General features: G+C 62.2%; 55 protein-coding genes and 1 tRNA gene (2 of these 56 cut by a window edge). 31 read left to right on the top strand and 25 right to left on the bottom strand.

Annotation, left to right across the window (positions count from 1 at the left end; all coding sequences use genetic code 11):
• The 3 genes in view from ACLRGI_RS04785 to ACLRGI_RS04775 are tightly spaced (at most 2 nt apart) and all read right to left on the bottom strand, a layout consistent with a single transcriptional unit that may run on beyond the window.
• Positions 1–764, bottom strand: the 5' portion of a protein-coding gene (locus tag ACLRGI_RS04785; RefSeq protein ID WP_419200514.1) for an ABC transporter permease. The gene continues 172 nt to the left of window position 1, outside the view; 764 of the gene's 936 nt are visible here — the first part of the coding sequence; the start codon lies at positions 762–764; its stop codon lies beyond the left edge, outside the window.
• The gene (locus ACLRGI_RS04780; RefSeq protein WP_419200513.1) at positions 764–1651 is read right to left on the bottom strand and encodes an ABC transporter ATP-binding protein; all 888 of its coding nucleotides are present in this window, start codon (positions 1649–1651) and stop codon (positions 764–766) included. The genes ACLRGI_RS04785 and ACLRGI_RS04780 overlap by 1 nt, the downstream gene beginning before the upstream one ends.
• 2 nt (positions 1652–1653) lie before the next feature.
• Positions 1654–2676, bottom strand: coding sequence for an ABC transporter substrate-binding protein (locus tag ACLRGI_RS04775; protein WP_419200512.1), 1023 nt, complete (start codon positions 2674–2676; stop codon positions 1654–1656).
• Between the two features lie 381 nt (positions 2677–3057).
• On the opposite strand from ACLRGI_RS04775, the gene ACLRGI_RS04770 reads away from it, so the two are divergent.
• The 7 genes from ACLRGI_RS04770 (at position 3058) to ACLRGI_RS04740 (ending at position 8634) form a co-directional block, all read left to right on the top strand.
• Positions 3058–3921, top strand: a complete 864-nt coding sequence (locus tag ACLRGI_RS04770) for an HpcH/HpaI aldolase/citrate lyase family protein (RefSeq protein ID WP_419200511.1) — start codon at positions 3058–3060, stop codon at positions 3919–3921.
• A 19-nt stretch (positions 3922–3940) separates the two neighbouring features.
• Positions 3941–4861: a DUF2797 domain-containing protein gene (locus tag ACLRGI_RS04765; RefSeq protein ID WP_419200510.1), complete on the top strand. Its 921-nt coding sequence runs from the start codon at positions 3941–3943 to the stop codon at positions 4859–4861.
• Between the two features lie 167 nt (positions 4862–5028).
• Complete coding sequence (locus ACLRGI_RS04760) at positions 5029–5253, top strand: DUF3188 domain-containing protein (protein ID WP_419200509.1); 225 nt, start codon at positions 5029–5031, stop codon at positions 5251–5253.
• A gap of 58 nt (positions 5254–5311) precedes the next feature.
• A complete protein-coding gene (locus tag ACLRGI_RS04755; RefSeq protein ID WP_419200508.1) occupies positions 5312–5761 on the top strand; it encodes an FAS1-like dehydratase domain-containing protein in 450 nt (149 codons plus the stop codon).
• A gap of 2 nt (positions 5762–5763) precedes the next feature.
• Positions 5764–6201: a MaoC family dehydratase gene (locus ACLRGI_RS04750; RefSeq protein ID WP_419200507.1), complete on the top strand. Its 438-nt coding sequence runs from the start codon at positions 5764–5766 to the stop codon at positions 6199–6201.
• Between the two features lie 53 nt (positions 6202–6254).
• Positions 6255–7547 carry an MFS transporter gene (locus ACLRGI_RS04745; protein ID WP_419200506.1) on the top strand — a complete coding sequence of 431 codons (1293 nt, stop codon included), beginning with the start codon at positions 6255–6257 and terminating at the stop codon, positions 7545–7547.
• A gap of 19 nt (positions 7548–7566) precedes the next feature.
• Positions 7567–8634, top strand: coding sequence for a UDP-N-acetylmuramate dehydrogenase (locus ACLRGI_RS04740; RefSeq protein WP_419200505.1), 1068 nt, complete (start codon positions 7567–7569; stop codon positions 8632–8634).
• Here the strand turns inward: ACLRGI_RS04740 and ACLRGI_RS04735 are convergent.
• Entirely contained in the window at positions 8631–9110 is a 480-nt protein-coding gene (locus ACLRGI_RS04735; RefSeq protein WP_419200504.1) for a hypothetical protein, read from the bottom strand. The two genes, ACLRGI_RS04740 and ACLRGI_RS04735, sit on opposite strands and share 4 nt — an antisense overlap.
• 83 nt (positions 9111–9193) lie before the next feature.
• On the opposite strand from ACLRGI_RS04735, the gene ACLRGI_RS04730 reads away from it, so the two are divergent.
• Positions 9194–10324, top strand: coding sequence for a winged helix DNA-binding domain-containing protein (locus ACLRGI_RS04730; protein WP_419200503.1), 1131 nt, complete (start codon positions 9194–9196; stop codon positions 10322–10324).
• Positions 10325–10428: 104 nt separating this feature from the next.
• Here the strand turns inward: ACLRGI_RS04730 and asd are convergent, their stop codons facing one another.
• From asd to ACLRGI_RS04665, 13 genes are all read right to left on the bottom strand, one after another.
• On the bottom strand, positions 10429–11583 hold the full coding sequence (gene asd, locus ACLRGI_RS04725) for an aspartate-semialdehyde dehydrogenase (protein ID WP_419200502.1): 1155 nt from the start codon (positions 11581–11583) through the stop codon (positions 10429–10431).
• A gap of 95 nt (positions 11584–11678) precedes the next feature.
• The gene (locus tag ACLRGI_RS04720) at positions 11679–12080 is read right to left on the bottom strand and encodes a hypothetical protein (protein ID WP_419200501.1); all 402 of its coding nucleotides are present in this window, start codon (positions 12078–12080) and stop codon (positions 11679–11681) included.
• Positions 12077–12712 carry a hypothetical protein gene (locus tag ACLRGI_RS04715; protein ID WP_419200500.1) on the bottom strand — a complete coding sequence of 212 codons (636 nt, stop codon included), beginning with the start codon at positions 12710–12712 and terminating at the stop codon, positions 12077–12079. Before ACLRGI_RS04715 ends, ACLRGI_RS04720 begins: the two co-directional genes overlap by 4 nt.
• 22 nt (positions 12713–12734) lie before the next feature.
• On the bottom strand, positions 12735–13781 hold the full coding sequence (locus ACLRGI_RS04710) for a WXG100 family type VII secretion target (protein ID WP_419200499.1): 1047 nt from the start codon (positions 13779–13781) through the stop codon (positions 12735–12737).
• Between the two features lie 118 nt (positions 13782–13899).
• Positions 13900–14121: an NF038396 family protein gene (locus ACLRGI_RS04705; protein ID WP_419200498.1), complete on the bottom strand. Its 222-nt coding sequence runs from the start codon at positions 14119–14121 to the stop codon at positions 13900–13902.
• A 10-nt stretch (positions 14122–14131) separates the two neighbouring features.
• Positions 14132–14731: a dihydrofolate reductase gene (locus tag ACLRGI_RS04700; RefSeq protein WP_419200497.1), complete on the bottom strand. Its 600-nt coding sequence runs from the start codon at positions 14729–14731 to the stop codon at positions 14132–14134.
• Positions 14728–15531, bottom strand: coding sequence for a thymidylate synthase (locus ACLRGI_RS04695; RefSeq protein ID WP_419200496.1), 804 nt, complete (start codon positions 15529–15531; stop codon positions 14728–14730). Before ACLRGI_RS04695 ends, ACLRGI_RS04700 begins: the two co-directional genes overlap by 4 nt.
• Positions 15528–15926 (bottom strand): GntR family transcriptional regulator, encoded by a 399-nt coding sequence (locus ACLRGI_RS04690; RefSeq protein ID WP_419200495.1) that lies wholly within the window; start codon positions 15924–15926, stop codon positions 15528–15530. Before ACLRGI_RS04690 ends, ACLRGI_RS04695 begins: the two co-directional genes overlap by 4 nt.
• Positions 15923–17641, bottom strand: a complete 1719-nt coding sequence (locus ACLRGI_RS04685) for a hypothetical protein (protein ID WP_419200494.1) — start codon at positions 17639–17641, stop codon at positions 15923–15925. Before ACLRGI_RS04685 ends, ACLRGI_RS04690 begins: the two co-directional genes overlap by 4 nt.
• A gap of 66 nt (positions 17642–17707) precedes the next feature.
• Complete coding sequence (locus ACLRGI_RS04680; protein ID WP_419200493.1) at positions 17708–18676, bottom strand: NUDIX hydrolase; 969 nt, start codon at positions 18674–18676, stop codon at positions 17708–17710.
• An 8-nt stretch (positions 18677–18684) separates the two neighbouring features.
• Complete coding sequence (locus ACLRGI_RS04675) at positions 18685–20934, bottom strand: RNA degradosome polyphosphate kinase (RefSeq protein WP_419200492.1); 2250 nt, start codon at positions 20932–20934, stop codon at positions 18685–18687.
• A gap of 103 nt (positions 20935–21037) precedes the next feature.
• The gene (gene mshD / locus ACLRGI_RS04670) at positions 21038–22009 is read right to left on the bottom strand and encodes a mycothiol synthase (RefSeq protein WP_419200491.1); all 972 of its coding nucleotides are present in this window, start codon (positions 22007–22009) and stop codon (positions 21038–21040) included.
• Positions 22010–22237: 228 nt separating this feature from the next.
• Positions 22238–22936 (bottom strand): winged helix-turn-helix transcriptional regulator, encoded by a 699-nt coding sequence (locus ACLRGI_RS04665; protein WP_419200490.1) that lies wholly within the window; start codon positions 22934–22936, stop codon positions 22238–22240.
• A 260-nt stretch (positions 22937–23196) separates the two neighbouring features.
• Here ACLRGI_RS04665 and ACLRGI_RS04660 point away from each other — a divergent pair, with 260 nt between their 5' ends.
• From ACLRGI_RS04660 to ACLRGI_RS04630, 7 genes are all read left to right on the top strand, one after another.
• Entirely contained in the window at positions 23197–23931 is a 735-nt protein-coding gene (locus ACLRGI_RS04660; RefSeq protein ID WP_419200489.1) for a permease, read from the top strand.
• Positions 23932–24097: 166 nt separating this feature from the next.
• Entirely contained in the window at positions 24098–24697 is a 600-nt protein-coding gene (locus ACLRGI_RS04655) for a nitrobindin family protein (protein ID WP_159733525.1), read from the top strand.
• Between the two features lie 49 nt (positions 24698–24746).
• A complete protein-coding gene (locus ACLRGI_RS04650) occupies positions 24747–25466 on the top strand; it encodes a flavodoxin family protein (protein ID WP_419200488.1) in 720 nt (239 codons plus the stop codon).
• A 39-nt stretch (positions 25467–25505) separates the two neighbouring features.
• Positions 25506–26591, top strand: a complete 1086-nt coding sequence (gene ygfZ, locus ACLRGI_RS04645; RefSeq protein ID WP_419200487.1) for a CAF17-like 4Fe-4S cluster assembly/insertion protein YgfZ — start codon at positions 25506–25508, stop codon at positions 26589–26591.
• Positions 26588–26980, top strand: a complete 393-nt coding sequence (locus ACLRGI_RS04640) for an ankyrin repeat domain-containing protein (RefSeq protein WP_419200486.1) — start codon at positions 26588–26590, stop codon at positions 26978–26980. The genes ygfZ and ACLRGI_RS04640 overlap by 4 nt, the downstream gene beginning before the upstream one ends.
• Positions 26981–27098: 118 nt before the next feature.
• Positions 27099–27728 (top strand): PadR family transcriptional regulator, encoded by a 630-nt coding sequence (locus ACLRGI_RS04635; protein WP_419200485.1) that lies wholly within the window; start codon positions 27099–27101, stop codon positions 27726–27728.
• The gene (locus tag ACLRGI_RS04630) at positions 27712–29229 is read left to right on the top strand and encodes a DHA2 family efflux MFS transporter permease subunit (RefSeq protein ID WP_419200484.1); all 1518 of its coding nucleotides are present in this window, start codon (positions 27712–27714) and stop codon (positions 29227–29229) included. The genes ACLRGI_RS04635 and ACLRGI_RS04630 overlap by 17 nt, the downstream gene beginning before the upstream one ends.
• Before the next feature lie 105 nt (positions 29230–29334).
• On the opposite strand, the gene ACLRGI_RS04625 is transcribed toward ACLRGI_RS04630, so the two are convergent.
• From ACLRGI_RS04625 to ACLRGI_RS04605, 5 genes are all read right to left on the bottom strand, one after another.
• Positions 29335–30084: a GNAT family N-acetyltransferase gene (locus ACLRGI_RS04625; RefSeq protein WP_419200483.1), complete on the bottom strand. Its 750-nt coding sequence runs from the start codon at positions 30082–30084 to the stop codon at positions 29335–29337.
• Between the two features lie 17 nt (positions 30085–30101).
• Positions 30102–31127, bottom strand: a complete 1026-nt coding sequence (locus tag ACLRGI_RS04620; RefSeq protein WP_419200482.1) for an ATP-dependent 6-phosphofructokinase — start codon at positions 31125–31127, stop codon at positions 30102–30104.
• Between the two features lie 198 nt (positions 31128–31325).
• Complete coding sequence (locus ACLRGI_RS04615; protein WP_419200481.1) at positions 31326–31574, bottom strand: PspC domain-containing protein; 249 nt, start codon at positions 31572–31574, stop codon at positions 31326–31328.
• Positions 31575–31623: 49 nt separating this feature from the next.
• Positions 31624–32112 (bottom strand): hypothetical protein, encoded by a 489-nt coding sequence (locus tag ACLRGI_RS04610; RefSeq protein ID WP_419200480.1) that lies wholly within the window; start codon positions 32110–32112, stop codon positions 31624–31626.
• Position 32113: 1 nt separating this feature from the next.
• Complete coding sequence (locus ACLRGI_RS04605) at positions 32114–33712, bottom strand: PspC domain-containing protein (protein WP_419200479.1); 1599 nt, start codon at positions 33710–33712, stop codon at positions 32114–32116.
• A gap of 126 nt (positions 33713–33838) precedes the next feature.
• Between ACLRGI_RS04605 and ACLRGI_RS04600 the strand changes: the two genes are divergently transcribed.
• Positions 33839–35350 carry an ATP-binding protein gene (locus ACLRGI_RS04600; protein WP_419200478.1) on the top strand — a complete coding sequence of 504 codons (1512 nt, stop codon included), beginning with the start codon at positions 33839–33841 and terminating at the stop codon, positions 35348–35350.
• Positions 35347–36021, top strand: coding sequence for a LuxR C-terminal-related transcriptional regulator (locus ACLRGI_RS04595; protein WP_419200477.1), 675 nt, complete (start codon positions 35347–35349; stop codon positions 36019–36021). Before ACLRGI_RS04600 ends, ACLRGI_RS04595 begins: the two co-directional genes overlap by 4 nt.
• Before the next feature lie 178 nt (positions 36022–36199).
• Here the strand turns inward: ACLRGI_RS04595 and ACLRGI_RS04590 are convergent, their stop codons facing one another.
• Positions 36200–37429 (bottom strand): pyridoxal phosphate-dependent aminotransferase, encoded by a 1230-nt coding sequence (locus ACLRGI_RS04590; protein ID WP_419200476.1) that lies wholly within the window; start codon positions 37427–37429, stop codon positions 36200–36202.
• Positions 37430–37681: 252 nt separating this feature from the next.
• On the opposite strand from ACLRGI_RS04590, the gene ACLRGI_RS04585 reads away from it, so the two are divergent.
• The 9 genes from ACLRGI_RS04585 to rplL all read left to right on the top strand — a co-directional run bounded on the left by ACLRGI_RS04585 (position 37682) and on the right by rplL (position 44216).
• Positions 37682–37754, top strand: a tRNA-Trp gene (locus tag ACLRGI_RS04585).
• 80 nt (positions 37755–37834) lie between these two features.
• Positions 37835–38116, top strand: coding sequence for a preprotein translocase subunit SecE (gene secE, locus ACLRGI_RS04580; protein WP_419200475.1), 282 nt, complete (start codon positions 37835–37837; stop codon positions 38114–38116).
• A gap of 113 nt (positions 38117–38229) precedes the next feature.
• The gene (gene nusG / locus ACLRGI_RS04575; RefSeq protein ID WP_419200474.1) at positions 38230–39084 is read left to right on the top strand and encodes a transcription termination/antitermination protein NusG; all 855 of its coding nucleotides are present in this window, start codon (positions 38230–38232) and stop codon (positions 39082–39084) included.
• A gap of 130 nt (positions 39085–39214) precedes the next feature.
• Positions 39215–39646: a 50S ribosomal protein L11 gene (rplK, locus tag ACLRGI_RS04570; protein WP_011775609.1), complete on the top strand. Its 432-nt coding sequence runs from the start codon at positions 39215–39217 to the stop codon at positions 39644–39646.
• A 147-nt stretch (positions 39647–39793) separates the two neighbouring features.
• Positions 39794–40501 (top strand): 50S ribosomal protein L1, encoded by a 708-nt coding sequence (gene rplA / locus ACLRGI_RS04565; RefSeq protein WP_011775608.1) that lies wholly within the window; start codon positions 39794–39796, stop codon positions 40499–40501.
• Positions 40502–40610: 109 nt separating this feature from the next.
• Complete coding sequence (locus ACLRGI_RS04560; protein WP_419200473.1) at positions 40611–41720, top strand: GNAT family N-acetyltransferase; 1110 nt, start codon at positions 40611–40613, stop codon at positions 41718–41720.
• Complete coding sequence (locus ACLRGI_RS04555; RefSeq protein ID WP_419200472.1) at positions 41699–42868, top strand: GNAT family N-acetyltransferase; 1170 nt, start codon at positions 41699–41701, stop codon at positions 42866–42868. Before ACLRGI_RS04560 ends, ACLRGI_RS04555 begins: the two co-directional genes overlap by 22 nt.
• Before the next feature lie 300 nt (positions 42869–43168).
• Positions 43169–43762, top strand: coding sequence for a 50S ribosomal protein L10 (gene rplJ / locus ACLRGI_RS04550; RefSeq protein WP_062073190.1), 594 nt, complete (start codon positions 43169–43171; stop codon positions 43760–43762).
• A 76-nt stretch (positions 43763–43838) separates the two neighbouring features.
• Positions 43839–44216: a 50S ribosomal protein L7/L12 gene (gene rplL, locus ACLRGI_RS04545; RefSeq protein ID WP_011775604.1), complete on the top strand. Its 378-nt coding sequence runs from the start codon at positions 43839–43841 to the stop codon at positions 44214–44216.
• 124 nt (positions 44217–44340) lie between these two features.
• Here the strand turns inward: rplL and ACLRGI_RS04540 are convergent, their stop codons facing one another.
• Positions 44341–44838: an aminoacyl-tRNA deacylase gene (locus tag ACLRGI_RS04540; RefSeq protein ID WP_419200471.1), complete on the bottom strand. Its 498-nt coding sequence runs from the start codon at positions 44836–44838 to the stop codon at positions 44341–44343.
• Entirely contained in the window at positions 44838–46037 is a 1200-nt protein-coding gene (locus tag ACLRGI_RS04535; protein WP_419200470.1) for an acetyl-CoA C-acetyltransferase, read from the bottom strand. Before ACLRGI_RS04535 ends, ACLRGI_RS04540 begins: the two co-directional genes overlap by 1 nt.
• A 405-nt stretch (positions 46038–46442) precedes the next feature.
• Here ACLRGI_RS04535 and rpoB point away from each other — a divergent pair, with 405 nt between their 5' ends.
• The 5 genes from rpoB to fusA form a co-directional block, all read left to right on the top strand.
• The gene (rpoB, locus tag ACLRGI_RS04530; RefSeq protein WP_043471397.1) at positions 46443–49949 is read left to right on the top strand and encodes a DNA-directed RNA polymerase subunit beta; all 3507 of its coding nucleotides are present in this window, start codon (positions 46443–46445) and stop codon (positions 49947–49949) included.
• Positions 49950–50052: 103 nt separating this feature from the next.
• Positions 50053–53952: a DNA-directed RNA polymerase subunit beta' gene (locus ACLRGI_RS04525; protein ID WP_144648596.1), complete on the top strand. Its 3900-nt coding sequence runs from the start codon at positions 50053–50055 to the stop codon at positions 53950–53952.
• 415 nt (positions 53953–54367) lie between these two features.
• A complete protein-coding gene (gene rpsL, locus ACLRGI_RS04520) occupies positions 54368–54742 on the top strand; it encodes a 30S ribosomal protein S12 (protein ID WP_009358312.1) in 375 nt (124 codons plus the stop codon).
• 1 nt (position 54743) lies between these two features.
• A complete protein-coding gene (gene rpsG, locus ACLRGI_RS04515) occupies positions 54744–55214 on the top strand; it encodes a 30S ribosomal protein S7 (RefSeq protein ID WP_003803829.1) in 471 nt (156 codons plus the stop codon).
• A gap of 69 nt (positions 55215–55283) precedes the next feature.
• A protein-coding gene (gene fusA / locus ACLRGI_RS04510) for an elongation factor G (protein ID WP_011775599.1) crosses the window boundary here: on the top strand, positions 55284–57056 show its 5' portion. The gene runs 342 nt beyond the window's last position; 1773 of the gene's 2115 nt are visible here — the first part of the coding sequence; it begins with the start codon at positions 55284–55286; its stop codon lies beyond the right edge, outside the window.

Here is a 57056-nt window from a genome sequence, read left to right as displayed (position 1 = left end):
CTGGCACCCACCATTTCGGCGGCGATCAACACCAGGATGGACGCGGTGCCGGCCATCCGGATGCCCGTGAAGATCGTGGGAACGGCGGAGGGAAGAATGACTTTCTGGAAGAGCCTGAAGTTGTTCAGCCCCAAAGAACGTGCTGCCCGGATCAGGAGCGGATCCACGGTCTTCACCCCGGCAATGGTGTTCAGTAGGACGGGGAAGAACGCCGCGTACGCCACGATGCTGATCTTGGATTCCTCGCCGATACCCAACAGCAGCATGAACACGGGCAGCAACGCCAGGGCAGCTGTGTTGCGGAACAGTTCCAGCAGCGGGTTGAGGACTGAGTTCAGGCGTCCGTACCAGGCAATGAGCAGGCCCAGGGATACACCTGCCACCAGCGCCGCACCGAAGCCGGAAACGGACCGGGTAAGGCTGGCTGCGATATGGCCTTGGATGGTGCCCGCTTCGAAGAGCTTGCCCCACGCCAACAGCACTTCGTGCAGCGGCGGCAGGAATACCCGCGTGGATGGGCTGGCCAAGTACGTAGGTCCGAGCTCCCAGAGCGCCAGGAAAGCAAGGACAGCCGCAGACTTCCAGAGCCCTGAACCGACGGCTCCGGCGACGCGTCGCGCAATGGCGGGTGCCGGCGTCGTCCGCTTGGAAGCCGGCTGATTAATGGAAGGCTCGACGGCGGCACCCGGCCCAGCCGTGGTGCCCGCCTGAGGTGTTCTGCCTGATTGTGGTGCCGCTTTTGTTTGAGTCAATGTGGTTGTCATCAGGCGGCGCTCCTTTCGGTAATGGTTGCCGGTTCGTCCGGTGCGCTGCCGTCCGGCAGGATCTTGCGGTGGCCGGCGTCCTGGGCCCGGCGGACTTCGTCGTGCAGGAGCGTCCACACCTGATGGCGGTGCTTCACAAAGGCGGGATTGGAGCGGATGTCCTCATCGCCGTCGCGGTCCGGGATGGTGATGTCCACGATTTCCTTCAGTCGGCCGGGGCGGGCGCTCAGAACCGCCACGCGCTGGCCGAGGTACACAGCCTCGTCGATGCCGTGGGTGATGAAGACGATGGTCTTGCCTGTGGCTTTCCAGATCCTGAGGAGCTCATCCTGTAACTGCTCGCGGGTCTGGGCGTCCAAGGCTGCGAACGGCTCATCCATCAGCAGCACATCCGGTTCGTAAGCCAGGCTGCGGGCGATGGCAACACGCTGCTTCATGCCGCCGGAGAGTTCGTGGGGGTAGCGGTCCTCGAACCCCGCCAGACCTACGAGTGCAAGGTATTCGCTGGCTTTCGCGGCCCGTTCCCGGCGGTTCAGCTTCTTTCCGTCCGGTCCCGCGCCTTCGAGCCCGATCGAGACGTTGGCCGAGGCCGTGCGCCAAGGAAACAGCGCATACTGCTGGAACACCACGGCCCGGTCCTTGCCCGGTCCGGTGACAGGTTTACCATCTACCAGGACGTCGCCGGACGTTGGTGTGGAGAGCCCGGCCAACAGGTCCAGGAGGGTGGTCTTTCCTGACCCGCTGGGCCCCACCAGGGTGAGGAATTCGCCGTCGCGGACGTCCAGGCTCAGGGAATCGATGGCGGTGAGCCGGGTGGCGCTGGTGGTTTTGGTGGCCCGGACCGTAAATTCCTTGGTGACGTTCCGGAGACTGATCTTTGCGGTCATGGCTATCCCTTCGCAGCGAGCTCGTTGAACCCGTTCGTGTAGTACTTGGAGGGCGTGAGCTTGTCCTTGACGATTCCCGAGGCGTTCAGCCAGGCCTCCCAGCGGGTGAAGTCCTCGTCCTTGATCACGCCGTTGTCAGGGACACCTGGGCTCTTCCAGAACTTCAGGTTGGCTGTGCTTTCGTTGCGGCCACGGCTCTCGATGATTTTGGTGAAGCGGGCAATGACCTCTTCGCGGGGCGTTTCCGTGGCCCACTTGAGGGCCTTGGCGATGGCCGTGGTGAAGGTCCGGGTGGTGTTCGGGTTCTTCTCGATGAAGTCGTTGCGAAGGACGATCTGGCCGCCGGCGAAGGTGCCGAACAGCTCGTAGTCGTTGAACAGCGACCTCAAGCCTCCGGCCTCGATGGCCCGGTCCTGCAGGACACCGCCCAAGGTGCCTACGTCCACTTGTCCGCGGCGAATGGCTTCTTCGGTGTCATTGGGCGCCAGCGGGACCAACTGGACCTGCTTGATCTCGTCCGGGCTGAGCCCGTTCTTTGTCAGGTATGTGTTGATGACGGCTTCGTGGTGAGCGCCCAGGGTGTTGACCGCGATCTTCTTGCCGATCAGGTCACGCGGTTCCTTGATGGCGCTGTCCGCCTTCACGTAGTAGCCGCTGAAATTCTCCTGGTCGGCACCGTAGTAGTTGATGACGCCCTTCACGGGCGCTCCCGCTTCGATGAGTTTGGTGACGGCGCCGGTGAAGGCCCCACCAAAATCGGTTTGGTTCGTGGCCGCGGACTGGATGTCCTGGGGACCGCTGGTGGTGTTTCCCACCCACTTCAGTTTGACGTCGCCCAGGTATCCAAGGTCTTCGGCCAGTTCCGGGAACGTGACCTGGTTTGCCCAGCCTTGGTACCGGAGTTCGGTGACTTCATTGCCGGCTTGGCCGCCTTGTCCGGCTTCGGCTGCACCGCCGCAGCCGGACACCGTCAGCGCTAGTACGACGGCGGCCGCGACGCTCAGCAGGGGCAGGTGCAATTTCATGGGAGCTACTTTCGATGTGGTTTGGACGGGTGTTGGGTGGCCGGCTGACGCAAGGGCTTGAGAGCCTGTGCAACGGCTTGGGAATGATGTAAACCCATCCCGACGCCGGCTGGGAAGTGCCGCGGTAACGCCCGGAAACGCTGCGAAACAGCCCGAAACGGGAAGAAATCCGGGGCCATTCCCGGCAACGCTGGGACACAAAGACGCCATGTTGAGCCCTGTTAACAACAGCGACGGGTGGGCAGGATATGACTGGTGCTTACCGGCGTCGGGCGTTCATACTGCGGGACCCCACAGTCATAGGGGGTTTAGTTCGTATTGATCCTCACAACCGGGCGGAATTCTTCGCTGTGCGGGGCGCCGGACGGATACGGTAGATACATGACGTCTAGCATCGCCGCCGAATCAGTTCGGCCTACCCGCAATATTCCCGCCGACATCGCCCGTTCCTGGCTCCTTGTGAATGCCATGAAGACGGAGCTTTTTGACGAATCCGCGGGTTCACGGGCTGACGCCATCATCCTTGACATCGAAGACGCTGTTGACCCTTCCCAGAAGGACATTGCCCGCGAGAACGTGGTCAACTGGTTGACCGCGGGCGGCAAGGCGTGGGTCCGCATCAATGACGCCACCAGCAAGTTCTGGGCGGACGATCTCGCCGGTCTGCGCGGCACCCCGGGACTGCTCGGTGTCATGCTCGCCAAGACCGAGTCCGCTGACCAGGTCACCGAGTCCTACCACCGCATGGACGGCAAGACTCCCGTGGTCGCACTGGTTGAGTCCGCCTTGGGCATCGAGGAAGCCAACCACATCGCGCGTGCACAGGGTGCTTTCCGCCTCGCCTTCGGTTCCGGTGACTTCCGCCGCGACACCGGCATGGCGGCCACCCCCGAGGCCATGGCCTACCCGCGCGCCAAGCTCGTGGTCGCGAGCCGCGTAGGGAACCTGCCGGGTCCCATCGACGGCCCCACCGTCGGTACCAACCACCCCATCCTGCGCGAGCAGACCGGCATCACCGTGACCATGGGCATGACCGGCAAGCTCTGCCTGGCCATTGACCAGACCACCGTGATCAACGAGGTCATCAGCCCCACGCCTTCCGACGTCGCCTGGGCGACGGACTTCATGAACGACTTCGAGGCCAACGGCCGCGTCATTCGCGATGGTTCGGACCTCCCGCGTTTGGGTCGCGCCGAGAAGATCATGAAGCTCGCAGTGGCCTTCGGAGTCCAGCCCTCCTTGTAAGCATGCTGGTCAGGTAAAAATGCTGGTCCACGGAGTCGCCTGGGACTCTTCGTCCCCTGCCCTGCGAATGTTCACGCCGGACGCGGGGTTTGCTGAAGTTGCGTTGGCCCAGGGCTCAACCCTGGGCCTGCGCGTTGTTCCCGGTCTGTGGTGCCTTGGGCACACTAAAGTTCATGGCCCGGGGGATCGTACGCATGTTCCCTGCCGCAGTGGATCCCCAGCGGAGCGTGGGAAGCAATGCGGTGCCTGCTTTGCGCGGGATGACTCCCGGTTAATGCACGATTTCCACCGCGGCACGTATGTCCCCTCGGGCCTACGTGCCTACTTGATGCAGCCCCATTGGCTGTACGTGGCCACGTTTGCGAACGGTGCCACCAAAGTGGGGACCGCCTCTGCGCCGCGCAAGTGGAACCGGCTGGCCGAACAGGGTGCTGTCCACGCTTCCTATGTGGCTCACGCAGAAGACGGCCGTGTTGTTCGTGTTCTTGAGGACATGGTGACGCGCGAGCTCGGACTCGTCCAGCAGGTCCGTTCCGCTTCCAAAGCTGCCGGACTCGTGGAGCCGCGTGCCGGCGTCGAGCTTTTGGCGTTGAACCGACAGCACGCCGGCCGGGTGCGCGGGTTGCTCGGTGGGCTGGCGATGACCGGCTACGCCGTTGTGGAGGAAGAGTGGGAACGGCCCGCTTTGGCGGAGCGGCTCTGTGTTGCCGCTGACGAAGGAGCGCGTCGCCATCCCTACCCGCTAGCGTTCGATGCCGGCGGGCATGGTTTGCGGGTCCACTCACTTTCCGGTGCTATCGCCTTGGCCGGCCTTCCGGATGCTGAGGGTAACGAGGTAGAGGGCAGCTTCGTGGCGGACCTGGGTGCGTTGAAGGGCCGCAAGATCGAATTCGGCCCCCACACTACGGAGATCCCGGCGCTGCAGGACTCCTTGTTCTAATCCTCTGTGTCCGTCGAGGGGCGACTTCTCGACCCTAAGGGAGCCTCTTTCCCGCGAGAGCTAACCCCTCGGCAACCCCCTTCTGCGTTGTGGGGCCTACTGTGCGTGGCATGCCTGGAATTAGGGGCGCAGAGCGGGCCTCACAAGGCACCCGGTACACTTGGAGGGTGCTAGCAGAATTTTGGGCCACCGCCTCCACGTCCTACAAAGCTCTGGTTTTCGCTGCCATGGGACTTATGGCAGTCGGGCTCGTCTTGTCCATAGTGGGAAACAGCTCCGGCAACCAGGGTTTGGCCATTGCCTCATTGCCCGTCATTGGTGTTGGCCTGGTGCTTCATGTTGCAGGACTTGTGGTTCGGGGCGAGAAGATCCGCAGACTCCACAAGAAGTAACGCCTTCCCCAACCTAACGTTCTGCGCCTCGGCTCCCGATGCCCGATAGGGTTGGAGCATGAGTATCAATCCGGACCTGCAGGGCCGAAGCTACCCTGCCGCAGAGATATACGACGTCGGCCGAGAAAAGATCCGCGAATTCGCCATGGCTGTTAAAGCCGGCAACCCCGCGCACTTCGATGTCGAGGCAGCCAAGGCCCTTGGTCATAGCGACCTCGTAGCCCCGCCAACGTTCGCCATCATCGTCGCCCAGCGTGCTGACGCCCGGTTGGTCCAGGACCCGGAGTCGGGCATCGACTTTTCCCGCGTGGTCCACGCCGACCAACGGTTCACGCACCACCGTGCCATCGTCGCCGGTGACCGCCTTGTTGCGGAACTGCATGTAGACGGCGTCCGGGCCATGGGTGGGGGAGCCATGATCACCACCCGTTCCGAGATTTCCACCGAGGCAGGCGAAAAGGTCGCCACCACCACGTCCTCCATCCTGGTCCGCGGAGAGGGACAATAGCCATGAGCCCCACATTCGAAGAACTGACGGTCGGCCAGGAAATCGGCAATCGCAGCATTGACGTCACCCGCCAGGACCTGGTCAAGTACGCAGGAGCTTCGGGCGACTTCAACCCGATCCACTGGAACGAATCGTTCGCAACGTCCGTGGAACTGCCGGGCGTCATCGCGCACGGCATGTTTACCATGGGTGCCGCAGTGCAATTGGTGAGCGACTGGGCAGGCGACCCCGCCGCCGTCGTCGACTACCAGACCCGCTTCACCAAGCCCGTCCTCGTCACCGACACCACCGGGACCGATGAGGCCGGCGCCGTCATCGATGTCACCGGTGTTGTGGGAGCGCTCGACGCCGATGCCCGCACCGCCCGCGTGGACCTCACCGTCGTTGCGGGCGGACAGAAAGTCCTCATGAAGTCGCAGGCGGTAGTGAAGGTCTCTTGAACCAACCGAACACCTGGCAACATCGCAGCAAACCGAGCGCCACATCGACTGAAATGTCGCGGTGGCGCGCCGCTGTTCTTGCCTCCTACGCGGCCAGCGGGATCGCGTTCGCCACGTGGGTATCACGCCTGCCTGCCATCCGTGATGGATTGAACCTCACACCGGGCGGAATCGGCCTCTTGCTCATGTGCATGACGGTGGCCTCGTTCATCTCGATCTCAGCTTCCGGCCTCATTGTGCTGCGGCTCGGTCCAAAACTGACCACCAGGATAGGCAGCTGCATGGTGGGTGCGGGGCTTGTCACCGTGGGTGTAGGCACCTCCATTGCGGCGAACCCGCTGGCAGTGGCAGTGGGCTTGGCAGTTCTTGGGCTGGGCACGGCCAGCTGGAACACCGCCTCCAATGTGGAAGGGGCCTCGCTGGAACGCGAGCTGGAGCGGCACATCATGCCGCATCTGCACGGTGCCTTCAGCCTCGGAACCGTAGCCGCAGCAGGGTTCGGTGCGTGGGCGGCTGCCATCCACATGCCGGTGTTCTGGCACTTCCTGATTTCGGGCGTTGTGGTCACTGCGTCCGTTGTCACGGCCACGTTCTGGTTCCGTGCCGAAAAGACCGCTGTAGCTACGCAACCTTACCGGCCTGCAGAAACGGATACCTTCAAGGATCCCTCCACCGGGCCACTGCCCATTATCATTCCGGAGCCGGCCGGTCCTCAGCAGGAAGCCGCGGCACCGTTGGATAACAAACGGCTCGTGGCCCTTGCCTGGCGTGACCGCCGGACCTTGCTGATTGGTGTCCTGGTCCTCGGCTTGGCATTGGCCGAAGGAGCCGCCGGGGACTGGGTTGCCTTGGCCCTCGCTGATGGTTACGGGCAGTCCGATGCCGCGGGCGCTGTCGGCTACGGCCTCTTCGTCACGTTCATGACTATCGGGCGCTTCACGGGAACGGCTATCCTGGACCGTTTTGGGCGTGTGGTGGTGATGCGCTGGTGCTCGGCCACCGCCGTCGTGGGCCTCGCGCTTTTCGTGTTTGCTCCGGTTCCGTGGCTGGCATTCCTGGCGCTGGCGGTGTGGGGCCTGGGCGCTTCACTTGGATTCCCAGTGGGGATGTCCGCCGCCGCCGACGATCCTGTGCATGCGGCGGCCCGTGTCTCGGTGGTATCCACCATAGGCTACGGTGCCTTTTTGTGCGGCCCTCCGCTCCTGGGGCTGTTGGCTGAACATTTCGGCATCCTGCATTCACTGCTGGCGCCCCTTGCGTTACTGGTGGTCAGCTTCTTTTTGGCGCCCTTGGCCGGTCAACAGAAGGGCCGGTCAACAGAGGGCACAGTCCGCGCAGGCCAATGAAGCCCGTTAGGCTTGATTGGTGACCCAAACGCTGCTTTCCGAACTGACCACTGCTGCTGTTGGCGGCCCCGCTGGCAAATATGTGGAGGCCCGCACCGAGGCAGAGATTATCGACGCCGTCCGGTCGGCCGACGCTGCAGGCGAAAAACTCCTGATCATCGGCGGTGGCTCCAACCTCCTGATCTCGGACGAGGGTTACCCCGGTACCGTCCTGCGGATCGCGTCGGAGGGATTCAGCGTGAATTCCGAAGACAGTTGTGGCGGCGTGTCCGTCGTAGTTCAGGCAGGACACAACTGGGACGCGTTGGTGGAGCATGCGGTACTGCATGCGTGGTCCGGCCTGGAAGCGTTGTCCGGCATTCCCGGCGCCACCGGAGCCACACCCGTGCAGAACGTGGGAGCCTATGGCGCAGACGTTTCACAAACCATCGCGGCAGTCCGCACTTGGGACCGCGAACGCAACGCGGTGCAGACGTTCACCAACTCCGAGCTCAAGTTCGGATACCGCGACTCCATCCTGAAGCAGACCACCGTTGAGGGCTCGCCCCGCTACGTGGTGCTGACCGTCGAATTCCAGTTGCCGCTGGGACGGATGAGTGCCCCCATCCGCTACGCCGAGTTGGCCCGTGTGCTGGGTGTCGAGGCCGGCAAACGAGCCTACTCCAATGATGTACGCAGGGAAGTCCTCCGGCTCCGCGCGTCCAAGGGCATGGTCCTGGACCCTGCAGACCGCGACACCTACTCCACCGGTTCATTCTTCACCAACCCGATCGTTCCTGCGGAAAGTGCCTCAGCTTTGCCGGAGAACGCGCCCAAGTATCCTGCTGGCGACGACGGACTGGTGAAGCTTTCCGCTGCCTGGCTCATCGATCAGGCCGGCTTCGGTAAAGGTTTTGGCCTCGAAGAATCCAGTGTTTCCGGCGGGCGGGCTTCCCTGTCCACCAAGCACACACTTGCCATTACCAACAGGGGTTCAGCGACGGCTACGGACATGGTGGCGATCGCGCGTGAGGTGCGTTCCGGCGTCGTCGAGCGTTTTGGCATTGAACTGCACCCGGAGCCCTTGCTGATCGGCGTCAGCCTCTAGCGGGTGCGCCTCTCCGCAATCGGCAGGACCTTGTTGAGCAGCAGGAACGTGAGGCCGCAACTGACTGCTCCCAACAGGAAGATTTGGCTGAAGGCGATACTTTGCGGCGACGGTCCGCTGGGCATGAACAGCCCGGCCGTGGCGAAACCCACCAAGCCAAGGAGCAGGACGATTGCTCCCAGCAGGAAGCTGCGGACCTGGGCTGCGGCTGCCGGGTAAAACCAGGGTTCGGGAGCGTCGTCGTCGCGATCGGCCACGGGCTGGGTGGCGGCAGCAGTTCCGATGAGGAGAGCGGCCGCGGCAGTTGCCACCAGGCTGATTGTCTGGATGGCCTGCATCGAGGGGGAGAGGCTCACCCCTGTCCCTACCGCCACGATCAGCCCGGCGCCAAGCCCGGCGAGCGTGCAGAACCAGCCGGCGGTAGCCAACCACCGGCTCATCGGCCGCACAAACGGAGCGAGATCACCAAAAAGCATGAACCCATCCTAGGATCTGCTGCTGGGCGAGGGCTGGGAGGCGCGGCAAGGTTTCCTGTGCAAACCGTCCTTTAGGATGAAACATGCCTGCCGAGAGAACCAACCTCACTCCACGCGTCATGGGCCGGTTGCGGCTTGCCAGCCAAGGCCTGTTGGGCAGCCGCTTTGCCACCGTTCCGGACGCGGTCCGGTGGATGACGGCCATGCAGGCACAGGATCTGGGCTCGGCATTGTGGGCGGTGGGTCAGCGGGTACCCGGCACGGCTGCTTCGGATGTCCGGGCGGCGCTCGACGCCGGGACACTGGTCCGCTCTTGGCCTATGCGAGGAACGCTCCACCTGCTTGCCCCCGAAGATCTGCGCTGGATTCTGGGCATCACCAGTGATCGGCTGATGAAGTCGTTGACGGGTCGCCACCGCGAACTAGGCATCACGCCTGATGACATCAGCCATTGCCGGGACATCACTTTCAAAACCGCTGAGGAACTCAAAGCGGAGGGTAGGCCCGGAGCCACCCGGGAGCAGCTGTTCCAGGCTTTCGAGGAAGCCGGCCAGATCACCAAGGCGCAGCGGGGTATTCACTTGCTGGGGAGCCTTTGCCAGCGCGCGTGGCTGGTCCAAGGACCCATGGCGGGGACCACCGGCAATACTGGTGTCCAGCAACTGTTCGTGCCGTTCGACGAGTGGATCCCGGACTCGCGGCAGCTGGGCCGGGAGGAAGGAATCGCCGAGTTACTCTTCCGCTACATCCTGGCGCACGGGCCTGCCACCATCAAGGATTTTTCATGGTGGAGCCAGATTCCCGTCACGGAAGGGCGCAAAGCCCTGGAACAGGTGCAGGATCGTCTGGTTGGGCTGCAGTTCGGCGGCACCAGTTATTGGCTCTCGCCGGAAACTGCGGCAATGCTCGACGACGGCGTCCCCGGCTCGCGCTCACTGCTGGCACTCCCGGGGTTCGACGAATTCCTGCTCGGATACCAGGACAGGAGCCTGGTGCTGGCTCCCGAGGATGCGGAGTTGGTAGTGCCGGGCAAGAACGGAGTGTTCAAACGGATCATGGTGTCCGGCGGAGAAGTGGTGGGAACGTGGGCGAGGACCGTGAGCGGCAAGACCATAGGTGTCGCACCTGAGCCGTTCGCCGGGCAGTTGGGCCCGGCCGCTGAGCGTTCGTTCCATGCCCAGGGCCGCGCGTACCTGAAGTTCATGGCCGGCTGAGCCCGCCGGCGGGTTTCGGCAGGGCCCCAAAGACGGAAAACCCGCTGTTCCGTTGCTGGACAGCAGGGGAACAGCGGGTCAGCGACGTGCTTGGCCGGGCAGAACTAGAGCTTTCCCGTCACAATGTTCAGCATGCGGCGGAGCGGCTCGGCGGCACCCCAGAGGAGTTGGTCGCCAACGGTGAATGCACTGATGTATTCCGGGCCCATTTCGAGCTTGCGGATTCGGCCCACGGGGATATCCAGTGTGCCGGATGCTGCCACCGGGGTGAGGTCGGCCATGGAGGCTTCCTTGGTGTTCGGAACAACCTTGGCCCATTCGTTGTCCTTGGCCAGCAGGTTCTCGATCTCCGTCACGGAAAGGTCTTCGCGCAGCTTGAGCGTGAGGGCCTGGGAGTGGGAGCGCATGGCACCGATGCGGACACAGAGTCCGTCCATGGCGATGTGGTCCTTGCCTGCGGTGCCGTTGCCGGTACCGAGGATCTTGTTGGTTTCCACGCCGGCTTTCCACTCTTCCTTGGACTGGCCGTTGCCGAGGTCGGCGTCGATCCAGGGAATGAGGGACCCGGCAAGCGGTACGCCGAACTGGGTGGCATCAACACCGTTGCGCTGCGCAGCGAGGACCTTGTGGTCGATTTCGAGAATGGCCGACGCGGGATCGTCCAGTTCGCTGCTGACCTCGTTGTTGAGGGTGCCGAACTGGTTGAGGAGTTCACGCATGTGCCGGGCGCCGCCACCCGAAGCTGCCTGGTACGTCATGGAGGTTCCCCACTCCACCAGGTTGTTCTTGAAGAGGCCGCCAAGGCCCATGAGCATGCACGAAACCGTACAGTTGCCGCCGATGAAGTCCTTCACCCCACCGGACAGTCCGGCGTCGATGACATCGCGGTTGATGGGATCAAGCACGATGATCGAGTCGTCATTCATGCGAAGGGTGGAGGCAGCATCAATCCAGAGGCCGTCCCAGCCACGGCTGCGGAGTTCGCCGTGAACCTGCTTGGTGTAGTCCCCGCCCTGGGCGGTGAGAATAATCGGCAGCTTGGCCAGCGTCTCAATATCGAACGCATCCTCGAGCTTGCCTGGATCGCCAGCGGCAGAACTCAGAAAGGACGGGGCGGCACCTCCTGCGTTCGAGGTGGAGAAAAATACCGGGTTGATGTTGGCGAAGTCGTTCTCTTCCTGCATGCGTTGCATCAGGACGGAGCCGACCATGCCACGCCAACCGACCAGTCCTACGGACGGATTAGCTGCTGTAGTCATTCACCAAGTCTAAACTTTCGGAGCAAACTGCCGCTGTTGGTTACGTCACGCACGGGAAGCACGACGACGGCACTCGCCCCAGCGGTCAGGCGGACTCAGTCGCGGGGGGTGTTGCGCCGGGTGGGCAACTCGATGGTCTTGCCGTTCTGTTGCCGCAGGCGTGATGCTTTGCGTTCCTTGAAGTACAGGAACCATGCCGTGGGAACAATCCAGAGGCCGAAGACGATGCCGAAAATTATCTGGCCCCAGTTGACGTCTTCTGTGCCGTCCATGAACAGCTTGACCATGAGGGCGCCCACAACAGTCATGATCAAGGTGATCAGGATGCTAAGGAACAGGAGTCCACCCGCTGAATTGATGGGTTTGACGACGCTCCCTACATCGCCTTTGTACACGCCGTATTCCTCTACCGTGAGGCCCTGCCGCTCTGCTTCGGCCTCGACCTGCCGGGCGTAATAGCCCTTCCGTCGCCCTCGCCGATTTTCCGGCTGGCTCATGCGCTTGCTTCGCCGCGGGTAGCGAGAATCCATCCCAGGAGCCCCTGGGTGTCCAAACCCGTGGTCTCGACCACATCCTTCGTAGGATCCAAGACCTTGCCCACCGCCCAGCCACCGGCGTCCGGCCGGATGAGCAGATGGTCTTCGCCGTCGATGGTCCTTGCCCGGAGGAAGGCGGTCCCGTCGGGGTTGTTACGGACGTGTTCCTCAATGATCGAGAGTTCAGCGGCAGCCCCCGGAACAGCAGGATCCTGGGCAAAAACGAACCACGTCTCCAACGTCCTGGGTTGGAGGAGCAGGGACACGTTGTCGGATTCGAGGTGGACCACAGTATCCGTGGAGTCTGCGGTGTTCAGGCTGATTTCGGTCCAGCGGTCCGCTTTGGCGAGGGCGTAGGCCACCGCAACAGCCGGTCCTTCCAATTCCAAGTCGTCGCCGACGCTGGCGAACCCCTTGGCCAGCAGCGAAGAACCACCGGCTACGCAGAGGCGTTCCGTTGCCACTTCCGCTTCCAATCGGAAGACCTCCGCGGACTTCTTGGCCGGTTTGGTATCGAACATCCTGATCATGAAAGCAAGTTCAGCAAATCCGAACCCTATTGCGGAGTCGGTTTCCTCATGCATGGTGGTCATCTTTTGGCTCCTCTGTTGTTCACTAACCGATTCCCAGGAACGATGCTGCGCCCTTGCCAAGGTCAGCAAGATTCTTGCCCGTGTCCGCGATGAATTTGCCGGGGTCCTTGACCGCACTCGCAACGCCGTCTGCCACATTCTTGGCCGCGCCATCCACGAAATTCTTGACTGCAGGAATTTCATAGACGGCGATGCCGGCGCTGACTACGGCACAGACGGTGCCGGCAGGAGGAGGCAGGAAGCTGCCCACGGCCAATCCGGTCTTGACTCCGGACCAGACTGCGTCGCCGGTCTTGCCCTCGGCAGCATATTTCACGGTGTCGAAGGCGTTGAGTCCAACACCCAACCATCCCAGACCCCGGCCCAGCCCGCCCTTGCCCAAACTCTCCATGACAGACCCTTGACCTTTGAATAGCCAAGTGCTCTCCGCGAACACGCCGCTGAACTTGTTCAGGGCGGGCACGTATTTCTGGAGGTTCTTCAATCCCAGCAGATCCGTAGCGGAGTCAAAGAGGTTGTAGGTGACACTGCGGGATGCGAGCTTGCCCCATTCGGCTGCGTTAGTGAACGTATCCAGGCCCCTGGCACTCATGGCGGCCAGTCCAAAGATGTTCTTCGGCAGGTCGAGCCCGGCCTTGATCTGGCCCCTGAGACCCCAGGCATCACGGAACGGCGATCCCTTGGCCAGCCAGTCCGGACCCCAAGGATTGTCCTTCGGACCTGAGCCCGGACCTGGACCGGTGCCAAGGCCGGATCCGGAACTCCCTGGAAGCGGGCCGCCACCTGACCCCGGGGCGGCATCGCTGGACTTCTCCTGTTGGGCGGCGTTCCTGAGGAGGTCTTTGGAAGCCTGCTTGAGGAAGGAAGCCGACTGCATCAGCTGATTCCGGTGGTTGCCGTTCCAGTCGGAGCGGAAGGCAGTGGCATCGTTGCCCTTCCACGTGGGGTTGTTGTTGATCTGGTTCGTCAACAGGGACGATTGCTGAAGCAATTGCTCCGACACGGACCCGAACTGCTGTGCGAGCGTGCGCAACTGCGCCACGTCCGCACCCCAAAAATTTCCTGCCACCACAGCCCCCAAGTCTGTCCAACCACCGCTTCTGCGGTCCAACCGACTCTACGTCGTTAGAGCCTCAAGCCGCGATGGGGAGAAGTACCCCGTACTCGCGTGACCCGCAAGAGGCGCCCTAGTGGCCGGCGTCGGGCTCTTGGAGAAGTACCGCTTTGCGCTTGCGCAGGGCAAAGAACGCACCGAAGGTAAACACCTGTGTGACGACGATCAGCACAATGATGCCGGCAATTCTGTTGCCGCCAAGGATCATGGTGAGCCCCACAATGGCGGAGATCAGTGCAAAGAGCGGCAACAGCATGTAGCCCAGAACGAACAGGGTTTCAGGTTTCTTCAGCATGCAGGCTTTCCTAGCTTTCGTTCCGGCGCCATGAGGTGAACCGGTAGTTGGTGCCGTTCTTGGCGGTGAGCCAGCCCTCGGACGGGGCCATGGAGTCGAAAGTCCAATCATCGCCGAGTTCCGGGGCGTAGGTGTCGCCCTCCACCTCGGAATCGATGATGGTGATGACCGCCAGATTGGCGATGTCCATGGACTGACGATAAATCTCGCCGCCGCCGACGATCCACACATTCTGGCCACCGGGTGCGAACTGCGATTCCAGCAGGGCAGCATCAAGGGAGGAAACCACCACGGCGCCCTCCGCCTCTGGCGTGGAAGCCCACTCGGCGTTGCGGGTCACCACAATGTTGGTGCGGCCCGGGAGCGGACGGTACTTTGCCGGGAAGGACTCCCAGGTCCTCCGGCCCATGATGACGGGGTGCCCGGTGGTGATCTGGCTGAAATGCTTCATGTCCTCGGGCAACTGCCAGGGCATGGTGCCGTCCTTGCCGATGACGCCGGATTTTGTTTGCGCCCAGATCATGCCGATACCCGTCATGCGGGCTGCAGTCTCCTGGGTAAAGATGATGCCGGGAAGCTGGGAGGGGGTCTCAGGGGAAGACATGCTCATACTGCGATCGGAGCCTTGATGGTGGGGTGGTGGCGGTAGTCCACAACTTCAAAGTCATCCAGCGTGTAATCGAAAATCGAGTCCGGCTTGCGGAGGATCTTCAACTGCGGGTAGTCATACGGCTCACGGCTGAGCTGCTCGGCAACCTGGTCCACGTGATTGTCGTAGACGTGCACATCGCCGCCGGTCCACACGAACTCGCCCGGCTCCAGCCCGAGCTGCTGCGCCACCATGCGGGTCAGCAGGGCGTAGGAGGCAATGTTGAAAGGGACACCCAGGAACGTGTCAGCGGAGCGCTGGTACAGCTGGCAGGACAATTTACCGTCCGCCACGTAGAACTGGAAGAACGCGTGGCACGGCGGCAATGCCATGTCCTTGAGCTCGGACACGTTCCACGCGGAAACAATATGGCGCCTGGAGTCGGGGTTGGCAGACAGGTTGGTCATGAGCTCGGAGATCTGGTCAATGTGTCCGCCGTCGGGGGTGGGCCAGCTGCGCCACTGGACGCCATAGACCGGGCCCAGCTCGCCGTCGGCATCGGCCCATTCGTCCCAGATGGAGACGCCCTGATCCTGCATCCATTTCACGTTCGAGTCGCCGCGCAGGAACCAAAGGAGTTCAACTGCCACGGACTTGAAATGGACCCGTTTGGTGGTGATGAGCGGGAAGCTCTTGGCGAGATCGAACCTCAATTGGCGGCCGAAAACGCTGCGCGTTCCGGTTCCGGTTCGATCCGACTTGTGCGTGCCGTTGGCCATGACATCGCGCAGGAGGTCTTCATAAGGGGTGGGGATGCTCACGAGTCCAGCTTACTTGTTTGGGCAAGTCGTCCCCGAAGCAGGTCCACGAGCGATTCGTCACCTATGCGCGCGCTGCGCGCCGTCCGTATCACGTCGTCAAGGGCGGCCATTACCGCTGCGTCTCCTCCGGCCACGCCTCGCGGTGCCCGAGGTGGCCCGAGCACGATAGTCCCGTTCCGGCGTCGTGATTCAATCAGTCCGGACTGTTCGAGTTCTTTATAGGCGCGTGCCACGGTTCCGGCGGCAATACCAAGGTCAGCGGCCAGGCTACGGACCGTGGGCAGGCGGCTTCCGGGCTCCAAGGCCCCTACCGCAATCAGGGAACTGAGTTGTCGTCGGATTTGCTCGTAGGGTGGAACCGGATCGGAAAGATCCAGGGTGATTCCGGCAGTCATTGTGCGCGTTCCCCAAGTTTCGCCGCCTCGCCGCGGGGAATCGCATGGAACAGGCTGCGCACCGGTACCACAGCCACGATCACGGCAAGAGCAGCCAAGACCATGCCCGCCGTGATGGCCGGGCTGGGCGCCGGCGCGTACTCGCCACCGGCAGGTGTAAATAGCGTGTACCAGGCATCGCCGGTGATCACCAGCAGCGCTGCCGCTTGCCCCAGGCAGTACGCGGCCAACGTCCTGACGATTCGATACATGCTGATGGCCCGCATGGCGGCGTCCAGGCCTGCGTCGTTCGCGCCTTCGGGGATACCACGACGGCGGCGCACGGCAACGATCGCCGCGGCGCCGGTGGCAGCAACTACGGCAGAGAGCAAAAGAACTATCGGCCACGTCTTCGGGGTTAAGGGCTGGACTTCTGCAGCCATGGCGAAAACCACTGCCACGGCAAATACCAAGGCACTTCCGATTGCGAAGGAAAGCAGTCCTCTTGAAACGGGCTGCCGTGGCCATTGGATCGTCGCTTCTGCTCGTCCATAATTCCGCGCCATCAGCATCTCGCCCGCCGCAATGCCAAGCAACAGGGCCACAGCGCCAATGGTGGTGAGGACCGGAAAAGGCCAGGGGTTCAGGGGTGGCGGTGCTATAAGGATCACCACGACACCGGCCAGGAGGGCAAGTCCGCCCACCACGCCCAACATAGCTCCAAGGGAGATGGTGAGCCGGGCGGCCCCGTGCGTTCGAGGATCGGCACGGAGCGTGTTTGCGGTGGTGGTTTTCCGGACCGTGAGAATCGACGGAAGCTCGGGGACTTTCCACCACAACATGCCCAGGAGCACTGCCATGTTGATGAGCCCCAGCACGTTGAACCAGGACGACTGCCACGCTGCACCCGGCGCCGGTTGTGCTGCGAAGTTGCCGGCGATGGTGGCCAGCCCGGCGGCGATGGTCGCGACGGTCCGGAGCAACCGGTTAGTGGCAATGGTCCGGAGCGTTCGATTGTCGCTGCCATCGAGGGTTTCCAGCTGCCTGCGACGAGCGATCAGGAGAAGCACAAGCCAGGTTCCCAAGGCCAGGACCAGTAAGGCCCCGCCGAGCCACAGCGCCATGTCCGAGCCCGGAATCCTGCCGTCCTGCCCCTGAAACGTGGAGGGGCCGGGAACGGTGGATGGGCCCTGATACGTGGATGGGCCTCGATACGTGGATGGGCCGTAGGGCGCGCCGGGCTGCTGGGGCGACACTGGTGGCGCAGGCGGTGATGGTGGCAAGGCGGCGTGCGCGGGCAACGCTGCGATCCAAGCAATAGCCAAGCCTGCGTATCCGAAGATCGCGGCTGTGGTCCAGGCAAGTTTGCCGGGGAGGAAGTCCCTGATTCTGCGGACGGTCAGTTCCGCGTATCTGCGCGGTGCCTTGGGAGCGGGGTAGCTCAGTTGACCCAGTGCGTGAACGGCGAGGCAGGCCAGAATGGGCCACGCCAGAGCGCCGGCGATCTGATCCGGAGTTGCAGGTGCGGTTGATCCCATGGGATTTGCCCGAATGATCCCGGCGTTCATGGCACCTTGGAGGGAACTGGCCATCCACCCGATGATGCCTACCCACAACCCGTGCGAGGCTACTGCCTGGGCATCGGGTTTGGACCAGACCTGCATGCGCAGGAACAGGTAGACGATGATGGCACCGATCACCGGCCCCAGGAAAAACAACGTTGGCAGTACAACCACAGCAAGACCCCCACATCTTTTGTATCAATCTACTGATACAAAGATGTGGGGGCAAGCAAGCGGTTCCTAGTCGTCGAAAGGCTTGACCTGCTCCACGGACACAACTTTCCTTTCAGACCCGCGCGCTACCTGGCAGACGATGACCTCGCCCGGCGACAAGTAGGGGTCTGTGGAAGGAAGCAGCGCACGCAGGGCCTGCGACATATGCTGGCCCAGCTGCTTCAACGCCGTGGGCAGGGCCGGGCGATGCGTGCAGACAGCGATCGGCACCTGCTTGTCGAACAAGGCCTCGACAGCGGCAGCTGTTTTCTTGGGCGAGCGCTGGTGCGTGTGCTCGGTGAGTGCTTCCACCAGCTTCACCTTTGCCCCGCTGGACTTGGCATATGGGGCGATCGTGGCAACACAACGCGCCCAAGGGCTGCTCACAACGCGTTGCGGTTTCCACACCTCCAGAAGACGCTGGACGGCAACTGCCTGCCGCTGCCCGGTTGCTGCCAATGGACGATCGCCCTCGGCCTTTGTCCATGAGGAGCGTGGCTTGGCTTTGGCATGGCGAATCAGTACCAACGGCCATGTGTCCAGTTCCCCGCGGACGTGGGCCTTCTCGAGGTATTCGAGCGGCTCCACATCCGTAGGGTTGCTCAGGAAGCTGGCCGCCCGGTCCGGGCTGCACCACATGACGCTGTCCACTTCCTTGCCGTCAGGTCGGAGCTGCGCGCCATTGACCTTAACGGCCCAGTACCGGACTACCTTCAGGCCAGCAGCAACGTGGTAGTGAATCGCCGGTAGAGGTATGCCCAGTGGTGCCTTGAGGCCTATCTCTTCCCACACCTCGCGTGCGGCGCATTCGGGAACAGTTTCGCCGGCGTCGAGCTTTCCTTTGGGCCATGACCAATCGTCGTAGCGGGGACGATGGATCAGGAGGACCTCAAGGCCACCTTTGGTGACGCGCCACGGAATGGCGCCGGCGGCGACAACTGCCACCGGCTCGCCGGGGTGGTCTGTTTGATCCGCCACGGGGGTATCGCTGTTCAACTGGGTCCTTACCGACGTGCCGCAGCGCGCTGGCGTGAGCGGGAAGCCAGGAGCCAGGACTGCATGTCCAGCAATGGTTTGCCTTCCCCGTCCAGGTGGTGCCTGGTCCAGTGTCCGCTATCGTCCAAGTGCCAGCTGGCCGTGCCATCGTCAACGTAGCGACGCATCAGGTCCATGACCGTTTCCGTGTCTTCCTTGCTGGCCAGCTGCACCAGTGCCTCCACCCGGCGGTCGAGGTTGCGGTGCATCATGTCGGCGGAGCCGATGTACACCACGGGCTCGCCGCCGTTGCCAAAGGCAAAGACGCGTGAGTGTTCAAGGAAGCGGCCCAGCACGGAGCGGACGGTGATGTTCTCGCTAAGTCCCGGCACTCCCGGGCGGAGCGAGCATATGCCGCGGACTACGACGTCCACCTTCACGCCGGCCTGCGAGGCGCGGTAAAGCGCATCGATGATGGCTTCGTCCACCATCGAGTTAACCTTGATCTGCACCAAACCGGGGACACCGGCGCGGGCGTTGCGGATTTCGGCTTCGATCCTGTCCACCAGGCCTGCGCGTACTGAACGCGGGGCAACAAGCAGCCTCTTGAATGTTGACTTCGGGGCGTAGCCGGAGAGCTGGTTGAACAGCTTGGAGAGGTCTTCGCCCACTTGCTCGTTCGCGGTCAACAGCCCAAGGTCTTCGTAGTACCGGGCTGTGCGGGGGTGGTAGTTGCCCGTGCCGATGTGGCAGTAGCGGCGCAGTCCGTCCACTTCCTGACGCACCACCAAGGACAACTTGCAGTGGGTTTTCAGTCCCACGATGCCGTACACCACGTGGACGCCTGCTTGTTCCAGCTTTCGCGCCCAGGAAATGTTGGCTTGCTCGTCAAAGCGGGCCTTGATCTCCACAAGTGCCAGGACCTGCTTGCCTGCTTCCGCGGCGTCAATAAGGGCATCAACGATGGGCGAGTCACCGGAGGTCCGGTACAGGGTCTGCTTGATCGCCTGCACCTTCGGGTCCGCTGCTGCCTGCTCCAGGAAAGCCTGGACGGAGGTGGAGAAGGAGTCGTACGGGTGGTGCAGGAGGATGTCCCTGCGTCGCATGGCGGCGAAGACATTTGCTGCCTTGGACGTTTCGGACTCGTTGAGGTACCGGGACGTGTGGGGAACGTGCTTGGGGTAGTGGAGGTCGGCGCGGTCAATGCCGCTGATTGCGGACAAACCACGAAGATCCAGGGGTGCGGGTACGGAGTAGACCTCGGACTCTTCAACCCCGAGCTCACGGATCAGCAGGGCCTTGATGTTCGGGTTGATGTCCGTGGTCACTTCGAGGCGGACCGGCGGGCCGAAGCGACGGCGCAGGAGTTCCTTTTCGAGTGCCTGCAGGAGGTTCTCGGCGTCGTCCTCTTCCACTTCCAGGTCCTCATTGCGGGTGACGCGGAAGGTGTGGTGCTCCAGGACTTCCATGCCGGGGAAGAGCTTGTCCAAGTGGACGGCGATGACTTCTTCCAGGGCGATGAACCGGGCTACGCGACCCGGGATGGCGCCTGCACGCGGTCCATCAACGGAAATGAGGCGGGGGAGCTGGTCGGGCACCTTGACGCGGGCAAAGAGTTCCTTGTCGCTGATCGGGTTGCTGACGATCACGGCGAGGTTGAGGGAGAGGCCGGAAATGTAGGGGAAGGGGTGCGCAGGGTCCACAGCCAGCGGCGTCAGGATGGGGAAGACCTTCTCCTGGAACATGATGCTGATGCGGTGGCGGGCATCCTCGTCCAATTCATGCCAATGCATGAGGTGGATGTGCTCGTAGGCCAGGGCGGGACGGATCTGCTCGGCGAAGACGCGCGCGTGGCGTTCCTGCAGCTTGTGGGCTTCTTCGCTGATTTGTTCCAGCACCTCAATGGGGCTCAAGCCTGCAGGGGAGGGCACGGCGAGTCCGGTGGCGATGCGGCGCTTGAGTCCTGCCACGCGCACCATGAAGAACTCGTCAAGGTTGGAAGCGAAGATGGAGAGGAAGTTGACACGTTCCAGCAGGAAAAGGTCAGGATCCTCTGCGAGTTCCAGCACACGGGAGTTGAAAGCCAGCCAGCTCAGCTCGCGGTCCAGGAACCGATCCGGGGTGATGTCGCCCTCGGGCTCCAGGCTCGGTGCGAATTCCGGAATATCGATGCGGTCCTGGGTGGCTCGCGAGGCCGGCACTTCCGATGATCCGAAGCGCGGGGGCAAGGTTGCACCCTTCGAGGTGGATCCGACGGTGCCGACGGGGTCCGGCTGCATGGGGTTCTCCTAAGCTCAGGACGGGGTTTCCTCCCACATTACAAGCAATTGCCTTGCTCGAATCCAAGATGTCATCGGCTTTCCGGCAAGTGATCCCCGCAGGTTAATTTTTGGTTATGGGCCCATACATGACGTCGGTGTCCCAGCGAACAAAGCCGAGTTTCTGATAAAGGGCTACCGCTGCCGAATTGTCGGCGTCCACGTAGAGCATCACGGCGTGCAGATCCTGGTCCTGGAGGTGCTTGATGCCTGCAACCGTAAGGGCCTTGCCAAGCCCCAAGCCCTGCGCTGCCGGCGTCACGCCCACCACGTAGACCTCGCCGATGGCAGGATGCGGACCTTGCCGGGGGTGGACCTTCGTCCAGTGGAAACCCAACAGTTCACCTTCGGCATTCCCGGCCAGCAGGAAGCCTTCGGGATCGAACCAATCTTCAGCCTTGCGTGCCTCGAGGTCCGCCCGTGTCAGTGAACCCTGTTCGGGGTGGTGGGAAAACGCGGCACTGTTGGCGGCGAGCCATGCCTGCTCATCCTGGCCGGGCACGAAGGCGCGGATCGAAACACCGTCCGGGAGTCCGGCGTCGGGCAGTGCCGAGCTTGAAGACATCAGCCGCATCTTCCACAGTTCACGCACCGGACCATAGCCGAAGCGCCTGGCGAGCTCGGCGGCGGCCTCGTGGTTGCCGTGGGACCACGCGCCCAGTCCGTGGAGCCCCCGCTTGCCTTGGAGGGCGTCCAGGAGCCTTCCAGCCACACCCTGGTTGCGGTAGCTGGGGTGGACCGCAAGCTCCAGCACGCCGCTTCCGTCTCCACTTTCAACCACGACGGCGACGCCGGCCAGGTCATCAGCGGTAGCCGGATCGGAATCTTCGTCCGGGGCGTACAGGACGAAAGACAAGACCGTATGGTCGCCCGCGTCCACACCGCGCAGCATGACCAACGTCTGCTCGGAGAAGGGAGGATTACCGTCCGATTCCGCGGCAGCTGCGGCGAGGCTCTTGACGTCCCTCAGGAGCTCGGTGTCCAAGGCGCCGGCGATGATCAATACGGGCCAGTTTTCCGGGTGCGCGTGACTCATGATGTAAGGCTATACGTCCGGCGCAAGCCTGCTGATTTGATGTCACTTGAAATGGGAGGTAGTCTCGTTATCTCGTTCGGCTTTGCGGTTTGTCCCTAAGTCAGCGCAGGGGGGATCCACCAGTGGGGTGGCCTCGATACGTTCGACCCGTATGTCCTCCACCAAGAAGTAGAAGAGGCCAGGATCCGTGTGGATCCTGGCCTCTTCTTTGCTTGCTGCAGATACCGCTCAGGCCTCGGACAGCTCATCGTCCGGGAGGCGGACAAGAGTGAGCCGGTAGCCGACGTTGCGGACGGTGCTGATCAGGTTCTCGTGATCCACTCCGAGCTTGGCGCGAAGCCGCCGGATGTGGACGTCCACAGTTCGGGTGCCTCCGTAGTAGTCGTAGCCCCAGACCTCCGTCAGGAGTTGCTGGCGCGTGAATACACGGCCCGGGTGCTGGGCCAGGTACTTCAGAAGTTCAAACTCCTTGAACGTCAGGTTCAAGGGCTGCCCGCTAACACGGGCGGTGTAGCTTGCCTCGTCAATCACGACGCCGGCTGCCCGGATCTCGGTCTGGGCTTCCTCTTCGCCCGGCACGGCACGGGCCATGGCCAACCTGATGCGGGCCTCGACTTCCGCGGGGCCTGCGGAGTCCAGCACGATGTCATCAACAGCCCACGCGGACGAGACGGCAGCCATGCCGCCCTCGGTGAGGATCAGCATGAGGGGCGCGCTGAGGCCCGTGGCCTTCAGCAACTGGGTCAGCGACCGGGCCCCCACCAGATCCTTTCGGGCATCCAGGAAGACGATGTCCGTGGGGTCGGTTTCCAGTAGGGCTGTGGGTTCTGCCGGGAGGATGTGCACGCGGTGGTTCAGCAACTCCAAGGCAGGCAAAATGTCCACCGAAGAGCCGGTGCTGTTCGTTAGGAGCAGGATGTGCGACATAGTTCCTCCAATGGGCTGTACGCGCATCATCGGGCGTCGAAACCGGAGTCTCACCGGTCGGTCACAACACATCGGCAGCCTCTCCCGTTGTAACGGGATCGCGGCCAACACAGTGCGCTGTTGATGTCTGAGTATACCCATCAGTGCCCTAGGACACATGGATTCGTGACGGGCAAGCGCCGGAATTACGACATATTCGTCCGGCTTAAGGCAGGATTGTCGAGAGGTCGTAAGGCGCATCGGATTGAGGTCGGCACACAGTGAAGTCTTGGAGCATCGGGGTATTCGGACTCGTGGCGCTCGCAGCCATCGTGGCCAGCACCTTCGTTTCCCGGGAAGCCATGGTGGGGGTCGGCATCGCTGCGTCCGCGGCCGTGGGAATCGGCTGGCCGCATTTCCTGGGCGTCCCGGCCAAGAAAACGCTCGCCGCGGTCATCGCTCTGGCAGGCGCGGGATCGGCCGTCACTGCTGCCTACATGCCGGCGCCCGGGTTCCTGGAAGGCACACCTGCGTTCGTGGCTTTGGGCGTGATGGCGGTGTTCGTCGTTCAGCTGGTCAGGGGAACGGGGCAGGCCCAGCGGCTGGAATCAACACTTGGTTGCTCTGCCGGCGTGCTGCTGAATTGCCTCGGCGCGGGATGGATCGCCAGTGCGCGGTTCAACGGCGTCAAGGAGATGGTCCTCGTGGCCGGACTCAGTGCCGCGGTGGCCCTCCTGGTGGGCATTATCCGCTGGCCGGACCGGATCGTGGCTCCGCTCGGAGTGGTCATGGCTGGACTGATGGGGCCGTTGGCGGGCCTTGTTTTTTCGGATATCGCCGTGCTTCCCGCTGCTTTGGTAGGCGTGGTGATGGGATCGGTCCTGGTGTGCTTCCGGCGGATGACCACACTCCGGCGGGGACGGCTCAACATCCCGGCAGCGATAGGAATGGGCGTAGCTCCCGTGTGGGCTGTGGGGGCAATGGCTTACTTCATAGACAAACTACTCATCTTCTAACGGTTAGGATTGCATCATGTCTGTACTCGCATTTGAAATCTTCTTCCTCGTACTCCTTGGCCTGGCCAGCGTAGCCATGGCATGGTTTGCGGGATTTGTCGTTTACCGCCTTTTCAAGGGCCAGAAGTAAACCTTCCGGTCCTGCAGCCCAACAGAGGTAATCGTTGTGCCTATTGAGATCCCAACAGATCTGACGCCTGAACTTGTCCCTCTTTCCTGGCTCATTGGTGAGTGGGAAGGCCGCGGCCGGCTCGGCAGCGGAGACGAGGATTCCGAGCATTTTGTCCAGCACGTTTCCTTCACCCATAACGGGCTCCCGTACTTGCAGTACCGAGCCGAAACCTGGCTCAGCGACGACGCCGGCGAAAAGTTGCGCCCGTTGACCGTTGAGACCGGGTTCTGGGCGTTGGAAAGGAAGCTTGAAGAAGGCGACGGCGGCCCCGGCCTGATCCCGGCCGACATCGTCCCCGTCCTCAAGACAGCCGACGAAGTCGAGGAGCGCCGCAACAAAGAGGGCGGCTTCGACATTTCAGTGTCGATCTCCCACCCCGGCGGAATCACCGAGCTCTACTACGGCCAGATCAAGGGACCCCAGATCCAGCTGAGCACGGACATGGTGATGCGTGGAAGCCACTCCAAGGAGTACACGGCGGCCACGCGCATCTTCGGCCTGGTGGATGGCAACCTCTTGTGGCGCTGGGACGTCGCCGCCAGCGGCAAGGCCCTTGAAGCGCACGCCTCGGCATTCCTCCACAAGGTCTCCTGACCCGAGGCCTCACTGTACGTTCCACAGCAACCAGCAGAAGGAGCAGATAGTGAACCACCTCAAACCGGAGGGCTACAGCGGGCTGAAGGCTGTCTTTTTCAATGGCACACTGAAACCCTCGCCGCAGCTCAGCAACACTGATGGCCTGATCAAGATCAGCCGGGACATCATGGAGAAGCAGGGCGTCAGCACCCGTCTCATCCGGACCGTTGACCACCACATCGCCAGCGGTGTGTACCCGGACATGCGTGAGCACGGCTGGGAAACCGACGAGTGGCCGGAGATCTACCCGGATGTTCGCGACGCAGACATCGTGGTGATCGCGGGTCCCATCTGGTTGGGCGATAACTCGTCCATGACCAAGAAACTCATCGAACGGTTGTATGCCCACTCCGGCGAACTCAATGGCAAGGGCCAATGGGCCTTCTACCCCAAAGTGGGTGGCTGCCTGATCACCGGCAATGAAGACGGCATCAAGCACTGTTCCATGAACGTGCTGTACAGCCTTCAGCACATCGGCTTCACCATTCCACCCCAGGCCGACGCCGGGTGGATCGGCCCGGTGGGACCCGGACCGAGCTATCTCGATGAAGGATCGGGTGGTCCGGAGAGTGATTTTACTAACAGGAACGCCACCTTCATGACGTGGAACCTGCTCCACATGGCCAAGCTCCTGCGGGATGCCGGGGGTATTCCTGCCTACGGCAACCTGCCGGAGGAATGGAAAGCGGGCACTCGATTCGATTTCGAAAACCCGGAATACCGCTGACCACGGAATACCGCTGACCCGCAAGGACTTCTACTACATATGACTTACAAGAGCCCCCTGTTGTCGCGCCCTGGCGCCGTTGAAGATACCGGCCTGGATGCCGGCGTCGCGGCCCATTACGGCGAACCGCTGCGGGAGCAGCGCGCCTTGGCGACCGGTACCGCCGTCGTGGATCTTTCGCACCGTGGCGTGGTGACCGTGGCTGGCCCGGACCGGCTCAGTTGGTTGAACACGCTCTCATCCCAGCAGCTCACCAACCTCCAGCCCGGCGTGGCCAGCGAACTGCTGTTGCTCAGCGTCCAAGGCCGCATCGAGTTCGATGCCCGCGTTATTGATGACGGCGGCACCACATGGCTGATCGTGGAAGCGGTCGAAGCAGGGGCGCTTGCTGAGTGGCTGAACAAGATGAAATTCATGCTGCGCGTCGAGATTGAGGACGTTTCGGAGCAGTGGGCCGTGTTGGGCGCCACCAAGCCGGTGGAGCGGCTAGCCAGCCACTTGGTGTGGGAGGATCCATGGCCGCACGTTAGCCCTGGAGGTTACGCGTACAGCATCGTCCCCGAGGAATCGCACCCCGGCCTGGAACGCCCGTGGTTCGAGTATCTTGTACCGGCCGGCGAGCTGGAACAATCCGTGGAAGGCCTGCCATTGGCGGGTGCCATGGCGGCAGATGCCCTGCGGATTGCAGCGTGGCGGCCCCGCCTTGGTGCCGAGACCGACGAGAAGACGATTCCCCACGAACTGGACCTTTTGAGGACCTCGGTTCATTTGAACAAGGGCTGCTATAAGGGGCAGGAGACCATTGCGCGTGTCCACAACCTTGGCCACCCGCCGCGCCGCCTCGTGTTCCTGCAACTTGATGGATCACAGCACACGCTGCCGGCCGTTGGTAGTGTCGTATTTGTCGGGGAGCGCAAGGTAGGTACCCTGACATCGGTGGCGCAGCACTTTGAAATGGGACCCGTAGCTTTGGCCGTGATCAAGCGGTCCGTTTCGGCGGAGGAAACCCTCACGGTGATGGACGGCGAAGAGCTGTACATCGCAGCCCAGGAAGTGATCGTCGCCCCCGACGCCGGCCAAGTCGTCGGGCGCCAGACCGGCTTCCTGAAGGGACCCCACCGATGAGCCAAGCAACCGGCCCCGACGACGAAACGTTGGCCCTGGCCCACGCCTTGTTTGATGCTGCCCGCGAGGGGGACACCGAACTGCTTCGTGGCTACTTGAATGCCGGCGCGCCTGCCACGCTGACCAACGCCGCCGGCGACTCCTTGCTGATGCTGGCGGCCTACCACGGGCACGAGGAAGCCGTTCAGCTCATCGTCCATCACGGCGCTGACGTAAATGCCGCGAATGATCGCGGACAGACGCCTCTCGCGGGAGCGGTCTTCAAGGGATACACCGGCGTCGCCCGGGTCCTGCTGGACGCGGGAGCAGATCCCGACGCCGGAACCCCCACCGCGCGTGAGGCCGCCACGATGTTCGCCAGGTCAGAGATTCAAGACCTCCTGGGCTAAAAGCAGATATCGCCAGGGGGCCCGGTTGCTTGTCGGGAGGGCTTCCTGGCATTTCTTGCGTCCAGATACTCCACGTGGAATAGTTGTTGTGGAATATGTGATCGCTGAAGGGGTTGCGATGCCAAAAATCACTGAATTGACCCCGCTGGGTGTCGCCTCCTTGGCGCTCCTCGCAGAGGAACCCATGCATCCGTACGAGATGTATCAACTGTTGATGGCCCGCCATGAAGACCGTCTCGTCAAAGTGCGCCCCGGAACGCTCTATCACGCGGTGGGCCGGCTTGAGGAAAACGGGCTGGTGGAGGCCACGGGAACGGAACGCGAAGGCAACCGTCCCGAACGGACCACGTACCGAATTACCCCTGCAGGACATGATGCCCTCGACGCGCGGCTCCAGGCCATGCTGTCCACGCCCGTCAACGAATACCCTGTCTTTCCCCACGCGATCGCTGAAGCCCATCATCTTCCCGCGGCAGTGGTGATGGAACTGCTCGAGGAGCGGGTGGTGGCCCTCGGAGCTGATCTCGACTTCCTCGTCCATGCCGAGGCAACCGTCACGGCCAAGGGGCTGGACCGCAAGTACTGGATCGACATCACGTATCAACAAGCTATGCGCCGGACAGAGATCGCGTGGATCCGCGAACTCCTGGAGGAGCTGGGTAACGGGCGCCTGCCCTGGGATGAACCCCGGCCAACCCCAACAGAACTTTCACACAAGCCAAAGGAATCCCTTGGAAAACGTAGCTAAGCCGTGGCCCGCGCTGTGGTCATTGGTGGTGGGCTTCTTCATGATCCTCATCGACACCACAATCGTGTCGGTCGCCAACCCTCGGATCATGGAGGGCCTCAACACAGACATCAACGCCGTCATCTGGGTCACCAGCGCCTACCTGCTGGCCTATGCCGTGCCCTTGCTGATCACCGGCAGGCTGGGGGACCGCTTTGGGCCCAAGAACCTGTACCTGATCGGCTTGGTCGTCTTTACGCTCGCCTCGCTGTGGTGTGGACTCTCCGGTGACGTCACCATGTTGATCGCTGCGAGGGCCGTCCAAGGCCTGGGCGCCGCCATGATGACTCCCCAAACCATGGCAGTGATCACACGTATCTTCCCACCGGACCGGCGTGGTGCAGCCATGGGATTGTGGGGAGCCACGGCGGGAATGGCCGTGCTGATCGGACCGATCCTTGGCGGCTTGCTGGTGGACAGCCTTGGCTGGGAGTGGATCTTCTTCGTCAACGTCCCCATAGGAATCGTGGCCTTCTTCCTGGTGATGCGTTTCGTGCCGAAGTTGACCACCCACAGCCACACCTTCGACGTCGTGGGCGTGGTGCTGTCCGCCGTCGGCATGTTCCTGCTGGTCTTTGGCATCCAAGAGGGACAGACGTACAAGTGGGGAACCGTCACCGGCTTCATTTCGGTGTGGGGGCTGATCATCACGGGTCTCGTAGTCCTGGTGCTGTTTGTAGCCTGGCAGTGGATCCTTGAACGCCGCGGCGGGGAACCCTTGCTGCCGCTTGGCCTGTTCAAGGACCGTAACTTCTCCCTTGGCAACACCACCATCATGGCCGTCGGGTTCACGGTGACGGCCTTCCCGCTGCCCACCATCTTCTATTACCAGACCGTCCGTGGCCTGACGCCCACACAGTCTGCGTTGCTGATGATCCCCATGGCCGTTATTTCCGGTGCGCTTGCCCCCTTCGTTGGCAAGCTCATAGACCGCGCCAACCCGCGCTGGTTCGCATCGTTCGGACTCGTATGCCTGGCCGGGGCATTGTTCTGGACGGCATCGCTGTTGGGGCCGGACACGCCCATTTGGATGTTCCTGCTGCCCAGCGCGCTGCAGGGTGTTGCCAACGCCTTCATCTGGGGGCCGGTGTCCAACGCAACCACACGCAACCTGGAACCACGCCAGGCGGGCGCCGGTTCCGGCGTCTTCAACACCACCCGCCAAATCGGAGCTGTCCTCGGTTCGGCTGCCATTGCCGCCCTCATCCAGTCCAGGCTCGCCGCCGAGTTGCCCGCAGCACCCGCCGGGGCTCCCGTAGGGGAGGCGTCCATGAGCGGCGTGTTGCCCGAGGCCCTTCATGCAGGATTCTCGACGGCGATGAGCCAGTCCATCTTGCTTCCGGCCTGCGCGATTCTGCTGGGTGCCGTGGTGGCGTTGTTCTTTGGCAAGCCGAAGTCGGTCAGCGGTTGGGGCAATAAAGCCACTGGCGAACCGGCGGTACAGGAAACTGTCCGGAAGTAGGGCTTGTCCGGTGGCGGGACCAGCCCACTTTTGGGTTGGTCCCGCGCTGTTTTAGGGACTGTTTCCACCCCTATTAGCTCAAAGCCGGGCCAGTTCAGTTCTTGGTCAGCCGAGCAGTACGCTCGCGTGGAGCCCGCCTGTGGCAAAGCCAAGGCTGCGGGCCATCCCGAGCGCTCCGGTGTTGCTGACATCGGCCTTCCACTGAAGGGTCAGCCCGGATGCCAGCGCCTCATGAGCAGCAATTGACGCCGCCAGTGTCCCCAAGCCGCGCCGTCGCCATGGAGGCGCAACCAGAACGCCCATGTTGGCCAGGATGCCTTCCCACTCGGAATAGGCGCCGCAGGCAACAGGCGTTGGCTGATCCTCTTCCGGATGCATGATGGTGAACCGATGCTCGAGCCCTTGCAGGCCAACCTCGTTGGCGTCGTCCGGAGGGCACAAACCCTCCAGGCTGATCGCTTCCGGGTTGCCCTGCGACACCGTATGTTCGTCGGAGGGCTGCTGGAGCGGCAGATCGTCCGCAAAGAACAAGGCGGAGGAGCCGAGGCCGTGTCCGCCATGTGCCCGGGTGATGGTCAGCAGCGTCACGTGCTGAGCAAGCTCGGTGTCCGGGATTGACGCCGCCGCATCCAGCGCCCACTCCGGTCCAACGAGCGCCGAGACGCCAAAGAGGCGCAGGAAAACCAATGCCCTCGCAGAATCATCCACACGCGCAATACGGTTGCCGAGCTCGCCGGGGTCCGCCGCGGAAGTGGTGAGCCGGGCAGCCGCGGCAGCGAAAGCGTCGTCGTCGAGCCCCAAACGGCGAGCCCACGCCAGCTGGATGATGGCAGCAGACGTGGGCTCTAGAGTCATGGATTCAGCCTAGCGGACTACCCGAACAGGACTGACGCTTCGTCGTAGCGGTGTTGCGGTACGGTCTTGAGCTTGCCAAGTGCTTCCTCGAAGCCCACGTGGGAGATGTCCGTTCCCTTGAGGGCCACCATGGTGCCCCAGCGGCCTTCCACGACGGAGTCGATGGCGGCCATGCCCAGTCGCGTGGCCAGGACGCGGTCGTAGGCGGTGGGGACGCCACCACGTTGGATGTGGCCGAGAATGGTGGCCCGGGTTTCGATGCCGGTCCGCGCCTCGATTTCGGGTGCGAGTTGATCGGCGATGCCGCCCAGGCGGGGACGGCCGAAGGTATCGAGTCCGCGCTCGGAGTGCGGGGACTCCATGTGGTCCGGTACGAAGCCTTCAGCGACTACTACCAGTGGCGCACGGCCGCGGTCGTGGGCTTCCTGGACCCATTCGGTGATCTGTTCGATGCTCGCCTTCTGCTCCGGGATCAGGATGGCGTGGGCGCCGGCTGCCATGCCGGCGTGCAGGGCGATCCAGCCGACGTGGCGGCCCATGACTTCTGCAATCATGCAGCGGTGATGGGATTCGCCGGTGGTGCGGAGCCGGTCGATGGCCTCGGTGGCTATCTGCACGGCGGTATCAAAACCGAAGGTGTAGTCGGTGGCATCGAGGTCGTTGTCCACGGTCTTGGGGACGCCGACGATTCTCAGGCCCGCGTCGGTGAGGCGCTTGGCAGCTGCCAGTGTTCCTTCGCCGCCGATTGCGATGATGGCGTCAATGCCCAGGCGTTCCATGTGCGCCTTGATGACGTCCGGGCCGCCGCCGTTTTCGAACGGGTTGGTGCGGGAGGTGCCAAGGATGGTGCCGCCTTGCTTGGCGATACCTCGGACCATGGTGCGGGGGATGTCGATGACATCACCTTCAACCACACCTCGCCAGCCGTCGCGGAAACCCACGAACTCCTGGCCGTGGATGGCAATGCCTTTGAGGACTGACCCCCGGATCACTGCGTTGAGGCCGGGGCAGTCGCCACCGCTGGTAAGAATGCCAATTTTCATGTTTGCTCACTCATGGCTTGGAGGAATACGTGCAGAGCGCCACGCTGAGCTCCCAATGATTGTAGACGCGCATGTGGGGTGGGACACAAACGATTACTTTTGACCCTGGCCGTGCGGTAGTGGAAACCTGGCTGAAACAACGAAACGCCCGCCGGCCGGCAGGGCGTTTCGTTGATTTCGGACCGCTGCAACCTGCGACTACCGGGAACGTTGGCTGATGAAGGATTCGAGTGCGATCTTGTTGTTCTGGTCCGGCAGGATGAGCCAGCCGAGGATATAGACCACGAAGGCGGGGCCGGGCAGCAGGCAGAAGAGCAGGAAAGCGACCCTGACATACGCCACGTCTACCCCGAGCTTTGCTGCGATTCCTCCGCAGATGCCGCCGATCCAACGTTGCGGACCACGCTTCAGGCCGAAGCCCCTGACGATGCTGAAGAACTTGTCCATGGCTACACCCTTCCCTGTTGTGATTGCTTTGTCACGTCGTTGCGTCCGGTCATTTCGCCGGGCTCTTGGGTGTTCCGGAGCTCTTACGGGCCGCCACGAGGCCGCCGACCACCAGGGCTGCTCCCGCACCGATCATCAAGCCGATCAGTACATAGGTACCGTTCAGCGTGACCCAGCCGAGTGTTGAGATGACGATCAGTGCCGCGAGGGCGATCACAATCAACCCCCACACCACGGTGCCGATCCGTGCCTGCCGGGGTTCGTCGTCGTCCGGGTGCTCCACTTTGAAGGTGGGCTCCAACGGTGGCGTGAGCGGGATCTGCTGGAGGCTCGGCTTCGGAAGGGCTTCGGTGGGGCGCTTTTCCCGGGGCAGGGCCTCCGTGGGGCCGGTTTCGGTAGTACGTGGTTCCCCGCTACGTGCTTCCTTGGGCCGCGGTTCGGTTGGCTGCGCTGGTTCGGTTGGCTGCGCTGGTTCTGTTGGCTGTACTTGATCTGTTGGCTGTGCTGGACGTGCTTTGCCAGTCTCGTTGGTGCTCATATCAGTTTCCTTCCTGAATGGTCACGTTGCTGAACGTGCCGTCAATTTCCACCACGAGGTTGGCGCCCGGCTTTTCGGTGTTGTAGAGCGTTCGCTCGTCCTGAAGGCGGCCCCCTCGGTCTGTTCCACGTTCGTTGAGGTTGCCGAACGTCATGTCCGCCCTGACCTCCACGGGGACGTCATCGGGAATGATGACGGTGACATTGCTGGCCGTGGCGTCAACCGGAATCAGTAACTCGGAGACCAGGGGCGGCGTCAAGGTGATCTCGCTCAGGTCCACCACCCCTTGTGCGCCGGTGACATTGATGCCTTGCCGTGCCTGTTCCACGCTGGTGGGGGCCCAGTTCACGTCGTGGAAAGTGAATCGGTCACCGTCTCTGGGGACTACGTTGAATATCCCGCCAATGACCAAGGCCGCCACGGCGAGGAAACCGAGGAACCCCGATGTCCGCCCACGGAGCCCGGCGACGAGGATGCCCAGACCGAGTACTGCTGCACCTGTAGCCCAGACCACTGCGTTACCCGAGTTGCCCAGATCAATGACGTTTCCGGCGTCGAGCGCTTTCAACGTGCCGCCGGCGAGAAGTGCCGCACCGGCAGAGACCGAAACGATGGCGGCCCCCGGACCTCTCCGCTTCGGAGCGGCGGGCTTGGGCTGCCAGCCTTGCGGGGGAGTGGAACCGTAGGGAGGACGCGGGCCGGAAGGCATGGACGGGCCCGATGGACCGTACGGCCCGGACTGGGGAACCGGCCCGGAACCGTGGCCAGCTGCCGGGCCGTAAGCACCACCCGCAGGTTGCCCGTAGCTCTTGCTGCCGGGCTGGCCAGTGCCGTAGACAGGCACGCCGGTGTTGGTGCCGGTGGAGGTGGAAGCGAACGGCCCAGGCGTACCGTAGGCGGCTGTGCTGCCGGAAGAGTAGGGCGTCGCGGAATAATTTTGGTGGCCCACAGGCGGAGTTCCCTTCGACGCTTTGTTGCGCTGGACCAGGAAGTAGATCAGGTAGAACACGCCGCCCATCCAGAAGAGCGTCCAGAACAGGCCGGGAAGTCCGTCCCAGCCCCAGCCCCAGAAACCGCGGCCCAGGCTCGGCAAACCGATGATGGTGGTGATCAAGGCACCGGTCATGCCCCCGGACCAACGCCCCGCAGCTGCTTCCTGAACGTGGATGCGTCCGTCAGGCTCGGGCAGGAGCGCCCAAGCCACGCCGTACAGCAGCACGCCAACGCCTGCGAAGAGTGCCAGGACTATGAAGATGCCCCTCACTATCAGGGGGTCGATGCCAAACCGGTGTGCCACCCCGCTTGCGACGCCACCGATCCAACGATCCGGTCCCCGGCGGATGCCCTGGTTGCGGATCCAGTCGAAGAAGTTCTGCTGGGAGGTTGCGGTAGCATCGCGGGCCAGCGGGTAGCTGCCGCTGGCGTCACCGGTTCCCGAAGGAGCGCCGGACTCTCCAGCGGCACCCGAAGGAGTTCCCGAAGGTCCCCCGGACGTGGCACCGGGGGTGCCGGTGGAAGCACCGGTGTTGGCGCTGGAGCCGGATGCGCCGGCTGTGCCTGGCGTTTCGGGTTCCTCTGGATTCATGCTGTTCGCGTTCATACTTCGATCCTGCCTCCCGGACCACCCTGCCCTCTACTGGGGGATACCCTGAATGATCCCTGAGGGACCCCCGAAGAACGCCGGTTTCCGGTCCGGGGCACCGGCGATCCGTGTTTGGATTGGTACATGACAACCGCTGTACAACGCCCCACGCTGGTCCGCAACAGCGACCGCATGATCGCGGGAGTATGCAGCGGATTGGCGGAACATTTGGGCTGGCCGGTCAAGCTCGTCCGGCTTGGCATGATTCTGGCTTGCTTCGCCGGTGGAGCAGGCGTGGCCTTTTACGCATGGCTCTGGACCATGGTCCCCACCGCGGACGAGAACGCCAAGCACAACGCCCGACGACCGGCGTCGCCCATTGCTCCTTCGGTGAGCCTACCGCCTGCGCCCGCCCCAACCGCGCTATCTTCCGCGCCGCCAGCGTACGACGCCGGAACCTCACCAGTGACGGCCGGCGCCACCTCGGGCTCTGGTTCCGTCCCGGACAACGATGCCGGCCTTGGAGGGGGAGCCGGCCTTGGAAACGGTGCCGGCATCGGAGACGGAGCCGGCGTCGGCAACGAAAGTGCTCTGGCGTCCTGGTTCTCGTTCCGCAAGATCCAGTACGGCAAGGAGATCCTGCTCGGAGCGGCGCTGCTCCTGGTGGCTGCGATCCTGATCGCCCGCCAGTTCGGCGTTGACGTCCCTTTGGGCACGTTCATTCCTGCGGCCGCCATCCTCGGGGGTGCAGCGATTGCCTGGATGCAGCTCGATGAGACCCGACGAGCCGGCCTGGTGGACAAGACGAAGGCCGATCAGGCAGGCGGATGGACGAGGCTGGCAGCGGGGTTGGCCCTGGTGGTTGCCGGCGTCCTGGTGATGGTGTCCGGTTCGGGATCATGGGAGCAGACCTGGTTGGCCCTGTTGGCCTCCGTCGCTGTCCTGGGTGGCGTTGCCTTGGTGCTGTTGCCGTGGGGACTGAAATTTTGGAAGGACCTTGAGGCCGAACGCGCCGGCCGGGTCCGTGAAACGGAGCGCGCGGAAATCGCCGCCCATTTGCATGACTCCGTGCTTCAAACCCTGGCTCTCATCCAGCGCCGGGCCGGTTCCGAGCAGGACGTGATCCGGCTTGCCAGGGCACAGGAACGCGAGCTCCGGTCCTGGCTGTTCAGTGATCCCGCCAAGGAGTCGGGCCTTCTGGCGGACCGGATCAAAGCTGTCGCAGCCGAAGTGGAGGACTCCCATGGGCATGCCGTGGAGGTGGTATCTGTCGGAGATACTGACATGACTGACCGGCACGAAGCATTGGTCCAGGCAGCCAGGGAGGCCATGCTCAATGCCGCCCGCCACGGCGGCGGAACGGTCTCCGTGTACTTGGAGAGCACCGCCGGTAGTACTGAGATCTTCATCAAGGACCGCGGCCCGGGTTTCGACCCTGATGCCGTCCCGGACGACAGGCTGGGCGTTAAAGAGTCCATCATCGGCCGGATGAAACGGCACGGCGGCACAGCCGTTATCAACAGCAGCAGCGATGGAACGGAAGTCCGGTTAGCCCTTCCATCAATAAGCATGGACGCCGGCGATCAGCGGAACGGTGACTTGCGGAACGGTGACTTGCGCAACGGCGAACAGCGGAATGGAGAAGCGAAGCTATGAACAACAGCCCTGAGAATGGTGCCGGACGCAGGGTACGCGTGGTTATCGTAGACGACCACACCATCTTCCGCTCCGGATTGAAAGCGGATCTCGACGAACGCATGGAGGTGGTGGGTGAAGCCGGAACCGTGGAACAGGCCATTGCCGTCATAGCCGGGACGCGCCCGGAAGTAGTGCTGCTGGACGTGCACCTTCCCGGCGGACTGGGTGGCGGCGGCCGTGAAGTCATTGCCGGTTCCATGGCTTTGCTTACCGCCACCAGCTTCCTGGCCCTAAGTGTCTCCGACGCCGCTGAGGACGTTGTGTCCGTGATCCGCGCCGGAGCACGCGGATACGTCACCAAGACTATTTCCGGCAAGGAAATTTCCGATGCCGTCATCCGGGTGGCCGATGGCGATGCTGTCTTCTCACCCCGACTCGCAGGCTTCGTGCTGGATGCTTTCGGGACGGCGCCTGCCGACATCGCCGACGACGAATTGGACAAACTTTCCGCCCGCGAACTCGAAGTCATGCGGCTCATCGCACGGGGTTACAGCTATAAAGAGGTGGCCAAGGAGCTGTTCATCTCCATCAAGACAGTGGAAACGCACGTGTCGGCTGTCCTGAGGAAGCTCCAGCTTTCCAGCCGACATGAACTCACCAAGTGGGCGGCCGAGCGTCGCCTCCTCTAGCGCTCTCTCACTTCCCGTTGGATTTTCCCGATCGCTCTCTCACCTCATGAGTGCCGCAGGTGGAGCTTCCTGACCTTGTTTGGAAAGGGATCAGCCCTTGGGCAACCTGCTGCGGTTGCCCAAGGGCCGAATCTGCGTCAAAGCGGGTCAGGAAGCCGCGCTCCGGACCGCGGGAAAGCTATTTGGCCTTGCCCAGGAACTCCTGGATGCGGCGAACGCCCTCTGCCAAGTCGTCATCGCCGAGTGCGTAGGACAGCCGCACGTAGCCGGAGGGACCGAATGCCTCGCCGGGAACAATGGCAACTTCGACTTCGTCGAGGATGAGCGTGGCAAGCTCAGCCGAGGTCTGCGGCCGTACGGGGCCGTTGGAGGTCTCGAACTCCTTACCCAGCAGGCCGCGGACGTCCGCGTAGACGTAGAAGGCGCCGGTCGGCGTCGGGCATTCAACGCCTTCGATCGCGTTCAGGCCGGCAACGATCGCCTTGCGGCGGCGGTCGAAGGCGACCTTCATCTCATCGACGGCGGTCAGCGGGCCCGTGAGGGCAGCAGCGGCTGCGACCTGCATGATGTTGGAGACATTGGATGTTGCGTGGGACTGCAGGTTGGTGGCGGCCTTGATGACGTCGGCCGGGCCGATCATCCATCCCACGCGCCATCCGGTCATGGCGTAAGTCTTGGCAACACCGTTAAGGATGACGACTTTGTCGCCCAGTTCCGGTGCAGCAGTGGCGATGGATGTGAACTCGACGTCGTCGTAGGTCAGGTGCTCATAAATCTCGTCCGTGACAACCCAGAGCCCCTTGGACGCAGCCCATTTGCCGATCTCCGCAACCTGCTCCGGGCTGTAAACGGCACCGGTGGGGTTGGACGGGGAAACGAACAACAGGATCTTGGTCTTGTCCGTTACGGCGGCTTCAAGCTGCTCTACGGTCACCAGGTAGCCCTGTTCCGGTCCAGCGAAAACCTCGACAGGGACGCCGCCGGCGAGGCGGATTGCTTCCGGGTATGTGGTCCAGAAAGGGGTGGGGATGATGACTTCGTCGCCCGGATCCACCAGGGTTGCGAACGTGTTGTAGACGGCCTGCTTGCCGCCGTTGGTCACCAGGACCTGGGAGGGGTCAACCTGGTAGCCGGAGTCGCGCAGGGTCTTCTCCGCAATGGCCTTCTTCAGCTCGGGGAGCCCACCTGCGGGGGAGTATCGGTGGTACTTCGGCTGGCCCGCTGCCTCAATGGCGGCCTGGACAATGTAGTCCGGGGTGGGGAAGTCAGGTTCGCCGGCACCGAAACCGATCACGGGACGTCCCGCGGCCTTCAGTGCCTTGGCCTTGGCGTCAACGGCAAGGGTGGCGGATTCTGCAATCGCGGAGATTCGCTGTGAAATGCGGGCGGTAGTTGTTCCGGCAGACATCTTTGTACCGTTCTTCGCAGGCAGCACGGGGGCTGGATGATGGGATTCGACGTAAACTACCTTATGCTGTTCTGCGGAGCTGCCGGGTGCCTGCAGAACTTTGTGACTGATAATGCTGGTCACAGGCTTTTGGGGCCGGGAGGTTCGGAATCGGGTCGGTTCGACTATCGCGAAATTCTTGCGTAGACTGGTTCACCGGTGTTGAAAAGCACCACAGGCTGAAGTGCGGCCTGAAACATGGATTCGATCCATAGGGTAGTGGCGCAATTGGTAGCGCAGCGGTCTCCAAAACCGCAGGTTGCAGGTTCGAGTCCTGTCTGCCCTGCGCAAGCTGTTCCGGCGGAAACGCCGGGGCACGCGCAGCAACCATGGCTCTGATCAGAGTCGGGTCAACGACTTTGCAAGGTGAGTGAGGACCAGGTGACCGAAACAGCTGCCAGCAGCTCGAAGGGCCGTCCCGCCAAGAAAGCCGATCGCGGCTTCTTCGCCCGTATTTCACTCTTCGTCCGCCAGGTCATTGGCGAACTGAAGAAGGTCGTTGCGCCCACCCGTAAGGAACTGATCAATTACACGCTCGTGGTGCTGGTGTTTGTGGCCATCATGATGCTCATCGTCAGCCTGCTGGACATCGCCTTCGGGACGGGAGCCAGTTGGGTCTTCGGTGGGACAGGCGCTACGGACCAATAAGCGGATCTGTCCGCAAACTGTGTGAATTCCTTGTTAGTTCAGGGATTTTGCGGGGTTTGCGGAATTGAGCCATTTAAATAGGCATGTTAGGCAATGAGGAAGCAGGAGACCAAGTGTCTGAGCAGGAGCTCGAGGTAAACGAGACTGAGCTGGAAGAAACTGAGGGCGCTACAGCTGAGGCTGTGGAAGAGTCCGAGGTCGATTCTGCTGCGCCCGAATCTGCCGACGCCGAAGATTCCGAAGAGGATTTCGAAGCTGACGTAGACGCCGAGTCTGACGAGGCGTCGGACGCTGTCGCAAGCGATGAGGATGCTTCGGAGGAGTCCGACGGCGACGACCTCGCGGCCGCTGCTGCTGCAGCTCCCGCCGATCCGGCCGAAGAGTTCAAAGCCAAGCTGCGCCGCCAGGAAGGTGACTGGTACGTCATCCACTCCTACGCCGGTTACGAGAACCGCGTGAAGGCCAACCTTGAGACCCGCATCCAGACCCTGGACATGGAAGATTACATCTTCGAGATCCAGGTGCCCATGGAAGAAGTCGTCGAGATCAAGAACGCGCAGCGCAAGGTCATCAACCGCGTTCGCATTCCCGGCTATGTCCTGGTCCGCATGGACCTGACCGACGCCTCCTGGGGCGCCGTGCGCCACACGCCGGGTGTCACCGGTTTCGTGGGCAACGCCCACAACCCCGTCCCGCTGCGGCTCGATGAGGTCTTCTCCATGCTCGCCCCGGTCTTCGAAGAAGAGCAGGCAGAGCAGGGCAAACCCGTCAACAAGCAGAACCAGGCTCCCGTGGCCGTCGACTTCGAGGTCGGCGAGTCGGTCATCGTCAAGGAAGGTCCGTTCGAGACCCTCCCGGCAACGATCTCCGAGATCAAGCCCGAGTCCCAGACCCTTGTGGTTCTGGTCTCGATCTTCGAGCGCGAAACCCCGGTGACGCTCGCATTCAACCAGGTCACCAAGATCTAGCTGATTCAAAAATTTCGCTCCAGTCCTGCCTGCTTAGCAGTTCGGGAGCGGCCGGCCGCCTCGCCATGGCGGCCACCAACCTGGGACGCGCTCCTGTGTCCCAGGAAGCTATTGAGAGAAGGACCCTACATTGGCTCCCAAGAAGAAGGTCACCGGCCTCATCAAGCTGCAGATCCAGGCAGGTGCCGCTAACCCGGCCCCGCCGATCGGTCCTGCGCTTGGCCAGCACGGTGTCAACATCATGGAATTCTGCAAGGCGTACAACGCTGCAACGGAATCCCAGCGCGGAAACGTTATCCCGGTTGAAATCACGGTTTACGAAGACCGTTCCTTCACCTTCATCACCAAGACCCCGCCGGCTGCAGAGCTCATTAAGAAGGCCGCAGGCGTCGCCAAGGGTTCGGCTACCCCGCACACCGTCAAGGTTGCCAAGCTGACCCAGGCACAGGTTGAGGAAATTGCTTCCACCAAGATGGAAGACCTCAACGCCAACGACATCAAGGCAGCTGCCCTGATCATCGCCGGCACCGCCCGCTCCATGGGTATCACCGTAGAAGGCTAGTAGCCTTCGAAGGCCCCTGCGGCCTTCACCCGCCGGGCAACCGGCATCTGAAACATTGAAATGTCGCAGGATCCTTGCCGGATCCTCGGCTTGTGGCAGGGCCCAGCGCGGTCCGCTGACCACAACTGCACAAGGAGAAATAGCAGCATGGCAAAGCGCAGCAAAGCATATGAGGCAGCCGTAGCCAAGATCGAGGCAGACAAGGTCTACGCCCCGATCGAGGCCATCACCCTCGCGAAGGACACCAATCCTTCCAAGTTCGACGCAACCGTTGAGGTCGCTTTCCGCCTGGGCGTTGACCCTCGCAAGGCTGACCAGATGGTTCGTGGCACCGTCAACCTGCCGCACGGCACCGGTAAGACCGCCCGCGTCCTCGTTTTCGCAACCGGCGACAAAGCAGAAGCAGCAATCGCTGCCGGCGCCGACTTCGTTGGTTCCGATGACCTGATCGAAAAGATCGCAGCCGGCTGGACCGACTTCGACGCCGCCGTGGCAACCCCTGACCTCATGGGCAAGGTTGGCCGCCTCGGTAAGGTCCTGGGCCCGCGTAACCTGATGCCGAACCCGAAGACCGGTACGGTTACCCCGGATGTCACCAAGGCTGTCAATGACATCAAGGGTGGCAAGATCGACTTCCGCGTCGACAAGCACTCCAACCTGCACTTCATCATCGGCAAGGTGTCTTTCGACGTCAACAAGCTGGCTGAGAACTACGCAGCTGCACTGGAAGAGGTGCTTCGTCTGAAGCCGTCCGCTTCCAAGGGCCGCTACATCCAGAAGGCTACTGTTGCCACCACGTTCGGTCCGGGCATCACCGTTGACCCGAACGTCACCAAGGTTCTCGTAGACGCATAAGCTTCGCGAGCACTTGCTCTGAGAGAAGGACCGTCCGGCATTGCCGGGCGGTCCTTTTTCTTGTCGTGTTCCCTGTTCACCGGTAGTGGTGCGCCGTAGGCTGTGGTGCGTGTCGTCGTCGAACTTTCCCGCCCTGGCTGGGTTGTCTGTTGACCGGATTCCGGTCCCTAGAAGCCCTGACGCGAGCGGGGCGCCTGATTTCCGGGCCTTCCATGAGTTGGATGTTGCCCACCACATGGATCTCTGGGGAAACCTGGACCGCTGCTCCACCTTGGCTGAAGCCGTCCTCTTCTGGCAGGGAAACAAATATGAAGAACGGCATGTCTTCCTGGCACGGCTCGACCGAACCGTAGTGGGCAGCGGAACGCTGACCTTGCCGCTGAGTGAAAACACGACGACGGCGGGTGTGGATGTTCTGGTTGACGCCGCCTATCGTCGCCGCGGCATCGGGACGAAAGTCCTCGAAGTCCTGGAGCAGCAAGCCCGGGCGCGGGACCGCGTGTCCTTTGACGCGTTTTGCGCGGAGCCAATAGGGCTACTCATCCCGGGCGGTGAGTTGTTGGAGGCAAAGTCCGGCACAGGTGGCGTCCCCATGGATTCCGCCTCCACCTGCTTTGCCTTGCACCACGGGTACTCCCTGGAGCAAGTGGAAACCAACAGCAGCCTGCCCCTCCCGGTGGGGGAGGCGCTCCTGCAGGACCTTGAAGAGCAAGCAGCAATGCGGGCAAGCGGCTACAGCTTCATCGGGTGGCAGGACCGCTGCCCTGATGAGCTGGTGGACGTGTTTGCCAAGTTGAAAAGCCTCATGAGTACAGAGGTGCCCATCGCGGGACTGGGCTGGGAGGGCGAGGTCTGGGATGCCAACCGGGTCCGTGTGGAGGAATCCACCTGGCTGGCAGGTGGCATCGCTTCCACTGTGGCTGTTGCCCGCCACGCCGCCACGGGAGAGTTGGCGGCTTACACCACCCTCACCCACCGCGAGGCTACCCCGGGCATGGTCTACCAGGAGGACACCTTGGTGGCTCCCGGGCACCGAGGGCATGGCCTTGGCATGCTGGTCAAGATTGCCAATCTTCGCCGTCTTGAGCAGCTGTGGCCGGCCGCCACGTCCGTGATGACATGGAATGCCAATGAAAACCGGCATATGCTGGCCATAAATGTCGCCTTGGGGTTCAAGCCTTCCGGCTTTGACGGCGAATGGCAGAAACGGCTGGAATGACTGTAGACGAGGCGAAGACCGTTCAAGTCGAGCAGCTGTGGGTGCCTGACACCCTGGACAGCCCCGACGCCGCTGATTTCCTGGACGCCGTAGAGGTGGGGCGCCGGGTACGCATGGAGACCTGGGGGAGCGACGACCTCGCCTACACGCCCTTGGAAAAGCTGCTGGAGTTTTCCGATCCCTATGAGCGCCAGATCATCCTGGTGGCAAAGGTAGGGGGCGTCATGGTGGGAACCGTGGACATTGCCTTGCCTCTGGCGGACAACCTGGAACTGGCCGAGTTCACCTTGGACATCCTTCCCGAGTATCAGGGGCAGGGCGTCGGACGTCAGTTGTTGGAGGCCGCGGAGGCACTCGCCCGGGCAGAGGGGCGGACCATGGCCCTGGTGGATACCAACCATCCGGCAACGTCGCTCACTGAGATACCCGAGGACCAGTTGATCCCGGGCAGTGGTGCTGGTTTTGTTCCTGAGAGCAGCAGGGAGGTGGACTTCGCCAAACGGGCAGGCTACACCCTTCAGCACATTGAACAGTTCAGCTCGTGCGTGCTTCCCTTGGATTCCAAGCTTGTGGGGGACCTGCAGGTTGAAGCGGAGGAAGCCAACGGCGGCCGGTATGCCCTGCACCACTGGACCGACCGCTGCCCCGAAACCTGGCTCGAAGCCGTGGCCGCACTGGAGAACGCTGCCGGGGAGGTAGTCCGTGACGAGGGGGACGAAGACGCACCTGAAGTCGAGGCAAGCGGCATGGTTTTCGACCCAACGGTACTGCGCGAAACCGAGGACGCCGCCTTGGCGCAGGGTCGACGCACGGTGGTTACCGCCGTCGAGCATGTTGAGAGCGGTCGGCTGGTGGGCCTGACCACCATCAGCGTCCTCGCGCACCGCCAGGACGTGGTGTTCCAGGACGATACCTTGGTACTTCAGGAGCACCGGGGCAACAAGCTGGGGCTGCTGATCAAGGTCGCCAACATGGAACGGTTGAGTGAGCAGTTCCCGGATGCGCGGGTCATCTATACCTGGAACGCCCCTGAGAACAGGTACCTCCTGACCGTCAACAAGCAGCTGGGATTCGCTACGGCGGGTGTCACCGGATTGTGGCAGAAGGAACTTCCGGGCAGGCTTGCAGGCGCGACATCCTCGGACTAGGCAGGGTCGATTTGGTTTGCCGCGCGCTCTCCCGTAACCTTGAAGTACCAAAGACCGTCGGTTGATGGGAATCCACTCTTTCGAGCACAGCTCAATTCTGTAGCCGTGCCCGTGAGATAACAGTGAATTCCTTGACGAAGGACCCTGAACATAGGGCGGCCGGCGCAGGTGAACGAAGCAAGTCTCCACGGATCAAACTGTGTTGAGCCAAGCCCCGTGCATCTGCGCGGGGCGTTTTTTAGTTTTAGCTCTCGTGAGCGGGGACCCGGAAGACCGGCTTTATTCCCCGGAAGGAGGGTTATGACAACGCCTAGCAAGGTTTCCGCTGTTGCGGAGATCACCAACGATTTCAAGGAATCGAACGCGGCTGTCCTGACCGAATACCGCGGGCTCACTGTTGCACAGCTCAAGGAACTGCGTGTTGCGCTCGGCCAGGACACCAAGTTCTCGGTCGTCAAGAACACCCTGAGTGCCATTGCAGCCAAGGAAGCTGGAGTTGAAGCATTCAACGATCAGCTTGCCGGCCCTACTGCAATCGCCTTCATCAAGGGTGACGCTGTTGCTGCTGCCAAGAGCCTGACGGACTTTGCCAAGGCCAACAAGCAGCTGGTTATCAAGACCGGCGTCTTCGAAGGCAAGGCATTGGACGCAGCAGGAGTTGCCGCACTGGCAGCCCTCGAGTCCCGCGAGCTGCAGCTTGCACGTGTTGCTGGTGTCCTCAAGGCCCCCGCATCCGCTGCTGCACGCATCATCGACGCCCTGCGCCTCAAGCTTGAAGAAGAGGGCGGCGCATCTGCACCGGCCGCTGAAGAAGCCCCGGCCGCTGAAGAGGCTGCAGCTGAAGAGGTTGCGGCTCCGGCCGAAGCCGCAGAAGCTGCAACCGAAGAGAACTAAGTTCTCCCCTCAATCAAACTCTGGTGCATGGACCGGTTTAGCCCGGATCTGCACCAACTAATGGAAGGACGCCACCATGGCGAAGCTCAGCAACGAAGAGCTCATTGAAGCTTTCAAGGAACTGACCATCATCGAGCTCTCCGAGTTCGTCAAGCTCTTCGAAGAGACCTTCGAAGTTACGGCTGCTGCTGTTGCAGTTGCCGGCCCCGCTGCCGGCGGTGCTGCTGAAGCTGCTGAAGAGAAGACTGAATTCGACGTCGTTCTCGAAGCTGCTGGCGACAAGAAGATCGCAGTGATCAAGGAAGTTCGCGCCATCACCTCCCTCGGCCTCAAGGAAGCCAAGGACCTGGTTGACAGCGCACCGAAGGCTGTTCTCGAAGGCGCCACCAAGGAAGCTGCCGAGAAGGCAAAGGCTCAGCTCGAAGAAGCTGGCGCAACGGTTACCCTCAAGTAACTCGTTTTTGCTTGTGGAAGCCCCGTCCGGTTCGCCGGGCGGGGCTTCCTGCGTTTAAAAACAACGCGGGGTCACTTACGGCCCAATATTCCCCGCGGAATGGGCCGCAAGTGACCCCGCGTTGCTATATGAAGGGTTCGCTGATGTCTGCTACTACCGCGCCCAGGGCTGCGGTGAGTGCGTCCGCGTCCACGAAGGCACTTCTGCCATGCGCTCCCGCGCCCATGGAGATGCGACGCCCGGTGATGGTGGCATCGGCGTACACGGGCCAAGGCGTGGTGCTGCCCAACGGAGTGATGGTGCCGCGTTCATAACCGGTGGCGGCCAAGGCAACGTCGGCATGCGGGAGCGAGAGTTTGTTGACGCCCACCAAGGCTCGCAGCTTGGGCCAGGAAATCTGGCGGTCCCCGGGAATCAGTGCGAACAGGAAACTGCCATCACGATGTTTGACCACCAAAGACTTCACGATGTCCGCGGGGCTGATGCCCAGAATACCGGCGGCTTCGTCCAAGCTGCGGGCAGCCGGACGCTCGACGACGTCGACGTCCAGTCCGCGCGCGGCGGCATCGGACAAGAATCGTTCGGCTCCGTCCATCCCTGGTACAGCCAATTCCTCAGCCATCAGTCGCGGTACAGGAGGAGGGCTTCACCCTGGCCCCCGCCCCCGCACAGGGAGACAGCAGCTTTCCCGGTTCCCCTGCGCTTAAGCTCGTGCGCGGCGTGCAGTGCAAGCCGCGCTCCAGACGCACCAATAGGGTGGCCCAGAGCAATGGCACCGCCGTGGATGTTGCACTTCTCCAAGGGGTAGCGGAGGTCTTTAAGGGACTGGACAGCCACCGAACCGAAGGCCTCGTTGATTTCAATGAAGTCCAGGTCCTCCGCCGTCCAGCCCGCGCGTTTCAAAGCCTGCGCGATGGCGTTCGATGGCTGGGAGTGCAGCGAGTTGTCCGGCCCTGCAACCTGGCCGGGCTTGCCAACCACAGCAAGGTAGTCCAGCCCGTTGTCCTTGGCGAAGCGGCGACTGGTCAACACGAGTGCGGAGGCGCCGTCGGACAGGGGAGAGGAGTTGCCTGCGGTGATGGTGCCGTCGGTGGCGAATGCAGCCTTGAGTGGTGCAAGCGTCTCCAACGAGGTGTTGGGCCTGACGCCCTCATCCGCGGTGAGCACCAGGGGATCGCCCTTGCGCTGCTTGACACTTACCGGAGCGATTTCGACGTCGAAGGTTCCGTCCGCGATGGCTGCAGCGGCGCGCTGGTGCGAGGCAGCAGCCACCTCGTCCTGGGCCTTTCGGTCGATGCCGAGGGTGACGTTTTTCGTTTCGGTGGACAAGCCCATGGACTGTCCATCGAAGGCATCGGTGAGGCCGTCATGGGCCGCGACGTCCAGCGCCTGGATGGCTCCGTAAGTCCATCCTTGCCGGGATCCCGGGAGGAGGTGCGGCGCGCGGGTCATGGATTCCTGGCCCCCGGCAACCACCACGGTGGCATCTCCGCTGCGGATCATGCGTGCGGCATCAATGACCGCTGTGAGGCCGGAGAGGCACACTTTGTTAATGGTGACGGCAGGGATGTTCCAGCCGACGCCTGCTGCAATGGCGCTCTGCCGCGCCGGATTTTGGCCAGCGCCGGCCTGAAGGACCTGGCCCATGATGACAGCATCCACCTGTTCGGCTTTGACACCACTTGCGGCCAAGGCGGCACCTATGGCATGTGCACCGAGGTCGACGGCGGTGAAGCCCGCCAGTTGCCCGTTGAGCCGACCCTGTGGGGTACGGGAAGCAGCAAGGATGACAACGTCATTGTCGTCAGCGGAGTTGGTCATGGTCTCTCTTCCGATCCGGGAGTGGTGTAGCAAGGCTATCGCGGAGCCCGCGGCAACCTACCTCTTCAACAATTGTGCCGTTCCCCCCATTCCATGGGGTAGCTGCGCGCCATTGGTGCCTGCAGCAACCGTGCTTGCAATCACGGACGATCTGGGGTAGACAGAAAGGCTGCTTTGCCGTATCGTAGATATTTGCGTCTTCCCTGTTAACCTTCAGCCTTCATATAGCGGTGGGCTTTACCTCTCAGCTGCGCCATTGACGTGCCGTTCCGAAACGTGCATTGTCCTTGAGCAGACTGGGTCCGGGTCATATAGCGGAACCGGAACAAGTATTCTGCGGAGCACTCTGCGGGATGCAAACGGGGGAGATCTGAAAACGCCTGAAGGTCTGTGGAAGGATCCCTCTTGGTCGCCTCGAGCACCTCTAATAACGAAACCGCTAACACGGCAAGCACCGATGGTGCCACCCGCCGCCTCTCATTCGCAAAGATTCACGAACCCCTTGATGTTCCGAATCTTCTCGCCCTGCAGACGGACAGCTTTGACTGGCTGGTCGGAAACGAACGCTGGCAGGCGCGGGTAGCGAAGGCTGTCGAGGAGGGCGACCTTAGCGTCGCCACCACCTCCGGACTTGCCGACATCTTCGAAGAGATCTCCCCAATCGAGGACTTCCAGGGCACCATGTCCCTGAGCTTCTCCGAGCCGGAGTTCGCTGACCCGAAGTACACCATGGCCGAATGCAAAGACCGTGACGCCACTTACTCGGCACCGCTGTATGTCAAGGCCGAGTTCATGAACAACAACACGGGCGAAATCAAGCAGCAGACCGTGTTCATGGGCGACTTCCCCCTCATGACTGAAAAGGGAACGTTCGTCGTCAACGGCACCGAGCGTGTTGTTGTCTCCCAGCTGGTCCGTTCACCGGGCGCCTACTTTGAGCGCACCGCTGACAAGACCAGTGACAAGGACATCTTCACTGCGAAGATCATCCCGTCGCGTGGTGCATGGTTCGAACTCGAAATCGACAAGCGCGACCAGGTCGGCGTTCGCCTCGACCGCAAGCGCAAGCAGTCGGTCACCGTTCTCCTGAAGGCCCTCGGTTGGACCGAAGGCCAGATCCTGGAAGAGTTCGGCCAGTACGACTCCATGCGTGCAACGCTGGAGAAGGACGCCACCGAGACCCGCGAAGACGCGCTTCTGGACATCTACCGCAAGCTGCGTCCGGGCGAGCCGCCCACAGTTGAGGCTGCCCAGTCCCTGCTGGACAACCTGTACTTCAACGCCAAGCGCTACGATCTGGCCAAGGTTGGCCGTTACAAGATCAACCGCAAGCTCGGCATCGACCGCTCCCTTGGAGACAAGGAAGCGTCGGTCCTGCACGTTGAAGACATCGTCGCCATGATCAAGTTCCTCGTTGCGCTTCACGCCGGCGAGAAGACCCTCATGGGCAAGCGCGACGGCGAAGACCACGAGCTCCGCGTCGACGTCGATGACATCGACCACTTCGGCAACCGTCGCATCCGCGCCGTTGGCGAACTGATCGAGAACCAGGTCCGCACCGGTCTTTCCCGTATGGAACGCGTCGTCCGCGAACGCATGACCACGCAGGACGTCGAGGCCATCACGCCGCAGACACTGATCAACATCCGCCCTGTTGTTGCAGCCATCAAGGAGTTCTTCGGAACGTCCCAGCTGTCGCAGTTCATGGACCAGAACAACCCGCTTTCGGGTCTGACCCACAAGCGCCGCCTGTCGGCACTTGGCCCGGGTGGTCTGTCCCGTGACCGCGCAGGCATGGAAGTTCGAGACGTTCACCCGTCCCACTACGGACGTATGTGCCCCATCGAAACCCCTGAAGGCCCGAACATTGGTCTGATCGGTTCGCTGGCATCCTACGGCCGCATCAACCCGTTCGGCTTCATCGAGACGCCGTACCGCCTGGTTTCCGAGGGCGTCGTTTCCGACGAAGTCCAATACCTGACGGCCGATGACGAAGCCGAGGTCCTGATCGCACAGGCCAACGCTCCGCTGGACGCTGACAAGAAGTTCTCTGAAGAGACCGTCCTTGTCCGTGCCCGTGGTGGTGGAGGCGAGCCCGTTCTGGTTCCCGCTGCCGACGTTCAGTTCATGGACGTTTCCCCGCGCCAGATGGTGTCCGTGGCAACCGCCCTGATCCCGTTCCTTGAGCATGACGATGCAAACCGTGCACTTATGGGTGCCAACATGCAGCGCCAAGCCGTGCCGCTGGTCCGCTCCGAGGCTCCTTTCGTGGGCACCGGCATGGAGCGCGCAGCAGCTGTTGACGCCGGTGACGTTGTCATCGCGAAGAAGGCAGGTGTGGTCACCGAGGTTTCCGCCGAGCTCGTTGTCATGATCAACGACGACGGTACCGAGACCAACTACCGCATCAACAAGTTCGCCCGTTCCAACCAGGGCAACTGCTACAACCACCGTGTCCTGGTCAACGAAGGCCAGCGCCTGGAAGTTGGCGGCATCATCGCTGACGGTCCCGCAACGGACCAGGGTGAGCTTGCTCTCGGTAAGAACCTCCTCGTGGCATTCATGTCATGGGAAGGCCACAACTTCGAGGACGCCATCATCCTGTCCCAGCGCATTGTTGCTGAGGATGTTCTTTCCTCCATCCACATTGAGGAGCACGAAATTGATGCCCGCGACACCAAGCTTGGTGCCGAGGAAATCACCCGTGACATCCCCAACGTGTCCGAGGAAGTCCTTGCAGGCCTGGACGAGCGCGGCATCATCCACATCGGTGCCGAGGTTGAAGCCGGCGACATCCTGGTCGGAAAGGTCACCCCTAAGGGTGAAACCGAACTGACCCCGGAAGAGCGCCTTCTCCGCGCGATCTTCGGTGAGAAGTCCCGCGAAGTCCGCGACACCTCCCTGAAGGTGCCCCACGGCGAGTCCGGCACGGTCATCGGCGTGCGCGTCTTCGACCGCGACAACGACGACGAACTGCCCCCGGGCGTGAACCAGCTGGTCCGCGTCTATGTTGCAGCCAAGCGCAAGATCACCGACGGCGACAAGCTCGCCGGCCGTCACGGCAACAAGGGTGTCATCTCCAAGATCCTTCCGATCGAAGACATGCCCTTCCTTGCAGACGGTACCCCGGTGGACATCGTCCTGAACCCGCTTGGTGTTCCGGGTCGTATGAACGTTGGCCAGGTTCTGGAAACCCACCTCGGTTGGGTTGCCAAGACCGGTTGGAAGATTGAGGGCGAGCCGGAGTGGGTCAAGAACCTGCCCAACCTGCCCCGTGAAACCGGCCAGACCACCGTTGCCACACCGGTGTTCGATGGCGCCCGCGAAGAAGAAATCACGGGCCTGCTTGACTCCACCAACGTGACCCGCGATGGCGACCGCCTGATCGACTCCTCCGGCAAGACCCGTCTGTTCGACGGCCGCTCCGGCGAGCCGTTCCCGGACCCGATCTCCGTCGGTTACATGTACATCCTGAAGCTCCACCACTTGGTGGACGACAAGATCCACGCGCGTTCCACCGGCCCGTACTCCATGATCACGCAGCAGCCGCTGGGTGGTAAGGCTCAGTTCGGTGGCCAGCGCTTCGGTGAAATGGAAGTGTGGGCGCTCGAAGCTTACGGTGCCGCCTACACCCTTCAGGAACTCCTCACGATCAAGTCCGATGACATCCATGGTCGTGTGAAGGTCTACGAAGCCATCGTCAAGGGCGAAAACATCCCTGAGCCTGGCGTTCCCGAGTCCTTCAAGGTCTTGATCAAGGAAATGCAGTCGTTGTGCCTGAACGTGGAAGTTCTTTCCACCGATGGAACCACGATCGAAATGCGTGACTCTGATGACGCAGTCTTCACGGCTGCGGAAGAACTGGGCATCGATCTGTCTCGTGCAGAGCCCAGTTCCGTAGAAGAGGTCTAGCAGCTGTTCCGGCGGACAGCCTCAACCACTGTCCGTCGGAACAACTCCCTCTTCCCGTAACCAAGACTTCAGAATTTAGAGAACAAGAGAGAACAGGGACCATATGTCCAGCGAATCCTCCTTCGGCCTCATGCAGATCGGCCTCGCCACCGCGGAAGACATCCGCGGATGGTCTTACGGTGAGGTCAAGAAGCCGGAAACCATCAACTACCGCACGCTCAAGCCCGAGAAGGACGGACTCTTCTGCGAGAAGATCTTCGGCCCGTCCCGCGACTGGGAATGCTACTGCGGCAAGTACAAGCGCGTGCGCTTCAAGGGCATCATTTGCGAGCGTTGTGGCGTTGAAGTCACCCGCGCCAAGGTGCGTCGTGAGCGCATGGGCCACATCGAACTGGCTGCGCCTGTAACCCACATCTGGTACTTCAAGGGCGTTCCCTCGCGCTTGGGCTACCTTTTGGACCTGGCACCGAAGGACCTTGAGAAGGTCATCTACTTCGCTGCTTACATGATCACCAGCGTTGACACCGAAAGCCGTCACGCCGAACTGCCGAACCTCCAGGTCGAGCACGACCTCGAGAAGAAGCAGATGGTGGACAACCGCGACAGCGACATCGCCACGATCGCCCGCGACCTTGAAGACGAGCTTGCCCGTCTTGAAGGCGAAGGTGCCAAGGCTGCCGACAAGAAGAAGGCCCGCGACTCTGCTGACCGCCAGATGGCAAACGTCCGCAAGCGTGCCGACGCCGACATCGAGCGCCTTGAGCAGGTTTGGGACCGCTTCAAGAACCTCAAGGTTGCTGACCTTGAAGGCGACGAAGGCCTTTACCGCGAGCTGCGCGACCGTTACGGTCTGTACTTCGAGGGCTCCATGGGTGCCGAGGCCATCAAGAAGCGCCTCGAGACCTTTGACATGCAGGCTGAAGCCGAGTCATTGCGCGACACCATCCAGAACGGCAAGGGCCAGCGTAAGACGCGTGCCCTGAAGCGCTTGAAGGTTGTCAACGCGTTCCTGACCACCAACAACAGCCCGCTCGGCATGGTTCTCGACGCCGTTCCGGTGATCCCGCCGGAACTGCGCCCGATGGTCCAGCTGGACGGTGGCCGCTTTGCGACCTCCGACCTCAACGACCTCTACCGCCGCGTGATCAACCGCAACAACCGACTCAAGCGCCTGCTTGACCTCGGTGCTCCGGAGATCATCGTCAACAACGAGAAGCGCATGCTTCAGGAAGCTGTTGACAGCCTTTTCGACAACGGTCGTCGTGGCCGCCCCGTCACGGGTCCGGGCAACCGTCCGCTGAAGTCCCTGAGCGACATGCTCAAGGGCAAGCAGGGTCGTTTCCGCCAGAACCTGCTCGGCAAGCGTGTTGACTACTCCGGCCGTTCGGTCATCGTTGTTGGCCCGCAGCTGAAACTGCACCAGTGTGGCCTGCCCAAGCAGATGGCCCTGGAGCTCTTCAAGCCGTTCGTGATGAAGCGCCTGGTTGACCTCAACCACGCCCAAAACATCAAGTCGGCAAAGCGCATGGTTGAGCGTTACCGTCCGCAGGTTTGGGACGTACTGGAAGAGATCATCACCGAACACCCGGTGCTGCTCAACCGTGCACCTACCCTGCACCGCCTCGGCATCCAGGCCTTCGAACCGCAGCTTGTGGAAGGTAAGGCAATCCAGCTTCACCCGCTGGTTTGTGGCGCCTTCAACGCTGACTTCGACGGCGACCAGATGGCAGTCCACCTGCCGCTGAGCCCGGAAGCCCAGGCCGAAGCACGCATCCTGATGTTGTCCTCGAACAACATCCTGAAGCCGTCTGATGGCCGTCCGGTGACCCTTCCTTCGCAGGATATGATCATCGGTCTCTACCACCTGACCACCAAGCGCGTCGGCTCTGCCGGCGAAGGCCGCATCTTCTCCTCGGTTTCGGAAGCCATCATGGCGTACGACGCCCGTGACCTGCACCTGAACTCCCAGGTGAAGATCCGTCTGGACGACTTCGTGCCTTACGCAGGGTGGGAAGCTCCGGAAGGTTGGGAGCCCGGTCAGCCGGCTCTCGTTGAAACCTCGCTGGGCCAGGTCATCTTCAACCAGACGCTGCCCGAGGATTACCCGTGGGTTGAGGCTGTTGCGGACAAGGGCGAACTGTCCCGGATCGTCAACGACCTCGCCGAGCGCTACCCGAAGGTTGTTACTGCGGCAACGCTGGATAACCTGAAGGATGCCGGCTTCTACTGGGCCACCCGCTCGGGTGTCACGGTTGCCATCTCCGACATCGAGGTGCCTACTTCCAAGCCTGCCATCCTGGCCGGTTACGAGAACATGGCAGCCAAGATCCAGGGCCAGTACGACAAGGGCCTGATCGACGACGACGAGCGTCGCCAGGAACTGATCGAAATCTGGAACAAGGCAACCAACGAAATCGCCCAGGCGATGCGCGACAGCCTGTCCCCGATGAACACCATCAACCGCATGGTGTCCTCCGGTGCACGTGGTAACTGGATGCAGGTCCGCCAGATCGCGGGTATCCGTGGTCTTGTGGCTAACCCGAAGGGTGAGATCATTCCTCGCCCGATCAAGTCCTCCTACCGCGAGGGCCTGTCGGTGCTGGAATACTTCATCGCCACGCACGGTGCCCGTAAGGGTCTGGCCGATACCGCCCTCCGTACCGCCAACTCGGGTTACTTGACCCGTCGTCTGGTGGACGTTTCGCAGGACGTCATCGTCCGCGAAGAGGACTGTGGTACCGAACGCGGTCTGGTCACCCCGATCGCCGTGCCGGATTCCAACGGTGAGCTCGTCCTGGACGAGAACGTCGAGAACAGCGCCTACGCACGTACGCTGGCTGTCGACGTCGTCGATGCCCAGGGCAACGTCCTGGCTGCCGGCGGCACCGACTGCGGCGACGTCGTTATCGACCAGCTGCTGGCTGCAGGCATCACCGAGGTTAAGGTTCGCTCCGTACTCACTTGTGAGTCCAAGGTGGGCACCTGCGCACTCTGCTACGGCCGTTCGCTGGCCACCGGCAAGACCGTTGACATCGGCGAGGCCGTGGGCATTATCGCCGCACAGTCCATCGGTGAGCCCGGTACCCAGCTGACCATGCGTACGTTCCACACCGGTGGTGCTGTTTCGGCCGGTGGTGGCGACGACATCACGCAGGGTCTGCCCCGTATCCAGGAGCTCTTCGAAGCCCGTACTCCGAAGGGTGTTGCACCGATTGCTGAAGCAGCCGGCCGCATCACCATCGAAGAGTCCGAGCGCCAGATGCGCCTAGTCATCACTCCGGACGATGGTTCCGAAGAGATTGCCTACCCGGTGCTGCGCCGTTCACGTCTCCTCATTGAGGATGGCGAGCACGTCAGCGTCGGCCAGAAGCTGATCAACGGTCCTGTGGACCCGAAGCAGGTTCTGCGCATCATGGGCCCCCGTGCCGCACAGAAGTTCCTTGTGGACGAGGTTCAGGGCGTTTACCGCAGCCAGGGTATTGGTATCCACGACAAGCACGTCGAGGTTATCGTCCGCCAGATGCTGCGCCGCGTGACCGTCATCGAATCCGGCGACTCCGACCTGCTCCCCGGTGAGCTTGCAGAGCGTGCCCGCTTCGAGGACGAGAACCGCCGCGTCGTGTCCGAGGGCAAGTCCCCGGCTTCGGGTCGTCCGGAACTCATGGGTATCACCAAGGCTTCCTTGGCAACCGAGTCCTGGCTGTCGGCAGCTTCCTTCCAGGAAACCACCCGCGTCCTGACGCAGGCGGCCATGGAAGGCAAGAGCGATCCTCTGCTCGGCCTCAAGGAAAACGTCATCATCGGTAAGCTCATCCCGGCTGGTACGGGTCTGCCCCGCTACACAGAGGTCACTGTGGAGCCGACGGAAGAAGCAAAGGCAAGCCTGTTCACGGGCCCCAGCGCTTTCACCGACTTCTCCTATGACGCCCTGGGGGGCGACGGCGCTCCCGAGTTCCACGCCATCCCGCTGGATGACTACGATCTCGGCAACGACTTCCGCTAAAACCGGTAGTTAGCGCTTTGACGGTCGGGCCCCGCACTTTCGAGTGCGGGGCCCGACCCGTTAACAGCGGCTTTTAACCCGGCAAGACGGGGGAGCGGAGGACGACGACGGCGGCCGCGTTTCCGCCGTCGTCCTCCATACACCCGATTAAGGCGCCAGATCAAGCCGTGCTAGACTTTTGGTAATTGTTCTGTGTGGCAGTGGATGAAGGCCGCCGCAGCATCATTTTGGTTTTGTTCTCATGGTGCTGGGTGGAGCCTGTTTCCGGGTTGCGGGCAACATGCGCAACGAATGCCGCACTTTTGCACGCCTACCGGAGTTTCGGCCGGCTGCACGAGCAACGCCAAAGTTCCCACGTTTACCCAGGCTGGCGCCTGTGTGTGGGGGCAGAGATCAAACAACGGAGAACACGAAAGTGCCTACGATTAACCAGCTGGTCCGCAAGGGCCGCACGCCGAAGGTCTCCAAGACCAAGGCTCCCGCGCTGAAGGGCAGCCCGATGCGCCGCGGTGTTTGCACCCGCGTTTACACCACCACCCCCAAGAAGCCGAACTCGGCTCTCCGTAAGGTGGCACGTGTGCGCCTCAACGGTGGCGTAGAAGTTACCGCATACATCCCCGGTGTTGGCCACAACCTCCAGGAGCACTCCATCGTGCTCGTCCGTGGTGGTCGTGTTAAGGACCTTCCGGGTGTCCGCTACAAGATCGTCCGCGGCGCACTCGACACCCAGGGTGTCAAGAACCGCAAGCAGGCTCGCAGCCGTTACGGCGCAAAGATGGAGAAGAAGTAATATGCCTCGCAAGGGTCCGGCCCCGAAGCGGCCGCTAGTTTCCGATCCCGTTTACGGCTCCCCGTTGGTCACGCAGCTGATCAACAAGGTTCTTGTCGACGGCAAGAAGTCCACCGCAGAGCGCATCGTTTACGGTGCACTCGAAGGTGCACGTGCCAAGTCCGGCGGCGACCCCGTTGCCGCTCTCAAGAAGGCCATGGACAACGTCAAGCCTTCCCTCGAGGTGCGTTCACGCCGTGTTGGTGGCGCTACCTACCAGGTTCCGGTTGAGGTCAAGCCGGGTCGCTCCACCGCCCTCGCTCTGCGTTGGCTCGTGGGCTACTCCAAGGCCCGCCGTGAGAAGACCATGACCGAGCGCCTCCAGAACGAAATCCTGGATGCCTCCAATGGTCTTGGTGCCGCTGTGAAGCGTCGCGAAGACACCCACAAGATGGCCGAGTCCAACAAGGCCTTCGCACACTACCGCTGGTAAAAACTTTCCGGACGCCGCCGGCTCACTGAGCCGGCGGCGAACGTGTAGTCCATCCGAAAGGGAGACCCCGTGGCACAGGACGTGCTTACCGACCTTAATAAGGTCCGCAACATCGGCATCATGGCCCACATCGATGCCGGCAAGACCACCACTACCGAGCGCATCCTGTTCTACACGGGTGTGAACCACAAGATCGGCGAGACGCACGACGGCGCTTCGACGACTGACTGGATGGAACAGGAAAAGGAACGCGGCATCACCATCACGTCTGCCGCCGTGACTTGCTTCTGGGACAAGAACCAGATCAACATCATTGACACCCCGGGCCACGTTGACTTCACGGTTGAGGTTGAGCGCTCCTTGCGCGTCCTCGACGGTGCAGTCGCAGTGTTCGACGGCAAGGAAGGCGTGGAGCCGCAGTCCGAGACTGTTTGGCGCCAGGCTGACAAGTACAACGTTCCGCGTATCTGCTTCGTCAACAAGATGGACAAGCTGGGCGCTGACTTCTATTTCACCGTAGACACCATCATCTCCCGTCTTGGTGCCAAGCCGCTGGTTATGCAGCTGCCCATCGGCGCGGAGAACGACTTCATCGGTGTCGTTGACCTCCTCGAAATGCGCGCCCTGGTTTGGCCTGGCGACGCAAAGGGTGACGTCACCATGGGCGCTTCCTACGAAGTGCAGGAAATCCCGGCGGACCTCCAGGCCAAGGCCGAAGAGTACCGTGCACAGCTCGTTGAGACTGTGGCCGAGGCTTCCGAAGAACTCATGGAGAAGTACCTCGAAGGTGAAGAACTCACCCTCGAAGAGATCAAAGCCGGCATCCGCAAGATGACCATCAACTCTGAGCTCTACCCGGTCTTCTGTGGTTCTGCCTTCAAGAACCGTGGTGTCCAGCCGATGCTTGACGCCGTTGTTGACTTCCTGCCGAACCCGCTCGACGTCCCGCCGATGATCGGTCACGATCCCCGCGACGAAGAGAAGGAACTGACCCGCAAGCCTTCTGCTGACGAGCCGTTCTCGGCCCTCGCCTTCAAGATTGCTGCGCACCCGTTCTTCGGTCAGCTGACCTTCGTCCGCGTGTACTCCGGTCACGTTGAGGCAGGCGCCCAGGTGGTTAACTCCACCAAGGGCAAGAAGGAACGCATCGGCAAGCTGTTCCAGATGCACGCCAACAAGGAAATGCCCGTCGAGGGCGCTACCGCCGGCCACATCTACGCAGCCATCGGTCTGAAGGACACCACCACGGGCGACACCCTGTGCGATGCCAACAACCAGATCGTCCTCGAGTCCATGAGCTTCCCGGAGCCCGTGATCTCTGTTGCGATCGAGCCCAACACCAAGGGTGACCAGGAGAAGCTCTCCACGGCTATCCAGAAGCTCTCTGCTGAGGACCCGACCTTCCAGGTCTCCCTCAACGAAGACACGGGCCAGACCATCATCGCCGGCATGGGCGAGCTTCACCTGGACATCCTGGTGGACCGCATGCGCCGCGAATTCAAGGTCGAGGCAAACGTTGGCAAGCCGCAGGTTGCTTACCGCGAAACCATCAAGCGCGCCGTCGAGCGTCTTGACTACACGCACAAGAAGCAGACCGGTGGTTCGGGTCAGTTCGCAAAGATCCAGATTGCGATCGAGCCCATGGACACCGCTTCAGGCGAGCTGTACGCGTTCGAGAACAAGGTCACCGGTGGCCGTGTTCCGCGCGAATACATCCCGTCCGTTGACGCTGGTATCCAGGATGCACTGAACGACGGCGTCCTGGCCGGTTACCCGGTTGTCGGCATCAAGGCCACGCTGATTGATGGCGCGTCCCACGACGTTGACTCCTCGGAAATGGCG

This window comes from Paenarthrobacter sp. PPS72 (genome assembly GCF_048537125.1).
Classification (GTDB): Bacteria; Actinomycetota; Actinomycetes; order Actinomycetales; family Micrococcaceae; genus Arthrobacter; species Arthrobacter nitroguajacolicus_E.
This window is presented reverse-complemented; position numbering and strand designations above follow the sequence as displayed.

Coding starts and splice junctions, on each gene's coding strand:
- ACLRGI_RS04780 (WP_419200513.1), bottom strand. CDS start 1,651: ATGACCGCAAAGATCAGTCTCCGGAACGTCACCAAGGAATTTACGGTC.
- ACLRGI_RS04775 (WP_419200512.1), bottom strand. CDS start 2,676: ATGAAATTGCACCTGCCCCTGCTGAGCGTCGCGGCCGCCGTCGTACTA.
- ACLRGI_RS04770 (WP_419200511.1), top strand. CDS start 3,058: ATGACGTCTAGCATCGCCGCCGAATCAGTTCGGCCTACCCGCAATATT.
- ACLRGI_RS04765 (WP_419200510.1), top strand. CDS start 3,941: ATGCTGGTCCACGGAGTCGCCTGGGACTCTTCGTCCCCTGCCCTGCGA.
- ACLRGI_RS04755 (WP_419200508.1), top strand. CDS start 5,312: ATGAGTATCAATCCGGACCTGCAGGGCCGAAGCTACCCTGCCGCAGAG.
- ACLRGI_RS04750 (WP_419200507.1), top strand. CDS start 5,764: ATGAGCCCCACATTCGAAGAACTGACGGTCGGCCAGGAAATCGGCAAT.
- ACLRGI_RS04745 (WP_419200506.1), top strand. CDS start 6,255: ATGTCGCGGTGGCGCGCCGCTGTTCTTGCCTCCTACGCGGCCAGCGGG.
- ACLRGI_RS04735 (WP_419200504.1), bottom strand. CDS start 9,110: ATGCTTTTTGGTGATCTCGCTCCGTTTGTGCGGCCGATGAGCCGGTGG.
- ACLRGI_RS04730 (WP_419200503.1), top strand. CDS start 9,194: ATGCCTGCCGAGAGAACCAACCTCACTCCACGCGTCATGGGCCGGTTG.
- asd (WP_419200502.1), bottom strand. CDS start 11,583: ATGACTACAGCAGCTAATCCGTCCGTAGGACTGGTCGGTTGGCGTGGC.
- ACLRGI_RS04720 (WP_419200501.1), bottom strand. CDS start 12,080: ATGAGCCAGCCGGAAAATCGGCGAGGGCGACGGAAGGGCTATTACGCC.
- ACLRGI_RS04715 (WP_419200500.1), bottom strand. CDS start 12,712: ATGACCACCATGCATGAGGAAACCGACTCCGCAATAGGGTTCGGATTT.
- ACLRGI_RS04705 (WP_419200498.1), bottom strand. CDS start 14,121: ATGCTGAAGAAACCTGAAACCCTGTTCGTTCTGGGCTACATGCTGTTG.
- ACLRGI_RS04700 (WP_419200497.1), bottom strand. CDS start 14,731: ATGAGCATGTCTTCCCCTGAGACCCCCTCCCAGCTTCCCGGCATCATC.
- ACLRGI_RS04690 (WP_419200495.1), bottom strand. CDS start 15,926: ATGACTGCCGGAATCACCCTGGATCTTTCCGATCCGGTTCCACCCTAC.
- ACLRGI_RS04675 (WP_419200492.1), bottom strand. CDS start 20,934: ATGCAGCCGGACCCCGTCGGCACCGTCGGATCCACCTCGAAGGGTGCA.
- mshD (WP_419200491.1), bottom strand. CDS start 22,009: ATGAGTCACGCGCACCCGGAAAACTGGCCCGTATTGATCATCGCCGGC.
- ACLRGI_RS04665 (WP_419200490.1), bottom strand. CDS start 22,936: ATGTCGCACATCCTGCTCCTAACGAACAGCACCGGCTCTTCGGTGGAC.
- ygfZ (WP_419200487.1), top strand. CDS start 25,506: ATGACTTACAAGAGCCCCCTGTTGTCGCGCCCTGGCGCCGTTGAAGAT.
- ACLRGI_RS04640 (WP_419200486.1), top strand. CDS start 26,588: ATGAGCCAAGCAACCGGCCCCGACGACGAAACGTTGGCCCTGGCCCAC.
- ACLRGI_RS04635 (WP_419200485.1), top strand. CDS start 27,099: ATGCCAAAAATCACTGAATTGACCCCGCTGGGTGTCGCCTCCTTGGCG.
- ACLRGI_RS04625 (WP_419200483.1), bottom strand. CDS start 30,084: ATGACTCTAGAGCCCACGTCTGCTGCCATCATCCAGCTGGCGTGGGCT.
- ACLRGI_RS04620 (WP_419200482.1), bottom strand. CDS start 31,127: ATGAAAATTGGCATTCTTACCAGCGGTGGCGACTGCCCCGGCCTCAAC.
- ACLRGI_RS04615 (WP_419200481.1), bottom strand. CDS start 31,574: ATGGACAAGTTCTTCAGCATCGTCAGGGGCTTCGGCCTGAAGCGTGGT.
- ACLRGI_RS04610 (WP_419200480.1), bottom strand. CDS start 32,112: ATGAGCACCAACGAGACTGGCAAAGCACGTCCAGCACAGCCAACAGAT.
- ACLRGI_RS04605 (WP_419200479.1), bottom strand. CDS start 33,712: ATGAACGCGAACAGCATGAATCCAGAGGAACCCGAAACGCCAGGCACA.
- ACLRGI_RS04600 (WP_419200478.1), top strand. CDS start 33,839: ATGACAACCGCTGTACAACGCCCCACGCTGGTCCGCAACAGCGACCGC.
- ACLRGI_RS04595 (WP_419200477.1), top strand. CDS start 35,347: ATGAACAACAGCCCTGAGAATGGTGCCGGACGCAGGGTACGCGTGGTT.
- ACLRGI_RS04590 (WP_419200476.1), bottom strand. CDS start 37,429: ATGTCTGCCGGAACAACTACCGCCCGCATTTCACAGCGAATCTCCGCG.
- rplA (WP_011775608.1), top strand. CDS start 39,794: ATGGCAAAGCGCAGCAAAGCATATGAGGCAGCCGTAGCCAAGATCGAG.
- ACLRGI_RS04555 (WP_419200472.1), top strand. CDS start 41,699: ATGGCAGAAACGGCTGGAATGACTGTAGACGAGGCGAAGACCGTTCAA.
- rplJ (WP_062073190.1), top strand. CDS start 43,169: ATGACAACGCCTAGCAAGGTTTCCGCTGTTGCGGAGATCACCAACGAT.
- rplL (WP_011775604.1), top strand. CDS start 43,839: ATGGCGAAGCTCAGCAACGAAGAGCTCATTGAAGCTTTCAAGGAACTG.
- ACLRGI_RS04540 (WP_419200471.1), bottom strand. CDS start 44,838: ATGGCTGAGGAATTGGCTGTACCAGGGATGGACGGAGCCGAACGATTC.
- ACLRGI_RS04535 (WP_419200470.1), bottom strand. CDS start 46,037: ATGACCAACTCCGCTGACGACAATGACGTTGTCATCCTTGCTGCTTCC.
- ACLRGI_RS04525 (WP_144648596.1), top strand. CDS start 50,053: ATGTCCAGCGAATCCTCCTTCGGCCTCATGCAGATCGGCCTCGCCACC.
- rpsG (WP_003803829.1), top strand. CDS start 54,744: ATGCCTCGCAAGGGTCCGGCCCCGAAGCGGCCGCTAGTTTCCGATCCC.